Consider the following 55,666-nt stretch of genomic DNA (forward strand, 5'->3'; position numbering starts at 1 on the left):
GCACAATGAGTGTATCGGCCATTCGCATGAGCGAGTCCGGCGAGCTGCGGTTGAGCGGCATGCTGGATTACCGCACCGGCCCGGGTCTGCGCAAGCAGGGCCAGGCGCTGATCAAAGCCAGTACGGCCCCCGCCGTGGTGGTCGATTGTTCGGCGGTGTTGAAATCCAGCAGTGTCGGCTTGTCGCTGCTGCTGTGTTTCATGCGTGATGCAGAGGCGGCCGGCAAGGCCGTCAGCATCCGCGCAATGCCCGAAGACATGCGCGAAATCGCTCAGGTCAGCGAATTGACCGAGCTGTTGGCGCACCCCTAACCGGCATCTATAAAGAAGCCCCCCGTCAGAGTCCTGTGAATGCGGGGTTCGCAGGCGCGGGGCTTTTTTGTATGATGTCCGACCCGCGCGCGCAGAGCGCCGATTGAGGTTGAGCATGCAGGCCACCGAAGTGAAGAGCTTTCTCGAAGGAAAGCTGTCCGAGACTTTTTTATCTGTGCAGGTTGAAGTTGAGGGCGAAGGCTGCAACTTTCAACTGAACGTGATTAGCGATGAACTGGCGGCGTTGAGCCCGGTGAAGCGTCAGCAGCAGATCTATGCCCATTTGAACCCATGGATCACCGATGGCAGCATCCATGCGGTCACTATGAAATTTTTCAGCAGCGCGGCCTGGGCCGAGCGCACCTGAGCCCAAGGGCGTCGAGATTCTTATGGATAAATTGATTATTACTGGTGGCGTTCGTCTTGATGGCGAAATCCGCATCTCCGGGGCAAAGAACTCTGCCCTGCCGATCCTTGCGGCCACTCTGTTGTGTGATGGCCCGGTCACCGTGGCCAACCTGCCGCACCTGCACGACATCACCACCATGATCGAGCTGTTCGGTCGCATGGGCATCGAGCCGGTGATCGACGAGAAGCTGAGCGTCGAAATCGACCCACGCACCATCAAGACCCTGATCGCGCCGTACGAACTGGTGAAAACCATGCGTGCCTCGATCCTGGTATTGGGGCCGATGGTTGCCCGTTTCGGTGAAGCCGAAGTCGCGCTGCCTGGCGGTTGCGCCATTGGTTCGCGTCCGGTCGACCTGCACATCCGTGGCCTCGAAGCCATGGGCGCAGTCATCGATGTCGAGGGCGGCTACATCAAGGCCAAGGCGCCTGAAGGCGGCTTGCGCGGTGCGCACTTCTTCTTCGACACCGTCAGCGTGACCGGTACCGAAAACATCATGATGGCCGCCGCTCTGGCCAAGGGCCGCAGCGTTCTGGCTAACGCCGCTCGCGAGCCTGAAGTCATCGACCTGGCGAACTTCCTGATCGCCATGGGTGCCAAGATCACTGGCGCCGGCACCGACACCATCACCATCGATGGCGTTGAGCGTCTGCACCCGGCCACCTATAAAGTGATGCCGGACCGTATCGAAACCGGCACCTACCTGGTGGCAGCTGCCGTGACCGGCGGCCGTGTGAAGGTCAAGGACACTGATCCGACCATCCTCGAAGCCGTTCTGGAAAAACTCCGTGAGTCGGGTGCCGAAATCACCTGCGGCGATGACTGGATCGAGCTGAACATGCACGGCAAGCGGCCAAAAGCCGTCAATGTGCGTACCGCTCCGTACCCGGCGTTCCCGACCGATATGCAGGCGCAGTTCATCTCCCTCAACGCCATTGCCGAAGGCACCGGTGCGGTGATCGAGACGATCTTCGAAAATCGTTTCATGCACGTGTATGAGTTGCACCGCATGGGCGCCAAGATCCAGGTCGAGGGCAACACCGCCATCGTTACCGGCACCGAGAAGCTGAAAGGCGCGCCAGTCATGGCCACCGACCTGCGTGCTTCGGCCAGCCTGGTAATCTCGGCACTGATCGCCGAAGGCGACACCCTGATCGATCGCATCTACCACATCGACCGTGGTTACGAGTGCATCGAAGAGAAACTGCAGATGCTCGGCGCCAAGATCCGCCGCGTACCGGGCTAGTTTCTGCTGCATGGGCGCAGGGACGCGCCCGTTGAATTGTTCAGTCGAGCCGGTTACCGGCTCGATGTGTGTCCGGCGCCGTTTGCGACCGGACATGAGTACCTTGATAAGGACTGACGTTTCCCATGTTGACCATCGCACTGTCCAAGGGCCGCATCCTTGACGACACCCTGCCGCTTCTGGCTGAAGCAGGCATCGTGCCGACCGAGAATCCGGACAAGAGCCGCAAGCTGATCATCCCCACGACCCAGCCCGACGTACGTCTGCTGATCGTGCGCGCCACCGATGTGCCGACTTACGTCGAACATGGTGCCGCGGACCTGGGCGTCGCCGGTAAAGATGTGCTGATGGAATACGGCGGCCAGGGCCTCTACGAGCCGCTGGACCTACGAATTGCCCTGTGCAAGCTGATGACCGCCGGCAAAATTGGCGCAGTCGAGCCCAAGGGCCGACTGCGCGTTGCCACCAAGTTCGTCAACGTTGCCAAGCGTTACTACGCCGAGCAGGGTCGTCAGGTTGACATCATCAAGCTCTACGGCTCGATGGAGCTGGCACCGCTGATCGGTCTGGCCGACAAGATCATCGACGTGGTCGACACCGGTAACACGCTGCGGGCCAATGGCCTGGAACCACAGGATTTCATCGCTGACATCAGCTCCCGTCTGATCGTCAACAAAGCTTCGATGAAAATGCAGCACGCCCGTATCCAGGCGTTGATCGACACCCTGCGCAAGGCAGTGGAGTCTCGACACCGCGGCTGATTCACCTGCGCGACGTTAAGTCGCGCCCGTCTATCCGCCTCATAGCCAGAATTCTCAGGTGCCCAAGCGGAAACGACTGCTAAGTTAGGGCGCCTGAGTTTTTGCCATTCCTATGAGGCTCTCGCTATGACCGCACCGACTGCAATTCGCCGACTCAACGCTGCTGACCCGGATTTCGCACATCATCTGGATCATCTGCTGAGCTGGGAAAGTGTGTCTGACGACTCGGTCAATCAGCGGGTGCTGGACATCATCAAAGCCGTGCGCGAGCGTGGCGATGCGGCGCTGGTGGAATTCACCCAGAAGTTCGACGGCCTGCAAGTCGCCTCGATGGCAGACTTGATCCTGCCGCGTGAACGTCTGGAGCTGGCCCTGACCCGCATCACCGCGCCCCAGCGCGAAGCATTGGAAAAAGCCGCGGCTCGAGTGCGCAGCTACCACGAAAAACAGAAACAGGACTCCTGGAGCTACACCGAAGCCGACGGAACGGTGCTGGGCCAGAAGGTCACGCCGCTGGATCGCGCCGGTCTGTACGTGCCGGGCGGCAAGGCCGTCGTACCCGTCGTGCGGTACGTGATGAACGTCGATTCCGGCCAAGGTCGCTGGCGTGACCGAAGTGGTCATGGTCGTGCCGACCCCGCGCGGTGAAATCAATGAACTGGTATTGGCCGCGGCCTGCATTGCCGGCGTGGATCGTGTGTTTACCATCGGTGGCGCCCAAGCGGTTGCCGCGCTGGCTTACGGCACCGAAAGCGTGCCGAAGGTCGACAAAGTGGTTGGCCCGGGCAATATTTATGTCGCCACCGCCAAGCGCCACGTGTTTGGCCAGGTCGGCATCGACATGATCGCCGGTCCGTCCGAGATCCTTGTGGTCTGCGACGGCCAGACCGATCCGGACTGGATCGCCATGGACCTGTTCTCCCAGGCCGAGCATGACGAAGACGCCCAGGCGATTCTGGTCAGCCCGGACGCCGAGTTCCTCGACAAAGTCGCCGCCAGCATCAGCAAATTGCTGCCGACCATGGAACGTGCCGAGATCATCGAGACGTCGATCAATGGCCGCGGCGCGCTGATCCTGGTCCGCGACATGCAACAAGCCATCGAAGTGGCCAACCGCATCGCGCCGGAGCACCTGGAGTTGTCGGTCGCCGATCCACAAGCCTGGCTGCCGCAGATCCGCCACGCTGGTGCAATCTTCATGGGCCGTCACACCTCCGAAGCGTTGGGCGATTACTGCGCCGGGCCGAACCACGTCTTGCCGACCTCCGGCACCGCGCGATTCTCTTCGCCGCTGGGTGTGTACGACTTCCAGAAACGCTCGTCGATCATCTTCTGCTCCGAGCAGGGTGCTTCCGAATTGGGCAAAACCGCTTCCGTGCTGGCCCGTGGCGAGTCGCTGACCGCTCACGCCCGTAGCGCTGAATACCGCATCGTTGATGATCAAGAAGGGAAATAAAGATGAGTAAATTCTGGAGTCCCTTCGTCAAGAGTCTGGTGCCTTACGTACCGGGCGAGCAGCCGAAGCTGGCGAAACTGGTGAAGCTCAACACCAACGAAAACCCGTACGGCCCATCGCCTAAAGCCTTGGCCGCGATGCAGACCGAACTGAACGACAACCTGCGCCTGTACCCGGACCCGAACAGCGATCTGCTGAAGAATGCGGTCGCCACTTATTACGGCGTGCAGGCGAACCAAGTGTTCCTCGGCAATGGCTCCGATGAAGTCCTGGCGCACATCTTCCACGGCTTGTTGCAACACGACAATCCGGTGCTGTTCCCGGACATCAGCTACAGCTTCTATCCGGTCTACTGCGGGTTGTACGGCATTGCCTTCGATGCGGTGCCGCTGGACGCGCAATTCCAGATCAACCCGGCAGACTACGCCAAGCCGAACGGCGGGATCATTTTTCCGAACCCGAACGCACCGACCGGTTGTCTGTTGGCGCTGGATGCCGTGGAGCAAATCCTCAAGGCCAGCCCGGATTCCGTGGTGGTGGTCGATGAAGCCTATATCGACTTCGGCGGCGAAACCGCGATCAGCCTGGTGGACCGTTACCCGAACCTGCTCGTGACCCAGACCCTGTCCAAGTCCCGTTCTTTGGCGGGCCTGCGGGTCGGTCTGGCGGTTGGGCATCCAGACCTGATCGAGGCGCTGGAGCGGATCAAGAACAGCTTCAACTCTTATCCGCTGGATCGCCTGGCGAATGTCGGGGCAGCGGCGGCGTTCGAGGATCGCGAGTACTTCGACAAGACTTGCCGGTTGGTCATCGACAATCGCGAGAAGGTTGTCGCGCAGTTGGAGGCCAAGGGCTTTGAAGTACTGCCGTCGGCGGCCAACTTCATCTTCGCCCGGCACCCGCAGCACGATGCGGCGGCTCTGGCAGCGAAGTTGCGTGAGCAGGGCGTGATCGTTCGGCACTTCAAGCAGGAACGGATTGCCCAGTTCCTGCGGATCTCCATCGGCACGCCGGAGCAGAATCAGGCGTTGATCGACGGCCTCGGCGATCTGTAATCACCGCTGACCCTTGTAGGAGCGAGCGGTGCGGCGATCCGACTTGCCCGCGAAGGCGGTCGGTCAGTCGACATCATCGCTGACTGACCTGACGCCTTCGCGGGCAAGCCTCGCTCCCACAGTAGTTTTGTGGTGTCTGTTTACTCTTCTTCTTTGACCGGTGCCGGCGGCGGACGCAAACCAATCTCCGCGCTCAGCTTCAATTCCTTGCCGTTACGCATCACCTGAATCGAGACCTTGTCGGTCGGTTTGATCCGCGCCACCTGGTTCATCGAGCGGCGACCATCGCCGGCCGGTTCGCCGTCGATGCTGAGGATCACGTCACCCAGTTGCAGGCCGGCCTTCTGCGCCGGGCCGTCACGGAAAATCCCCGCCACCACAATCCCCGGACGCCCGGACAGGCCGAACGACTCCGCCAGTTCCTGAGTCAACGGCTGCACTTCAATCCCCAGCCAGCCACGAATTACCTGGCCGTGTTCGATGATCGACTTCATCACTTCCATCGCCAGTTTCACCGGAATCGCAAAACCGATGCCTTGCGAGCCGCCGGACTTGGAGAAAATAGCCGTGTTGATGCCGGTCAGGTTGCCGTTGGCATCCACCAGCGCACCTCCAGAGTTGCCGGGGTTGATCGCGGCATCCGTCTGGATGAAGTCTTCGTAGTTGTTCAGGCCCAGTTGATTGCGGCCAGTGGCGCTGATGATGCCCATGGTCACGGTCTGGCCGACACCGAACGGGTTGCCGATGGCCAGCGCGACGTCACCGATGCGGATGTTGTCGGAACGCCCGATCGTGATCGACGGCAGGGTTTTCAGGTCGATCTTCAATACCGCGAGATCGGTTTCCGGGTCGCTGCCGATGACCCGGGCCAGGGTCTCACGGCCATCCTTGAGCGCCACGACAATCTGGTCGGCGCCGGTGGTCACGTGGTTATTGGTCAGGATGTAGCCTTCCGGGCTCATGATCACGCCGGAACCCAGGCTTGACTCCATGCGCTTCTGCTTGGGCGAGTTGTCGCCGAAGAAGCGGCGGAACTGCGGATCTTCGAACAGCGGGTGATTGGGTTTGTTGATGACTTTGGTGGTGTACAGGTTGACCACCGCCGGCGCGGCAATGACCACGGCATCGGCATAGGACACGGGCCCCTGTTGCACGCTGGTGGTTTGCGGAGCTTGCTGCAGGTTGACGTCGAGGCTCGGAAGCCCGACCCATTGCGGGTAACGCTGAATGATCAACAGAGCGATAAGCACGCCGGCCAACAACGGCCAGCCGGAAAAACGCAGCGCCTTAAGCATTAAACAAGTCCTACAGAGGTTGCAGGTGGTATGAGACCGCCCATAATGTCGCGCATTATAGAGGTCGCGCGTGCCTCTGAACGGGATATTTAGGAGTCTTTTATGGCCGTCGCCCTGAGCACCCTGGTCGAAGAAGCCGACCGTTACCTGAACAGTTCAAAGATTGCCGACTACTGCCCCAACGGGTTGCAGGTCGAAGGCCGCCCGCAAGTGATGCGCATCGTCAGCGGCGTCACCGCCAGCCAGGCGCTGCTGGACGCTGCGGTGGAAGCCAAGGCCGATCTGGTGTTGGTGCATCACGGCTATTTCTGGAAGGGCGAGAACCCGTGCATCACCGGCATGAAGCAACGCCGGTTGAAAACCCTGCTCAAGCACGACATCAGTTTGCTGTCGTATCACTTGCCTCTGGACCTGCACCCGGACGTCGGCAACAACGTGCAGCTTGCGCGTCAGTTGGACATCACCGTCGAGGGCCCGCTGGACCCCGATAACCTGAAAGTCGTCGGTCTGGTCGGCTCGCTGAGCGAACCGATGAGCCCGCGTGACTTCGCCCGTCGTGTGCAGGAAGTCATGGGTCGTGAGCCGTTGCTGATTGAAGGCAGCGAGATGATCCGTCGGGTCGGCTGGTGCACCGGTGGCGGTCAGGGTTACATTGATCAGGCGGTTCTGGCGGGTGTCGATCTGTACCTCAGCGGCGAAGCGTCCGAACAGACCTTCCACAGTGCCCGGGAAAACGACATCAGTTTCATCGCCGCGGGCCACCACGCCACTGAGCGCTATGGCGTTCAGGCGCTGGGGGATTACCTGGCACGCCGGTTTGCCCTGGAACACATCTTCATCGATTGCCCGAACCCGATCTGAGATCGACCACTGATCAAAATGTGGGAGCGGGCTTGCTCGCGAAGGCGGCGTATCAGTCGACATCAATGTTGAATGTGAGTCAGCATTCGCGAGCAAGCCCGCTCCCACATGAGATCTGTGGTGGCCAAACGAGGGGGTATATTCATATACCCTTTCGATCTAGTTGGCGTCCTGATTAGAAGGGGGCCGCTGTGCTAGGATTCCCCGCTCGAACACGGCCCGCTGGCCGTCCATAAGATCGTTTTCGTGAGTAGCCATGGTCGACAAACTGACGCATCTGAAACAGCTGGAGGCCGAAAGCATCCACATCATCCGCGAGGTCGCCGCCGAGTTCGATAACCCGGTGATGCTGTACTCCGTCGGTAAAGACTCCGCCGTGATGCTGCACCTTGCGCGCAAGGCATTCTTCCCGGGCAAGCTGCCGTTCCCGGTAATGCACGTCGACACCCAGTGGAAGTTCAAGGAGATGTACACGTTCCGCGACCGCATGGTCGAAGAACTGGGCCTGGACCTGCTGGTGCACGTCAACCCCGATGGCGTTGCGCAGGGTATCAACCCGCTGACCCACGGCAGTGCCAAACACACTGACATCATGAAAACCGAAGGCCTCAAGCAGGCCCTCGACAAGTACGGCTTCGACGCCGCATTTGGTGGTGCCCGCCGTGACGAAGAGAAATCCCGTGCCAAAGAGCGCGTGTATTCCTTCCGCGATACCAAGCACCGCTGGGACCCGAAGAACCAGCGCCCGGAGCTGTGGAACGTCTACAACGGTAACGTCAACAAGGGCGAATCCATTCGTGTGTTCCCATTGTCGAACTGGACCGAACTGGACATCTGGCAGTACATCTACCTCGAAGGCATCCCGATTGTGCCGCTGTATTTCGCCGCCGAGCGCGACGTTATCGAGATGAACGGCACCTGGATCATGATCGACGACGAACGCCTGCTCAATCACCTGAGCGACGAAGACAAGGCGCGCATCGTCAAGAAAAAGGTCCGTTTCCGTACGCTGGGCGACTACCCGTTGACCGGTGCGGTCGAGTCCGAGGCCACCAGCCTGACCGACATCATTCAGGAAATGCTCCTGACGCGAACTTCCGAACGCCAGGGCCGGGTCATCGATCACGATGGCGCAGGCTCGATGGAAGAAAAGAAACGTCAGGGTTATTTCTAAGGGGTTGTCATGTCGCACGTATCTGATTTGATCAGCGAGGACATCCTCGCCTACCTGGGCCAGCACGAACGCAAGGAAATGCTGCGCTTTCTGACCTGTGGCAACGTCGACGACGGCAAGAGCACCCTGATCGGGCGCCTGCTGCACGACTCCAAAATGATCTACGAAGATCACCTGGAAGCCATCACCCGCGACTCGAAAAAGTCGGCACCACCGGCGAAGACATCGACCTGGCATTGCTGGTCGACGGCTTGCAGGCTGAGCGTGAGCAGGGAATCACCATCGATGTCGCGTACCGCTACTTCGCGACAGCGCGCCAAGCGCAACTTCATCCTCGCCGACTACCCCGGGCCACGTGCAGTACACCCGCAACATGGTCACCGGTGCGTCCACCTGTGACCTGGCGATCATCCTGGTCGATGCCCGTTACGGCGTGCAGACCCAGACCCGTCGCCACAGCTTCATTGCCTCGTTGCTCGGCATCAAGCACATCGTGGTCGCCATCAACAAGATGGACCTCAATGGCTTCGACGAAAGCGTGTTCGAGTCGATCAAGGCCGATTACCTGAAGTTCGCCGAAGGCATCGCGTTCAAGCCGACCACCATGGCCTTCGTGCCGATGTCCGCTCTGAAGGGCGACAACGTGGTGAACAAGTCCGAGCGCTCGCCGTGGTACACCGGCCAGTCGCTGATGGAAATCCTTGAAACCGTCGAAATCGCCAACGACCGCAACTACACCGACCTGCGTTTCCCGGTGCAGTACGTCAACCGTCCGAACCTGAACTTCCGTGGTTTCGCCGGCACCCTGGCCAGCGGCATCGTGCACAAGGGCGACGAAGTCGTGGTGCTGCCGTCGGGCAAGAGTAGCCGCGTGAAATCCATCGTCACCTTCGAAGGTGAACTGGAGCACGCAGGTCCAGGTCAAGCGGTCACGCTGACCATGGAAGACGAGATCGACATCTCTCGCGGTGACTTGCTGGTGCACGCCGACAACCAGCCGCAAGTGACTGACGCCTTCGACGCCATGCTGGTGTGGATGGCTGAAGAACCGATGCTGCCGGGCAAGAAATACGACATCAAACGCGCCACGTCCTACGTGCCGGGTTCGATCACCAGCATCGTCAACCGCGTTGACGTGAACACCCTGGAAGAAGGTCCGGCCAGTTCGTTGAACCTGAACGAGATCGGTCGGGTCAAGGTCAGCCTCGACGCCGCCATCGCGCTGGACGGTTACTCGAGCAACCGCACCACCGGTTCGTTCATCGTCATCGATCGCTTGACCAACGGCACCGTCGCCGCTGGCATGATCATCGCCCAGCCGTTGAGCCATGAAAGCGGCACTCATCATGGCAAATCGGCCCATGTAGCCACCGAGGAGCGTGCCCAACGCTTCGGCCAGCAACCGACCACCGTGTTGTTCAGCGGCTTGTCGGGCGCAGGCAAAAGCACGCTGGCCTATGCGGTTGAACGCAAGTTGTTCGACTTGGGCCGTGCGGTGTTCGTGCTCGACGGTCAGAACCTGCGTCATGACCTGAACAAAGGTCTGCCACTGGATCGCGCCGGCCGTACCGAGAACTGGCGTCGTGCGGCGCACGTAGCGCGTCAGTTCAACGAAGCCGGTTTGCTGACCCTGGCGGCATTTGTTGCTCCAAGCGCCGAAGGTCGTGAGCAGGCCAAGGACCTGATCGGTAAGGAGCGTTTGCTGACGGTTTACGTCCAGGCCTCGCCGACAGTTTGCGCCGAGCGTGATCCGCAAGGGCTGTATACCGCCGCTGGCGATAACATCCCGGGCGACTCCTTCCCGTACGACGTGCCACTGGACGCTGACCTTGTAGTCGACACCCAGTCGCTGTCGCTGGAAGAAAGCGTCAAGCAAGTGCTGGATCTGCTGCGTAGCCGCGGCGCGATCTAAGCGTTAGCCGCTCATAAAAAACCCGCCGATGAGTGATCATCGGCGGGTTTTTTTGTGTCTTGCGATATCCAAATAATGAAATGGCTCCCCCCGCCGCCCCCTGTGATCGCCCACTAAGCTTTCACAGGGGGCTCATCGGAGACCGTTGCCATGAACAAAGTAGCTATTGTCGCCATCGATCTGGGAAAACACAGCTTTCATCTGCATGCACAAGATGATCGTGGTCATGAGCTTTACCGCAAAAAGTTTAATCGGGCGGCGCTCATCCAGCATCTGGCCAATCTCGAACCCTGCACCGTTGCGATGGAAGCTTGCGGCGGAGCCCACTTCATGGCGCAGGAAGTCTCAAGACTGGGGCATATACCCAAACTCATTGCTCCGCATCTCGTGCGTCCGTATGTGAAAAGCAACAAGAACGACTTCGCTGATGCCGAAGCGATCTGCGAGGCTGCAACTCGTCCAACAATGCGCTTTGTGCCGCCCAAGAATCAGGCTCAGCAGGCGCTGGCCATGCTCAACTCGACACGTGATTCGTTCATCAAAGAACGTACTGCTACCGTCAATCGGATTCACGCAGCCCTCCTGGAAGTCGGAATCAGCTTGGCCCCAGGCTTCAAGTCCATCAAAGATCTTCCAGCGCTGCTTGAAGCGCATCCACTTCCCGATTCCATCAAAAAACTACTGACCAGGCTGCGTGAGCACTTCAATTACTTGCACGAGCAGGTCAAGGCTTTGGATAAGGAAGTGGAGTGCCAAGCCGCTGAAGATGATCTGGCTGTTCGCTTGATGACGATGCCGTGTGTCGGCCCGATCACCTCCAGCGTCCTGGCTGCCGAGTTGGGCGATGGCAAACAGTTCAAGTGCGGCCGAGGCTATTCGGCCTCGATCGGGCTAGTGCCCAAACAACACTCCACGGGCGGAAAAACCGTACTTTTAGGCATCAGCAAGCGGGGTGACCGAAACCAGAGACGTCTGCTGATCCAGTGTGCCCGCGTCTATCTGATGCAGTTGGATCGACAGAAAGGAGCGCTGGCGGACTGGGTCCGACGGCTATGGGACAACCATCACTCCAATCATGTGGTCTGCGCACTGGCCAACAAACTGGCGAGAATCGCCTGGGCGATTGCAGCACACCACACCGAATTCGATGCGGGGCCAGGCGCGATGAACGCCTGACCCCGCTGTCACCCGAGCACCACCCACCTGGTTTGCGATGCTGGATAACAGATGACGTGAACGGCCAACCGGCCTGACGAAAACCCTGAGCTCCCACACGGCTGAAAGGCCGTCCAAGTAATTAGGATCGCCGGGCATCGATTCTCATCAAGGCGCGAATGGACCAACCTCCACTCAGACGCCGGATAGATGAAAGCAAGCCAAACACATCATCAAAAACAGTATTGCAGAAAAGGGGGAACCATAGATGTGGGAGCGGGCTTGCTCGCGAAGAGGCCATGTCAGTCGATAGAAATGTCGAATGACAGACCGCTTTCGCGAGCAAGCCCGCTCCCACAGGGGATCAGTGTTTGGTTGGATACTCGCGATGCATCTGCGCCAGCTTCGCATCCTTGTCTTCCCACAACTTATTGATCCAACCCTGAAACTCCAGTCGGTATTCCCCATCCTGGTCGTAATTCTTGCCAATGAACTGCGGCGGAATCTTCAACTCTTCAAAATTCACCACTACATCTTTCACGTTCCCGCAGAGCAAATCCCAATAACCCGGACGCCCGCCCGGATAGTGAATGGTCACATTGACGATGGATTCCAGCTGCTCACCCATCGCATCCAGCACAAACGCAATGCCGCCAGCCTTGGGTTTCAGCAGATAGCGAAACGGTGATTTTTGCTGGGCATGCTTGTCCTCGGTGAAGCGTGTGCCTTCGACGAAATTGAAAATCCCCACCGGGCTATTGCGGAACTTGTCGCAGGTCTTGCGGGTGGTTTCCAGGTCTTTGCCTTTCTTCTCCGGGTGTTTTTCCAGGTAGGCCTTGGAGTAGCGCTTCATGAACGGAAAGCCCAGGGTCCACCAGGCCAGACCAATCACTGGCACCCAGATCAGTTCTTGTTTGAGAAAGAACTTCAGCGGCTGGATACGGCGGTTGAGTACGTATTGCAGCACCATGATGTCGACCCAGCTCTGGTGGTTACTGGTGATCAGGTACGAGTGTTCGTAGTCCAGCCCTTCAAGGCCCGTGAGGTGCCAGCGGGTACGGCAGACCAGGTTCATCCAGGCCTTGTTGTTGCTGATCCAGGCTTCATGGGTGTGGCCCATCAACCAACGCGTGAAGCGCTGGGTGAGGGCGAACGGCAACACCTTGAAAATCGCTACGCAGAACAGAAACGAGCACAGCAAAATGGTATTCAGTGCCAACAGCAGCGAGGCGATCACGCCGCGCACGGGTGCAGGTAGGAATTGCAGCATTTAAAGATCCAAAGGTCGGTTGGCAGCTTGAATCGCGGTCAACGCGATGGTGTAGACGATGTCGTCGACTTGCGCGCCGCGCGGCAGGTCGTTCACCGGTTTGCGCAGGCCTTGCAGCATCGGCCCGAGGCTGACGCAGTCGGCGCTGCGTTGCACGGCTTTGTGGGTGGTGTTGCCGGTGTTCAGGTCGGGGAACACGAAGACCGTGGCGCGACCGGCCACCTGACTGTTCGGCGCCAGTTGCCGGGCCACGGTTTCGTTGGCGGCGGCGTCGTACTGCAACGGGCCGTCGATCAGCAACGAGTTTTGTTGTTCGTGGGCGAGCAACGTTGCTTCGCGGACCTTCTCGACTTCTTCACCGCTGGCTGACTCACCGCTGGAATAGCTGATCATCGCCACCCGTGGGGTGATGCCAAACGCGGCGGCCGAGTCGGCGCTTTGCAACGCGATCTCGGCCAATTCGCTGGCGCTCGGGTGTGGGTTCATCACGCAGTCACCGTAAACCAGCACTTCCTCGGGAAACAGCATAAAGAACACCGATGACACCAGCGTGCAGCCCGGCGCGGTCTTGATCAGTTGCAGGGCCGGGCGGATGGTGTTGGCGGTGGAGTGGATGACCCCGGAGACGAGGCCGTCGACTTCATCCAGCGCGAGCATCATGGTGCCGATCACCACGGTGTCTTCCAGTTGCTGCTCGGCCATCGGTGCGTTGAGGCTTTTGGTCTTGCGCAGGGCAACCATCGGTTCGATGTAGTTACCGCGAATCAGGTCCGGATCAAGAATCTCCAGGCCGGGCGGCAACTCGATACCTTGGGCGCGGGCCACGGCTTCGACGTCCGCCGGTTTGGCCAGCAACACGCAACGGGCGATCCCGCGCGCCTGGCAGATCGCGGCGGCTTGCACGGTCAGCGGCTCGCTGCCTTCAGGCAACACAATGCGCTTGTTGGCAGCCTGGGCACGCTGGATCAGTTGATAGCGGAACACTGCGGGCGACAAGCGCATTTCCCGTGGCGTACCGCAACGCTGGTGCAGCCATTTGGCGTCGAGGTGGCTGGCGACGAAATCGGTGATGATCTCCGCGCGCTCGCGGTCGTCGATCGGGATTTCCTTGTTCAGGCCGTTTAACAGGTTGGCGGTTTCGTAGGACCCGGTGCTCACCGACAACACCGGCAGGCCAGCCTGCAAGGCACCACGGCACAGGTCCATGATTCGCGGGTCGGGCAGGGTGTCGCTGGTCAGCAACAGGCCGGCCAGCGGCACGCCGTTCATGGCGGCGAGGCTGACGGCGAGAATGATGTCGTCACGATCGCCGGGGGTCACCACCAGCACGCCGGGCTTGAGTAGCTCCACGGTATTGCGCATGGTGCGGGCGCAGATGATGATTTTGGTCATGCGCCGGGTTTCGTAGTCACCGGCATTGAGAATTTGCGCGCCCATCAGGTCGGCGACGTCACGGGTGCGCGGGGCGTTCAGTTCCGGCTGGAACGGAATGCAGCCGAGCAGCCGGAAGTCGCCGCTGCGCAGCAAAGGCGAGTGCTCTTTCAGGCGCGAGGCGAAGGCCTCCATGCTTTCGTCGGTCTTTACCTTGTTCAGGATCACGCCGAGGACCTTCGGGTCTTTCGGGCCGCCGAACAACTGCGCCTGCAATTCCACCCGGCCGGAGAGTTCGGTCAGCACTTCGTTTTCCGGTGCCGAGACCAGAATCACTTCGGCATCGAGGCTCTTGGCCAAGTGCAGATTGACCCGTGCGGCGTAGCTGGCGCTGCGGGTCGGAACCATGCCTTCGACGATCAGCACGTCTTTGCCGATGGCCGCCTGCTGATACAGGGTGATGATTTCTTCGAGCAGTTCGTCCAGCTGACCGTCGCCGAGCATGCGCTCGACATGGGCCAGGCCCAGTGGTTGCGGCGGCTTGAGGCCGTGGGTGCGCGCCACCAGTTCAGTGGAGCGCTCAGGGCCGGTGTCACCCGGATGCGGCTGGGCAATCGGTTTGAAAAAGCCGACTTTCAGCCCGGCTCGCTCAAGGGTACGCACCAGCCCGAGGCTGATGGAGGTCAGACCCACACCAAAATCGGTGGGCGCGATAAAAAAGTTTGCATGCGGATTCCCTGGAGGTGCATGGCAATGGTGAACGCCTATGACTGGCCTTCTACCGAAATTCAGTCGCCAAGGTTATCGCTAACCGAGCCTTGTGCGCACCAACCGCAGTCAAAGGGTTGGCCTATTTTTTCAATACGTTGCGCCGGGTCCAGGACCCAGGCCCGGGATTGCCAGGGCGGCTGGTGGCGCAGGTGCTGGGTATGACCGCAGGAAAGCTCGGCCACCCAGTGCCCGTCCTCGTCCTGATGAAAGCCTGTGACCGTCGAGAACTGCGCCGCAATCCGTCTGTCCGGGTTGTGTTCGCTTTCGGGCGATTGCTTCGCTAAACTTGGTCTTTCTATATTCTTCTGCAAAAGGTCTCGCCCCATGCTGATCGCCGCCAATAAGGCTGTCTCCATCGACTATACCCTGACCAACGACGTTGGTGAGGTCATCGACAGCTCCGCCGGCGGCGCGCCGCTGGTCTACCTGCAAGGCGCAGGTAACATCATTCCGGGCCTGGAAAAGGCGCTGGAAGGCAAGAAAGTCGGTGACGAACTGACTGTCGCCGTAGAACCTGAAGATGCTTACGGCGAATACGCTGCCGAACTGGTCAGCACCCTGAGCCGCAGCATGTTCGAAGGCGTCGACGAACTGGAAGTGGGCATGCAGTTCCACGCTTCCGCGCCGGACGGCCAGATGCAAATCGTCACTATCCGTGACCTGGACGGCGACGATGTCACCGTCGACGGCAACCACCCGTTGGCCGGTCAGCGCCTGAATTTCCAGGTCAAGATCATCGACATCCGTGACGCCAGCCAGGAAGAAATCGCTCATGGTCACGTCCATGGCGAAGGTGGCCATCACCACTGATTTCTGCGCTAAGCTCAGAGAACTGGAGAGGCGCCCGAGGGGCGCCTTTTTTAGTCCGCGGCTGTCCCAGGCGGCGCCGCCAAGTGGCTGTTTCGAGAAGAATATGGGAATTTGGAGTTCGTCATGAGTGCTTTCCACGACCTTAAATTGACAGCCCTGGATGGTCAGGAGCTACCTCTGGCGCCCTTCAAAGGGCACGTCGTGCTGGTGGTCAACGTTGCCTCCAAATGTGGTTTGACCCCACAGTACGCGGCGCTGGAAAACCTCTATCAGCAATTCAAGGGCCAAGGCTTCAGCGTGCTGGGTTTGCCGTGCAACCAGTTTGCGGGACAAGAGCCAGGCACCGAGAAAGAGATCCAGGAATTCTGCAGCCTCAACTATGGCGTGACCTTTCCGTTGTCCAGCAAGCTGGAAGTCAACGGTCACGAACGTCATCAGTTGTACCGTTTGCTGGCGGGCGAGGGCGCGGAGTTTCCGGGCGATATCACCTGGAACTTCGAAAAATTCCTGCTGGGTAAAGACGGGCGGGTGCTGGCGCGTTTCTCGCCGCGGACGGCGCCGGATGATCCGACGATTGTTCATGCAATCGAAAAAGCACTGAGCTGATTCCGCAAGATCAAAAGATCGCAGCCTTCGGCAGCTCCTACGGGTGTTCACATTCCCGCGTAGGAGCTGCCGAACGCTGCGATCTTTTCGTTTCTAATCCTTAATCACTTAAATCAATAGTGCTGTTCAAGGCTTACGACTCTCCATATTATCGCCGTCATAAAGTCTATATTCCCGTGGAGCGTCCCATGCCTGTCAAAGCCCTGTTCAAACCGTTCCACCTCGGCACCCTCGAACTGCCGTCCCGCGTCGTCATGGCGCCGATGACCCGCTCCTTTTCCCCAGGCGGCGTGCCTAATTCCAAGGTGATCGAATACTACCGTCGCCGCGCCGCCGCCGGTGTTGGCCTGATCATCACCGAAGGCACCACCGTCGGCCACAAGGCCTCCAACGGCTACCCGAATGTGCCGCATTTCTACGGCGAAGCAGCGCTGGCGGGCTGGAAAAAAGTCGTCGATGCAGTGCACGCCGAGGGCGGCAAGATCGTTCCGCAGCTGTGGCACGTGGGCAGTGTGCGTCGCATTGGCACCGAGCCGGATGCCAGCGTTCCGGGCTATGGCCCGTCTGAAAAATTGAAGGACGGTCAGGTCGTGGTTCACGGCATGACCAAGCAGGATATCCAGGACGTGATTGCTGCGTTTGCCCAGTCTGCCAAGGACGCGCAAAGCATCGGTATGGACGGCGTGGAAATCCACGGTGCTCACGGCTATCTGGTCGACCAGTTCTTCTGGGAAGGCACTAACCAGCGCACCGATGAATACGGCGGCAGCCTGGCCAATCGTTCGCGGTTCGCCATCGAGTTGATTCAGGCGGTACGCGCTGCGGTAGGCGAAGGTTTCCCGATCATCTTCCGTTTCTCCCAGTGGAAGCAGCAGGACTACACCGCGCGCCTGGTGCAAACCCCGGAAGCCTTGGGCGAATTCCTCAAGCCGTTATCCGACGCTGGCGTGGATATTTTCCACTGCTCGACGCGGCGTTTCTGGGAACCAGAGTTCGACGGTTCCGACCTGAACCTGGCCGGCTGGACTCGCAAGCTCACCGGCAAACCGACTATCACCGTGGGCAGCGTCGGCCTGGATGGCGAGTTCCTGCAGTTCATGGTCAACACTGACAAAATCGCCCAACCGGCCAGCCTGGAAAATCTGCTGGAGCGTTTGAATAACGAAGAGTTCGATTTGGTAGCGGTTGGCCGTGCGCTGCTGGTGGACCCGGACTGGGCGCAGAAAGTGCGCGATGGCCGTGAAGAAGACATCCTGCCGTTCAGCCGTGAGGCGTTGATGACGCTGGTTTAAGCGGCGATTGGTAGGGCCTATTCGCGGGCAAGCCTCGCTCCTACAGGTCAGTGGCGATCAAACTGACGCATACCCTGTAGGAGCGAGGCTTGCCCGCGAAGCTTTTAAGGCAACAACGCCGCATCAGGCAGGGCCTGTCCCAGTACGCACGCCCCCCGCAACTGCCCCTCGAACTGTTCGATAATAGCGCCCCAGCCCTGACGACTCGCATGCTGGCGCGCATTGAGCCGCACGCAACGCAAGGTCTCGTCTTCCTCCAGCAACCAGCGCGCCGCCTCGCAGAACGCCGCTTCATCCCCCGGCATTGCCAGTACGCCGTTGTAGCCGTGGCGAATGTGCTGACCGGCAGCCGCCAGATCGTAGGCCACCACGCCCAGCCCCGAGGCCAGCGCTTCAAGCACCACATTGCCGAAGGTCTCGGTCATGCTCGGAAACAGAAACACATCCCCCGACGCATAGTGACTGGCCAGAGCTTCGCCGCGCTGCGAACCGCAGAAAATGGCCTCGGGTAATTCCTTCTCCAAAGCCATGCGCAACGGACCATCGCCAACCACGATCAACTTCAGGTTTCTCTGTGGGAAAGAGCTCTTCAGCGCGTCGAAACTGCGCTTGAGCAACCCCAGGTTTTTCTCGTGAGCCAGGCGTCCTACATGGATAACGGCAATGTCATCTTCGCTCAATCCCCATTGCTCACGCAGCGCGTTCAGACGCTTGCTGGGGTGAAACAACTGGCTGTCGACGCCGCGGGAGAGCAGCGCCAAGCGCTCGAAATGCCGACGCTCCAGTTCCAGCCGCTGACTGACGCTGGGCACCAGGGTCAAGGTCGAGCGGTTGTGAAACCAGCGCAGATAGTGGGTCAGCATTCGCGTCAGCAGACCGAGCCCATACTGGCTCGAGTACTGCTGGAAGTTGGTGTGAAAGCCGCTGACCACCGAAATCCCCAGCCGCCGCGCGGCGCGCAACGCCGACAAACCCAGCGGGCCTTCAGTGGCGATGTACAGCACGTCGGGGCGATGGCGTTTCCAGCGCCGCAGCAGTTTGTGCATCGACGACTGACCCCACTGCAATCCGGGATAGCCGGGCAACGGCCAGCCGCGACAGAGCAACAACTCATCGTCGCTGCCCAGTTGCCGATCACAACCCTGGCGCGGTCGCACCAGTTCCACTTGATGCCCGCGCGCGCGCAAACCGTCGCACAAGCGGCCAAGGGTATTGGCCACGCCGTTGATTTCCGGGGGAAGGTTTCGGTGATCAGAGTGATATGCAGAGCTGTCGTCATGACCTCAGTGTCGGCTGAGGCCATGTCGCCATTGTGGCGTTTCGATGATGGATTTGTGACCGACTCAGCGTTGGGGCACCAGGTTCTCTGCGCCTCGTTCGCGCACCCAGAACAAGGTCGCCCCGGCCACGGCCGCCGGCATCATCAAAATGTTGACCACCGGAATCAGCAGTACGAGGTAAACAATCCCGCCAAAACTCATGCTCTGCCAGCGTTTCTGGCGCAGCCAGGCGAGCATCTCGTTCCAGCCGAGTTTGTGGTTGTCGGCCGGGTAGTCGATGTACTGGATTGCCATCATCCACACCCCGAACAGCAGCCACAGCGGCGCGGCGATGATGTTCACCACCGGGATGAACGACAGGATGAACAGGCCAATGGCCCGCGGCAGGAAGTAGCCGAGTTTGCGCATTTCCCGGGCCAGGGTGCGGGGGATCATTTCGATTAGTTCGCCCCAGCTGAAGGACGGGAAGTCGTCGGTGCCACGCACCACCACTTCGACTTTCTCCGCCAGGAAGCCGTTGAACGGCGCGGCGATGACGTTGGCCAGCATGGTGAAGGTGAAAAACACCATCAGCGCCACCAGCACCACAAAAATCGGCCAAAGGATGTAACTGAGGAAACTCAGCCAGTCGGGCAGGGACGGCATCAACGTGTCGACCCACATACTGAATTGATGGCCAGCGAGGTAAATCAATCCGACGAACAGCACGAGGTTGATCGCCAGCGGCAACAACACGAACAAACGCAGGCCCGGGCTCAGGACCAGCTTGAGGCCTTCGCGCAGGTATTGCGGGCCGGACAGAACAGGGGCGGGCATAACGTGCTCCGAGCAGAAGGGAAACGCGCCGACCTTACCGACTTTGCCTCAAGGGTGAAAGCGCGGTCGCAGCATCGACATTCACTGTAACAAAGGCGTCTATAAAATCGCTGCCATGGGATAGAGACCGCCTATGAGCTGGATTGTTAAACCGTATTTCCTTAATCTTCGCCCCCTCGATACGCTGCACCCATTCTTTTACAGGACTGTCGAGCTCAAGCCTTCCCCAAGTGCTTTCAACAGTCCTTTTTATTCCCGCCGGCAAACCGGCGTTCCGCGCCAGGTGTTTCGGGCCGGTTAACAGGAGCAGGTCATGTCTGAAGTCCGTCATTCGCGAGTGATTATTCTCGGTTCCGGCCCTGCCGGTTACAGCGCCGCGGTCTATGCCGCCCGTGCCAACCTCAAGCCGCTGCTGATCACCGGCATGCAGGCCGGCGGTCAACTGACCACCACTACTGAAGTCGACAACTGGCCGGGCGACGTCCATGGCCTGACCGGCCCGGCGCTGATGGAACGGATGAAAGAGCACGCCGAACGCTTTGAAACCGAGATCGTGTTCGATCACATCAATGCCGTGGACTTCGCTGCCAAGCCGTACACCCTGACTGGCGACAGCGCGACTTACACCTGTGATGCACTGATCATCGCCACCGGCGCTAGCGCTCGCTACCTGGGCCTGCCGTCGGAAGAAGCGTTCATGGGCAAAGGCGTTTCGGCCTGCGCAACCTGCGACGGTTTCTTCTATCGCAACAAGCCAGTGGCTGTGGTCGGTGGCGGTAACACCGCTGTCGAAGAAGCGCTGTACCTGGCCAACATCGCCAGCACGGTGACCCTGATCCACCGTCGCGAAACCTTCCGCGCCGAGAAGATCCTGATCGACAAGCTCAATGCCCGGGTTGCCGAAGGCAAGATCATCCTCAAGCTCAACTCGAACCTGGACGAAGTCCTGGGCGACAAGATGGGCGTGACCGGTGCTCGCCTGAAGAACAACGACGGCAGCTTCGACGAGCTGACAGTCGACGGCGTGTTCATAGCCATCGGCCACACACCGAACACCTCGTTGTTCGAAGATCAGCTAACGTTGAAGGACGGCTACCTGGTCGTGCACGGCGGCCGTGAAGGCAACGCTACTGCGACCAACCTCGAAGGCATCTTCGCCGCCGGTGACGTCGCTGACCACGTTTACCGCCAAGCCATCACCTCGGCTGGCGCTGGCTGCATGGCGGCACTGGACGCTGAGCGTTACCTCGATGATCTGCAGAACGCCAAGTTCTGAGAACGTTGAAATAAAAAAACCGGCCTCGGCCGGTTTTTTTGTGCCCACGATTTCACCGGCGATAAAGCTCAAATGCGGGAGCGGGCTTGCTCGCGAAAGCGGTGTATCAGTGGATAACAATGTTGACTGTTACACCGCTTTCGCGAGCAAGCCCGCTCCCACAGGTTGAATGGTGTTCTGGATTCAGGTTGTTTTTCAGGTCAGCTTTGCAAGGCACGCCTCAAGAATATCCAGCCCTTCCTCCAACACCCCTGATTCAGTGGTCAGCGGCGCCAGCAGGCGAATGATGTGTCGCGACTTGCCGCTGGGCATCAGCAGCAAACCCGCGTCGCGGGCCAGGGCCAGCAACTGCGTCAACTGCGCCGCTGCCGGTGTGCCGTCGGGATTGCTCAGTTCGATGCCGCGCATGGCGCCGACGCCGGTCAAGCGCCCCAGATACGGTGAAAGCTTGCGAGTACGCCAGGCTTCGTAACGGCTGACAATCGCCTCTTCCTGTTGCGAGCCCCAGGCGTGAAGATTCGCGTCGGTTATCTCATCCAGCGTCGCCAGTGCCGCAGCGCAGGCGATCGGGTTGCCCGAATAGGTGCCGCCCAGTCCGCCCTTGGGCAACGTGTCTAGCAACGCTTTGCGCCCGACGACTGCCCCTAGCGGTACGCCGCCGGCGATGCTTTTACCGAGCAGGATCAGGTCCGGCTCGATGCCCAGTCGCGAGAACGCAAAACGCTGGCCGGTACGACCGAAACCCGACTGGATTTCATCGGCAATCAGCAGGATTTTTTCTCATCACAGAAGCGCCGCAGTGCTTGGGCGAACTCCACGTCCATTGCGAGGAAACCGGCTTCGCCTTGCACCGGTTCGACGATAAAGCAGGCCACGTCATCGACGTCGATCTCGACGCTGAACAACCGATCCATCGCCTTCAGCGCCTCGGCACAGGTCACGCCGTTGTCCTTGCTCGGGAAGGGCAAGTGAAACACCGGGCCCGGTAGCACGCCGACTTTCTGCTTGTACGGGGCGACTTTGCCGTTGAGGTTGAGGGTGGCGAGCGTGCGACCGTGAAAGGCGCCGTCAAACGCGATGACGGCCGTACGCCCGGTAGCGCCACGGACGATCTTCAAGGCGTTTTCCGCGGCTTCCGCGCCGCTGTTGGTGAGCATGCCGCTGACCGGGTAGTCCACCGGAATAAACGCTGTCAGGCGATCCATCAGTTCGATGTAGGGCGCGTGCGGGGCGGCGTTGAACGCGTAGTGGGTCAGCCGGGTGGCTTGTTCTCGAATGGCGTCGACGATGTGCGGATGGCAATGGCCGAGGTTCAGCACGCCGATGCCACCGACAAAGTCGATGTAGCGTTTGCCATCGGTATCCCAGACCTCGGCATTTTTGCCGTGGCTGAGCGTGACGGGATGAACGATGTTGATCGACCGACTGATGTTTTCGCTGCTCATGGATGCCTGACTCAGAAGAAGGGTTGCTTCTTTTTATCTAAGCCGCGAGCAGCGGTGCCCGGCAAACGAAATAAAGTCGCCGGGTCAATCTTAAAAGTCGGGATGTGCCGTAGAAGCGAAAAGATCGCAGCCTTCGGCAGCTCCTACATGGGAATGGGGACGCCCTGTAGGAGCTGCCGAAGGCTGCGATCTTTTGATTTTGATCTTTCGTGAATCAGCGGCGATTCAGCGGTTGCTGCGAGAACTTCACGCCGGCCAGACCATGGGCAATCAACGCGCGGATATTGCCGTGATCGCTGCCTTCAGGTGTCGCCACTACCGAACGGTAATGTTCGCCAAACGCCAACAGCGCTTCTTCATCGCTCAAGCCTTCCAGCAGCGCCAGGCCCAGGGTCTTGCACGAACCTTCGTTTTGCCCGGCGGCGTTTTCCACGCCACCGTTGTTGAAGGCCTGTGGTTGATAGTCGTAACCGGCGGCAATGAATGCCAGGGTGTCGGCGAAAACGTGTTCGCCGCTGTTGAGGCTGGCGCGCAGGGTGTTCAAATCACTCATTGGGTTTTCCTTTGGCGAACGCCGCTTGTTGTTCGGCGCTGGCTTCTTGCTGGTATTGGGCTTTCCATTCAGCGTACGGCATGCCGTAGACCACTTCGCGGGCGTCGTCGAGGCTGACCTCGATCTGGCGTTCGTCGGCAGCGGCCTTGTACCACTTGGACAGGCAGTTGCGGCAGAAACCCGAGAGGTTCATCAGGTCGATGTTCTGCACGTCCTTGCGGCTGTCCAGGTGGGCGACCAGTCGGCGGAAGGCGGCGGCTTCAAGTTCCAGGCGTTGTTGATCGTTCATGGCGGGCTCTGTGCAATCAAATCGTGGCGCGGATGATAAAAGCCTGACGAACAATGCGCCAGACGCGCTTAGCGGCTCGCCGCGAGGGTGATCGACACCGACTCGGCAAAACGCAGGGCGTGGGGTTTGTCGACTTCGACTTCGGCGTATAGCACTGATTCGTTGGCCATGACCAGGTCCAGCAATTCCTGGGTCAGGCGTTCGAGCAGGGCAAAGCGATTGCCCTCCACATGGGCGATGATCGCCTTGGTGATGGTGCGGTAGTTCAGCGCGTGATCGATGTCGTTGTCGCGCACCGCTTCTTGCGCCGCGTACAGGATGGTCAGGTTGATCAGCACATCCTGCTTGTTGAGGATTTCGTCCTCGTTGATCCCGATAAAGGTGCGCAGGCACAGGTCCTTGACCCGGATGCGCGCCATTCCTGGTTGAAGTTGTGGCATTGCTACTTGCTCCGTCCAATCAATTGCAGGAACTCCTGGCGGGTGTTGCTCGACTCGCGGAAGGCGCCGAGCATCACCGAGGTGTTCATGGTCGAATTCTGTTTCTCGACACCGCGCATCATCATGCACATGTGCTTGGCCTCGATCACCACGGCGACACCAGCGGCGTCGGTGACTTGCTGTACCGCGTCGGCGATCTGCCGGGTGAGGTTTTCCTGAATTTGCAGGCGCCGGGCGAACATGTCCACCAGGCGTGCAATCTTCGACAGGCCCAACACCTTGCCGGTCGGAATATAAGCTACATGCGCCTTGCCGATGAAGGGCAGCATGTGGTGCTCGCACAGTGAATAGAGCTCGATGTCGGCAACGATGATCATCTCGTCGGTGTCCGACGAAAACAGCGCACCGTTGACGATCTCTTCGACACTTTGCTCGTAGCCGTGACACAGGTACTGCATGGCCTTGGCCGCACGCACCGGGGTGTCTAGCAGTCCTTCGCGGTCAGGGTTTTCACCGAGACCGATGAGAACCTCGCGATAGCTCTCGGACAGGGCGTTTTGGGGCAGGGATAACGTCATGAAATATCCTCGCGGGGCGGCTTACTTGACGTGCCGTCCGCCGTTGACGGTCAGGGTCGTGCCGGTGACATAAGGGTTGTCGAGCAGATAGCGCAGGCTCTGGTAAATCACTTCGCTGCCGGGTTCGATGCCCAGCGCGGACTTGGCCAGGGCCTTTGCGCGGTACGCCGCGTCGTCGTCGGGATTGAACAATAGCAGGGCTGGCGCGATGCCGTTGACCTTGATCGTTGGCGCATATTTCGCGGCGAACGACAGGGTCAGGCTGTCGAGCCCGGCTTTGCTGGCGCAGTAGCCGATGTGCTGGCTGCTGCCCTTGCGGGTCACGTCGTCGCTGATGTGCACGATGTCGGCGGGGCTCGAGCGTTCGAGCAAGTCGACGCAGTGCAGGTTGATCAGGTAGGGCGCGAGCATGTGCACAGTGAACATTTGGGTAAATGCCTGTGCGTCGGTGTCCGGTGTTTCGGCCAGCCATTCGGAGGCGTTATGGACTATCGCCCGCAGGCTGTCGGTGTGGGTTTTGAGTTCGGTGATGAACGCCAGGATGCCGGCTTCGCTGGAGAAATCCGCGAACACCGCCGTCGCCCCCAGATCGCGCAATGTTTGTACGCCGGGGCGTTCGCTGCGGTAGCTGAAGATCACTCGCTGGCCGTCTTCGAGCAAACGCTGCGCACAGTGCAGGCCGACACGCTGGCCGGCACCGGTGATGAGGATAGGGGCTGCGGAAGAGGTCATGAATGGCTCGCGTCGCGGTTAGAGCAAAACTATACCAGCGACGAAGCGTGAGGTGGTTTTTGTAGGAGCGAGGCTTGCCCGCGAAGGCGGTGTGTCAGGCAACATTGATGTCGACTGTTTCACCGCCTTCGCGGGCAAGCCTCGCTCCTACAGAGATCAGCGGTTTTGGGTGGTGGGGGCGGCGGGCAACGGCCGCGTCGGTGTGGTGTGCAGCCAGTTCGCCAACAGATGGGTCGACAACGGAATAAAGAAATAAACCATCAAGGGCGTCAGGCACAGGGTGCTGATGAACACCCGAGGCAACAGGCTCATTTCGCCGAGCAACGGCCCCAGCACAAAATTGAACAACAGCGAGACCGGGAAGAATGCCAGCCAGATCGCCACAGCCTGTTTCCAGCGTGGCGGGCGTTGGCCAACCGCGCCGAACCAGCCTTCGATGCCACTGACCCGATGTTCTGTCGGGTGGGCGAACAAGTCGCTGCCGCGTCCCAGCCAGGCGGTACGCGAAGCGGAGTGCTCCCAGGCGTGCAGGGTCTGCTCGTCGGCGAAGCGGAAGATAATCTGGAATTCGTTATCATCGGGCGGCGGAGCGAGCACGCCAGACCCGAGATAGCCGGGGAAGTCGGTGGCCAGCTGTTCGCCTTCACGCAACCAGGCGATCAGGTCCTGATAACGTCCATCGGCAACGCGGCGCGCCACCATCAGCGTGACGGGTGAGGTAGACATTGTGTATCTCCGTAAGGCAATCGCGTCGCTCCGGGTAGGAGTTTCGCCAGACGCAACGCCGGGGTGGTGGGCTGCGTCTTTGAACAAGCAAGGATTATTCCCGAATATGAAAATTACGCCAGTGGCATTCGTCGTCCATCAATATCTTGTGTGTTATCCATCAATGTCTTGAATGATTGCGGGAGATAGGCGCTAGAATGGGATCCAACTTGCCCGTGGACGATCACCCCCCAAATGCCTGTCCTGACTGACGTTGTCCACGGCTTGTTGCCAGCTGCCTCCCTCGAGCGGGAAGAACTTTTTCCGATTCGAGAAGTGTCACGCCTGACCGGTATCAACCCAGTCACTTTGCGGGCATGGGAACGTCGTTACGGTCTGATTCAACCCACGCGCACCGAAAGTGGGCATCGACTGTATTCAATGGTCGATATCGAGACGGTTCGCAGCATTCTCGGCTGGATCGAGCGCGGTGTGGCGGTGAGCAAGGTCGGCAAGATCCTGGCAAAGACCGAACCGTTCAAAGCGCTCTCGCACATCATTCCCAATGAACTGGTGCTGGCGGATTATGCTCAATGGCAGCAGCAGGTTCAGACCGCTGTCAGTGCCTTTGACGATCTCCAGCTGGAACGGGTCTATGGGCAGATTTTTTCCAGCTACTCACTGCCTGTGGTGTTCCAGGACATTCTGATGCCGCTCTGGAAGCTGCTGTTGCAGCGACAGGATATGTTCGGCCAGACCAGCGAGTGGTTATTCTTCGATGCATTCTTGCGATCACGGGTGTCGCAGCGCTTGTTGCTGATACGTGATACATCGCCGCGCCGGGTCGTTATCAGCGCCCTGCCCGGTCAGTGCCGTGAATTTGAACTGCTGGTGGCAGCGCTGTTTCTGAGTGGGGCCGATTCAGGCGTGCGTGTGCTCACGATCGGCCAGCCATTCGATGAACTGACGCTGGTCTGCGAAAGAATCAAACCCGAGGCGCTTGTGCTGTTTTCCAATCACGCGCCTTCACCGGAGCTGCCGAGGCGCCTGAACCGCTTGGCCATGAGCCTGGATTGTCAGCTGATGCTTGCCGGTGATGCGTCTGACCTGGCGCAGGAAAGCCTGGCCGGATCATCGATTGGTTGTCTGGGTAACGAGGGTTTGTTGATGCGTCAGCGCCTGAAGCAGTTCCTGGCGGGCAACCTGGATACTTGAAATTCAGACGTGCAGGGCAGGATGGGTCAGACGATGTTGCTGAAGAATGAACTGACGCAGACGTTCGGTTTCGTCCTTGTCGCTCTGGCTGAGCTGATAAGCGAAGAAGCCTTGCTCGGTTTCCCGTTCGAATGTGCCGCGCAACGCGATTCGCTCATAGCCTGACGGGCTGAACCACAACGCGAAATGCTTCGGTGGCTTGGTTTTGTTGCGAACTTCCAGCAAAACCCCTTTGAACGACACTTCGTGGACCCACATCGTGCCGGGCTGCCCCTTGGCATTCTCCAGCGCAACCGGTTCCTCAAGTGTCAGGCGCCACGGTCGCACCATTGGCCCATCTTCAAAAATGCTCGGCACGCCCAGGCGCAAATGCAACGCGTGAAACTCGTCCTCGACCAGGTGCAGCGGGAAGGTCATTTGCTGATTTTCAAAGTTGGCCTGGATGGTGACTTGCTCATGGGCTGCCAGGCGAGTGAGCAGGTCACGGATCTGCGATCCACCGTTGACGAGCAGGCTCGACGTTGCATCCCGCACATTGAGTTGCGGGTTGTGCTGCATGGTCTGGATAAAATCCAGCTCATCCTGGGTCAGGAGTGCGTCGCGTTGCATGGCTTGCTCGAAAGAAATAGTTACAAAGTCATTGGTGATTGTAGTTAATGACACTTAGTTCGCTGGTTTGTTTGCGCCGTTCGTCGCTTTGAGTGCAGCCAGTTCAGTCTGCAATTCAGCCACTTGCGCCTCTAGTTGCGTAACCCGCTGCTGTGCCTTGACCTGAGCGGTCACGTCTTTTTGTACACCGACAAAATACGTTTGTCCGTCGCTTTCGTTTCTAACCGTCGAAAGGGACAGTTCGTTCCAGAACGGCTTGCCGTCCTTGCGGTAGTTACGCAGCACCTCCCGACACGAGCCGCCGCTGTCCAGGGCCTTACGAATCAACCCCAGCGCTTCTTGATCCCGATCCCCGGCTTGCAGGAAGCGGCAGTCCTGATAGAGGATTTCTTCGCTGGTGTAACCGGTCAGGCGTTCGAACGCCGGGTTGACGTAAATCAGGATGTTATCCAGCTCGCCTTCCTTTTCGGCAATCACGATGCCGTCATTGGAAGCATTGATCACCATTTGCAGCAGTTGAGCGTTGATCATCAGAGAATCCTTTCTGAGTTGATTAAGCGCTGCATTCTAGAAGAACAATAAGGGCTGTCTACTGGCCATCAGCACTTATTGAGAGGCAATCGCAGGTTTTTTGCCGGTGCTGTTAATATCGCCAGTCTTTTTCCCGCTTCAGGATCAGATTGATGAAAGTCGCCATCCTTTCCGGCTCGGTGTACGGCACGGCTGAAGAAGTCGCCCGGCACGCTGCGAATATTTTGAAAGCCGCCGGTTTCGAGACCTGGCACAACCCGCGCGCCAGCCTTGCCGATGTTCAGGCGTTCGGCCCTGAAGCCTTTCTGGCCGTGACCTCGACCACGGGCATGGGCGAATTGCCGGACAACCTGCAACCGTTGTACTCGATGATTCGCGACCAGTTGCCTGCCGCCTGGCGTGGTTTGCCGGGGGCCGTGATTGGCCTGGGCGATGCGAGCTATGGCGACACCTTCTGCGGTGGTGGTGAGCAGATGCGCGAATTGTTCGGCGAACTGGGTCTGCGCGAGGTCCTGCCGATGTTGCGCCTGGATGCCAGCGAAAGTGTTACCCCGGAAAGCGACGCCGAGCCTTGGCTGGCCGAGCTGGTCAGTGCTCTGCGGGGCTGACCGGATGCTCGCGCAATAGTGCGAGCCAGGCTTGGGCGGCTTTTGACAGGTACGCGCCCTGGCGCCAGATAAAGGCAATGTCCCAACGCAGATACGCCGGCGCGTTCAAGGTCAGGCGCACCACGCCTGGCCGCACCAGCCCGCGCGCCACCACGCGGGGCAACAGCACTACGCCTTGCCCGGCGGCCACCAGCGCCGCGAGAAAATCCGCCTGACCGCTGCGTCCACCTTCCTTGGGCGTAAATCCCAGCTGTTGGCAGGCCTGAAGCAATCGGTCGTTGAGCACAAAACTGCGCTGGTACAGCAGGAACGGCGTGTCGGCCAATTCCTCCAGACCAATCACTGTCTTCGTCGCCAATGGATGATCGGCCGGCAACAGGGCGTCCAGCGGTTCGTCGCAGAACGGTTGAAAAGCGAATTGAGGATCCTTCGTCAGCAGGCTGCCACCCAGTTCCAGTTCTCCACTTAATACGGCTTGCTCTATGTTCAGGCTGCCGCCTTCGAGCAATTGAATGCTGATGTTCGGGTAGCGCCGCCGGTACTCGGCGAACAGTCCTGCGAACAACGCGTCACTGCCCAGCAGTGGCAAACCCAGACGCAACTCCCCACGGGCCAGTTGGCTCAAATCGTCCAGCTCGCTGAGCAATTCATTGCGCAACCGCAGCATGCCTTCGGCCCGTTGTAACACCACGCTGCCGGCGGCGGTCAGTCGCAACTGCGAGCCCAGGCGTTCGAGCAGCGGGGTACCCAGGCTTTGCTCAAGTTGTGCGACCTGCTTGCTCACCGCCGATTGACTGATGTGCAAGGTCTTGGCGGCTTGGGTGAATCCGCCTTGATGCATCACTTCGATGAAGCTGCGTAGCTGTTTGAATTCCATGGGCCTGATTCCATATTGGAATGGCTTTGAGTCTAACAATTCGCTTCGGGGATAGCAGCCCGCTCCGTAAAATGAGCGCCTGTGAGGACCGAAACCATGAACGCATCAATCCTGAACTCTCCAACGCTGAGAAAGCTTTCCCGACTGGTCGCTGAATTAGCCGTGCTGCTGGCGATCTACCTGCTCGGCTGCCAGTTGGCCGCGTGGTTTGCCTGGCCGATTCCGGGCGGGGTGATCGGCATGGCGTTGTTGTTGCTGGCGTTCGCGTTCGGTTGGGTGAAACCTGCCGCGTTGCAGATGGGGGCCGGGTTGTTGATGGCCGAGATGCTGCTGTTCTTTATTCCTGCGCTGATGAGTCTGCTCGATTACGGCGGCCTGCTGCGCGACGACGGCTGGCGGATTCTGTTGGTGATCGGCGTCAGCACGTTGATGGTGATGCTGGTGACGGCGTTTACCGTGGAATTGGTCGTGCGGTTGAGGAGGTCCCATGAAGCTTGAACTGATGCCGATGTTCTGGCTGGCGTTCACCTTGCTGGCCTATTTGTTCAGTCGCTGGATCTATCGGCGCACCGGTCGATACTTGCTGTCGCCGCTGATTCTGGTCCCGGCCTTGCTGCTGGCGCTCGCCGTGCCGCTGCATACGGCCTACGCTGAATATTCAAGTAACACCCATTGGCTGATGGCGGTGCTGGGGCCGGTCACCGTGGCCTTCGCGGTGCCGATCTGGCAGCAGCGGCAGATGCTGGCGCGGCATTGGTCGGCGTTGCTGCTGGGGATGCTGGCGGGCAGCGCGGCGTCCATCGGCAGTTCATTCGGTCTGGCCAAGGCGTTGGCGCTGGACAGCTCAGTGACGATGTCGCTGGTGCCCCGTTCGATTACCACCCCCTTTGCCATGCCGTTGGCCCACGACCTCGGGGGCGTACCGGAATTGACGGCGGTGTTTGTGATGTTCACCGGGGTGTTCGGGGCGATGCTCGGCGGCATCCTGCTCAAGTGGTTACCGTTGCGCAGTGCCTTGGCGCGAGGCGCATTGTTTGGTGTCGGTGCTCACGGTGCCGGGGTCAGCCGGGCCCATGAAGTGGGCGGTGAAGAAGGCTCGGTGGCGGGTCTGGTCATGGTTCTGACTGGATTGCTGAATCTGTTCGCAGCACCCTTGTTGGCGTCGGTGCTTTGACATGGATCCAAGCCCGGTGCCGCACTGACTCGCTAGGCCATCAAGCTGGCTGCTAATGCAACTACACGAAGTCCGGGGGCTGACTAGACTGCTGACACGTCAGTAAAACAATAAAAAAAGAGAGGTCCTTGCCGTGAGTGTGACCCACGTTCAATCGCCCCACAGTGTCAAAGACCAGGTCAGTGCCGCCGAGTGGCAGACCCGCGTCGATCTGGCCGCCTGTTATCGCCTGGTAGCCCTGCATGGCTGGGATGATCTGATCTTTACGCACATCTCGGCGAAGGTGCCGGGTACCGAAAACTTCCTGATCAACCCGTTCGGTTTGATGTTTCACGAAATCACCGCGTCAAGCCTGGTCAAGGTCGATCAGGCCGGCAACAAGCTGATGGACAGCCCTTACGAGATCAACCCGGCGGGCTACACCATCCACAGCGCCGTGCATGAAGTGCGTCACGACGTCGTCTGCGTGCTGCATACCCACACCGCTGCGGGTGTTGCGGTATCGGCGCAGAAACAAGGCGTCCTGCCGATCAGCCAGCAATCGTTGTTCGTCCTGTCCAGCCTGGCTTATCACGCCTACGAAGGTGTTGCGCTGAACCACGAAGAGAAGGCGCGGCTGCAAGCCGACCTGGGCGAAAACAATTTCCTGATGCTGCACAACCACGGTCTGCTGACCTGTGGCGGCACCATCGCTGACACCTTCTTGATGATGTTCACCTTCCAGCGTGCCTGCGATATCCAGGTGCTGGCGCAAAACGGTGGCGCCGAGTTGATCGCCATCGAACCGCAGATTCTGGCAGGCGCCAAGGCGATGATCGCTGGCGTCACCAAAAGTGCTCAAGGGATGGGCGGCGCACTGGCCTGGCCAGCGCTGCTGCGCAAACTCGATCAACAAGCCCCGGGTTATAAACTCTAATGCCACTCGCCGAGATTCCCCTGTGTGTCTGGCGCAAACGCGGCCAGACGTTTGTCTTCCGTGGCCAGGCCATCCGCTACTGGACGGCCGGGCAGGGTGAGCCGCTGTTGCTGATCCATGGCTTCCCGACCGCCAGTTGGGACTGGCATTACCTGTGGCAGCCGCTTGCACAGCGCTATCGGGTGATTGCCTGCGACATGCTCGGCTTCGGCGATTCGGCCAAACCGGTGAATCACGACTACAGCCTGCTGGAGCAAGCCGATTTGCAACAGGCCTTGCTGACGCATCTGAACATCGAGCAGCCGGTGCACCTATTGGCCCACGATTACGGCGACAGCGTGGCCCAGGAACTGCTGGCCCGGCATCACGAGGCCCGGGTGAACATCGCCAGTTGCGTGTTCCTCAATGGCGGCCTGTTCCCCGAAACCCATCGCCCGGTACTGATGCAAAAGCTCTTGCTCAGCCCGTTGGGCTGGATGATCGGCCGCGCCTTTACCCGCGATGGCCTGGTGAAAAGTTTCCGGCAGATTTTCGGTCCCCAGACCCGGCCCACTGAAAGCGAAATGGATGATTTCTGGAGCCTGATCGACAGCAATCACGGGCCGCGGGTCATGCATAAACTCATTGGTTACATTCCGCAGCGACGGGTTCAACGGGAACGCTGGGTGAGCGCCATGCAGCGCGGCGACGTGCCGTTGCGGGTGATCGATGGCGAGGTCGATCCGATTTCCGGAGCACACATGGTCGCGCGCTATCGCGAGCTGATCCCCGACCCCGACACGGTGCTGCTCAACGGTATCGGCCACTACCCCCAGACCGAGGCACCGGTGCAGGTGCTCAAGCACTATCTGGCGTTCCGCGACCGGCTGGTTTCAGCGCCGCTGAAGCGGGCGTGTTCCTGAAAAGATCGCAGCCTTCGGCGGCGCCCACAGGCGCGTAGGAGCTGCCGAAGGCTGCGATCTTTTCAACATTCACCTCATCATCCCCCTGCCTTATCGCACACCATTCAGCCCCCTCGTCTTGATTGTGACCCGCCGCCCGGTGCCTGACACTCGAGGTTATCGTCCCCTGGCCTGCTGGAGTTCCCCATGAATGAGTCTGTGCGCTTCGAAGATAAAGTCGTGATCATCACCGGCGCCGGTGGCGGCCTCGGTCGGGCGCATGCGCTGCTGTTCGCCAAACAGGGCGCCAAAGTGCTGGTCAACGACCTCGGCGGCTCGACTCAGGGTGAAGGTGCCAACGCATCGGCAGCGGACCGTGTGGTCGCTGAAATTCGCGAGGCGGGCGGCACGGCCGAGGCCAACCACGACTCCGTCACCGACGGCGACAAACTGGTGCAAAACGCCCTCGACGTGTTTGGCCGCGTCGACGTGGTGGTCAACAACGCTGGCATCCTGCGGGACAAGACCTTCCACAAAATGGACGACGCCGACTGGGACCTGGTTTACCGCGTCCACGTCGAAGGCGCCTACAAAGTCACCCGCGCTGCCTGGCCGCATATGCGTGAGCAGAATTACGGTCGAGTGATTTTCACGGCTTCGACGTCAGGCATCTACGGCAACTTCGGCCAGTCCAACTACGGCATGGCCAAACTCGGCCTCTACGGCCTGACCCGCACCCTGGCCATCGAAGGCCGCAAGAACAACATCCTGGTCAACGCCATCGCGCCAACCGGCGGCACCCGCATGACCGAAGGCCTGATCCCGCCACAAGTGTTCGAACAACTGAAGCCGGAACTGGTCAGCCCGTTGGTGGTGTACCTGGCCAGCGAGAATTGTCAGGAAACATCGGGACTGTTTGAAGTGGGTGGCGGCTGGATGGGCAAGGTGCGTTGGGAGCGCAGCCTCGGTGCCGGGTTTGATCCGCGGGTGGGGTTCTCGCCGGAAGATGTGGCGGCGCATTGGCAGCAGATTTGCGATTTCGAAGGGGCGGCGCATCCGAAGGATAATATTGAGGCGTTGAAGGAAATGATGGGGAATTTGCAAAAATATGCCCTCTGACAATGCTCTTTCGCGGGGCTTGCCTGAGTCCTGCGATCCCCTCCGGGACACCCTCGCTCAAAACCATCGCCCATAAAAAAGGCCGCTGCAAACGCAGCGGCCAAAGTAAGACGTTTGATCAAGGAGCAATAAATCAACGTCAGTGAACACGGGGTGATGAGTCGAAGAACGCTTCAATCCATCTGAAATCTTCGCGAATGACGTGGGCTGATCACAGGCCTTCGCTTCGTGCTTTGCGCCGGTTTCCCGTGAAAGCCCGGCAAGAATAAGGCCTTGAGCCCAAAGGAAAAATAGCGAATCCGGACATGCACTGTTACGGGGCATGTAACAGTCAATATTTGTGGGGTGCTCCTTCTCCCTGTAGCAGCTGCCTTCGCCAGCTGCTACAGATCGCGTGACGGTTTAACTGACGTCGGCTGCCGGGTGATAACCCATCCGCCAGCTCACGGCCCGGGTCGCCGCCAGCAACCGCTGCGCCGCCGGGCCATCTTCATCTGCGTGGAACAGCGAAGTCGGACCAACGATGGTCAATACCGCTGCCACGTTGCCGACTGCATTAAAGACCGGGGCGGACAACGCGTCCACGCCGGGCATCAGCAAGCCATGAACATGGTGCAAGCCGCGTTCGCGGATCTGCTCGCACAAGGTCGCATAGACCTGATCGTCAGCCAAAGCATGCGCCGCGCTGGCCTGGATTTCCCGCTCGCGCAATTCCACGGTTTCCCGATTCGGCAAAAAGGCACTGAACACCAGCCCTGTCGAAGAACTCAGCAGTGGTAGCACCGACCCCAGTTGCGTCACCACCGTCACTGCGCGCACCGCCGGTTCGATGTGCACCACGGTCGCGCCCTGATTGCCCCACACCGCCAGAAAGCAGGTTTCGTTCAAGTCATCGCGCAACTCGGCCAGGGGCAGGGCGGCGACTTTCAGCACGTCCATGCTGTTGAGTGCAGCGAGGCCCACGCGCAGGGCTTCACGGCCGAGGCCGTAGTGGTTGGTGGTGGTGTTCTGTTCGGCAAAGCCGCTGGCGATCAGCGCCTGCAAATAGCGGTGAACCTTGCTCGCCGGCATCTGCACGTGTTCGGCCAGGCGCGACAACGAGGTCGAGGGTGACAGTTCGGCCAAGGCCTTGAGGATGTCGGTGCCGACCTCGGCCGAGCGGACTTTTTGTTTATCGTTGTTGCGCGGCTTTTCCATGGAGGCGGTGTGATCCCGGGACGAATGGGCGTCTTTATAGCTTGACGGTCAATACCAATCAAATTACGTTAAGCGTAATTGGATTACGATAAAAATAACCCGGGCGTGCCAAGACCTCTGCAACAGAGCGACAGGCCATTGCCTACTCCCTGTTCAGGAGGCTCCATGAACCTCGATTCAACGGCGCCGGCGCTGGCTTACCAGTCAGGCTTCGGCAACGAATTCAGCAGCGAAGCGTTGCCCGGCGCACTGCCCGTCGGCCAGAACTCCCCGCAAAAAGTCCCGTACGGCCTCTACACCGAGCTGTTCTCCGGCACCGCGTTCACCATGGTCCGCAGCGAATCACGGCGTACCTGGATGTACCGCATCACGCCGTCGGCCAACCACCCGGCATTCGTCAAACTGGAGCGGCAACTGGCCGGCGGCCCCTTGGGTGACGTGACCCCTAACCGCCTGCGCTGGAACCCGCTGGACATTCCGAGCGAACCGACCGACTTCATCGACGGGCTGGTGAGCATGGCCGCCAACTCCGGCGCGGAAAAACCGTCCGGGATCAGCATCTACAGCTACCGCGCCAACCGCTCCATGGAGCGTGTGTTCTTCAACGCTGACGGCGAACTGCTGTTGGTGCCGGAGTTGGGCCGTCTGCGCATCGCCACAGAGCTCGGTGTGCTGGACCTGGAACCACTGGAAATTGCCGTACTGCCGCGCGGACTGAAATTTCGCGTCGAATTGCTCGACCCGCAAGCCCGCGGCTACATCGCCGAAAACCACGGTGCGCCGCTACGCCTGCCGGACCTCGGGCCGATTGGCAGCAACGGCTTGGCCAACCCACGGGACTTCCTGACCCCGGTGGCGCATTACGAAGACCTCAAGCAACCGACCACCCTGGTGCAGAAATTCCTTGGTCAGTTGTGGGGCTGCGGACTCGATCATTCGCCGTTGAACGTGGTGGCCTGGCACGGCAACAACGTGCCGTACAAATATGACCTGCGCCGTTTCAATACCATAGGCACCGTGAGTTTTGATCACCCGGATCCGTCGATTTTCACCGTCCTGACCTCGCCAACCAGCGTGCACGGTTTGGCGAATCTGGACTTCGTGATCTTCCCGCCGCGATGGATGGTGGCCGAGAACACCTTCCGTCCGCCGTGGTTCCACCGCAACCTGATGAACGAATTCATGGGCCTGATCAAGGGCGAATACGACGCCAAGGCCGAGGGTTTCGTGCCCGGCGGCGCGTCCTTGCACAGCTGCATGAGCGCTCACGGCCCGGATGGCGAGAGCTGCACCAAGGCGATCAATGCCGAACTGGCCCCGGCGAAAATCGACAACACCATGGCCTTCATGTTCGAGACCAGCCAAGTGTTGCGCCCGAGTCAGTTCGCCCTCGATTGTCCGCAACTGCAAACCAACTACGATGCTTGCTGGGCCACGCTGCCCGTCACTTTCGACCCGACCCGGAGATAACCCATGACTCAGACTTCCATCACTCGTAGCTGGGTTGTCTCCGCCAACGGCCACACGGATTTCCCGTTGCAAAACCTGCCTCTGGGTGTGTTCAGCGTGAATGGCTCTGCACCCCGCAGCGGCGTGGCCATCGGCGAACATATTTTTGATCTGGAAGCGGCCCTCGACGCCGGCCTGTTTGACGGCGTGGCGCGCACGGCGGTTGAAGCGACCCGTGGCGGTCAGCTCAATGCCTTCTTCGAACTGGGCCGCGAAGCCCGCGTTGCCCTGCGCGAACGCCTGTTGGAGCTGTTCGCCGAAGGCAGCACTCTGCATGGCAAGATCGAAGCCCAAGGCGCCAAACTGCTGCCACTGGCGGTGAATTGCGTGATGCACCTGCCGGCGAAAATCAACGACTACACCGACTTCTACGTCGGCATCGAGCATGCGCAAAACGTCGGCAAACTGTTCCGTCCCGACAACCCGCTGTTGCCGAACTACAAGTACGTGCCCATCGGTTATCACGGTCGCGCCTCGACTATCCGTCCGTCCGGCACTGACGTGCGCCGTCCGAAGGGCCAGACCTTGCCGCCCGGTCAGACCGAACCGACGTTTGGTCCGTGTGCACGCCTGGACTACGAACTGGAACTGGGTATCTGGATCGGCCAGGGCAACGACATGGGCGAGTCCATCGCCATTGGCGACGCCGCCGATCACATCGCCGGTTTCTGCCTGCTCAACGACTGGTCCGCGCGGGACATCCAGGCCTGGGAATACCAGCCACTGGGGCCGTTCCTGTCGAAGAGTTTTATCACCAGCATCTCCCCTTGGGTTGTCACCGCCGAAGCGCTGCAGCCATTCTGTCGCGCGCAACCTGCGCGTCCTGAAGGTGATCCGCAACCGCTGCCATACCTGTTCGACAAGCGCGATCAGGCGGGCGGTGCTTTCGACATCGAGTTGGAAGTACTGCTGCTCACTGAAACCATGCGCGAGCAAAACCTGCCGGCCCATCGCTTGACCCTGAGCAACACAAAACACATGTACTGGACCGTGGCGCAAATGGTCGCGCACCACAGCGTCAACGGCTGCCAATTGCAGGCGGGTGATCTGTTCGGTTCTGGCACGTTGTCGGGCCCGGAAAACGGTCAGTTCGGCAGCCTGTTGGAAATCACTGAGGGCGGTAAAAAGCCGATCGAACTGGCGTCGGGCGAGGTGCGAAAATTCCTTGAAGATGGCGACGAAATCGTCCTGCGCGCCCGTTGCAGCCGTGACGGGTTTGCCTCCATTGGTTTCGGCGAATGCCGTGGCAAAGTTGTGTCAGCACGTTAAGAGGATTGGGTCATGGAACTCTTTACCTACTACCGTTCGACCTCGTCTTACCGGGTGCGCATCGCGTTGGCGCTGAAGGGGCTGGATTACCAGGCGCTGCCGGTCAACCTGATCGCACCTTCCGGTGGCGAGCACCGACAGCCGGCGTATCTGGCGGTCAACCCGCAAGGTCGGGTGCCGGCCTTGCGTACCGATGAAGGTGAACTGTTGATCCAGTCACCGGCAATCATCGAGTACCTGGAGGAACGTTATCCACAGGTGCCTCTGCTGTCCAAAGACCTCGCTGCCCGCGCTCACGAGCGCGGCGTGGCGGCGGTGATTGGTTGCGATGTGCATCCGCTGCACAACGTCAGCGTGCTCAATAAACTGCGCCAGTTGGGGCACGATGAACCGCAAGTGGTGGAGTGGATCGGTCACTGGATCAGCCAAGGCCTGGCGACGGTGGAGCAGTTGATTGGAGATGCCGGTTACTGCTTCGGCGATCAACCGGGGCTGGCGGATGTTTACCTGATCCCGCAGCTGTACGCGGCTGAGCGTTTCAACATTTCACTTGAGGCCTATCCGCGGATTCGCCGGGTTGCGGCGCTGGCCGCGACACACCCGGCCTTCATCAAGGCCCATCCGGCGAATCAGCCGGACACCCCGTAAATCAGGTACGGACGCAGGCTGCTTTTGTGGCGAGGGGCTTGCCCCGTTGGGCTGCGAAGCGGCTCTAATCCCGGCAACCGTATTCGTTCAGGCTCTCCGCGTCAGCCAGTTTTGCGACTGCTGCGCAGCCGAACGGGGCAAGCCCCTCGCCACAAGTGATCATTTGAGACACGGGCGCCACGAATTCACAAAACCATAAAAACAAAACAGGTACCTTGCGATGCACAACCAGATTGCCAGCTTCCGGGCGGCACTCGACGCCCGTCCTGTGTCCCGTTATCAATGGTTGCTCCTTTTGCTGTTGGCATTGCTGCTGGTGACCGACGGTTACGACGCGCAAGTCCTCGGTTACGTAGTCCCGGCCCTGGCCCAGGATTGGGGCCTGGAAAAAGCCGCGTTCGGCCCCGTGTTCAGCGCCAACCTGTTGGGCCTGACCCTGGGTTCACTGGCTGTCACTCCGCTGGCGGATCGCTTTGGCGTGCGTCGTATTCTGCTGTGTTGCGTGCTGATCTACGCCACGCTCACGGTGTTGATGGTGTTCGCCAATTCCCTGAATACCCTGATGGCCGCGCGGTTCATTTGCGGGATCGGCATGGGCGGGGCGATGCCGAGCGCGATGGCGCTGATGTCGGAGTATTCGCCACCGCGACTGCGCACCTTGATGGTGACGTTGGCCGCTTGCGGGTTTTCATTCGGCGGTGCGGCGGGTGGGTTTGTCGCGGCGGGTTTCATCGACAGTTTCGGCTGGCAAGCGGTGTTCCTCGCCGGCGGCGTCACGCCCTTGCTGCTGTTTCCGTTCCTGGCCTGGTTCCTTCCTGAATCCCTGCCGCGTTTACTTCGCGATGCACCGCCCTACGCACGCTTGCGCAAAGTCACCGCGCGGATGCTGCCGGACTGGCAACCGCCCGCCGCCTCGGTTGAACAAAACGAGCAAGAGCAGGGCAGCAAACTCACGGTGCTGGAGTTGTTCCGCAACGGTTATGCGCGCCCGACGTTGCTGATCTGGGCAACCTTTTTCGTCAGCCTGATCCTGCTGTACTTCATGATCAGTTGGCTGCCGACGCTGTTGCTGGAAAGTGGCTTGAAACTTAATGAAGCCAACCTGGTGACGTCGATGTTCCTGTTCGCCGGCACCATCGGTGCGATCTGCATGGCCTGGTTTGCCGACCGTCTCAAAAGCAAAGTACGTCTGCTGTCCTGCGTGCTGGCTGCGGCGGCGCTGTGCACGATTTTGCTGGGCCTCAATCACGACAATCCGCGTTATCTGGTGGCCAGCGTATTTGCCGCCGGGTTCTGCATCATCGGCGGGCAACTGACCCTCAACGCCTTCGCGAGTAACTTCTACCCGGCGCAGGTGCGCGCCACCGGCACCGGTTGGGCGCTGGGCGTGGGACGTTTCGGTTCGATCCTCGGGCCGCTGTTTGGCAGCATGCTGCTGGCGATGCACGTTCCGGTGCAGCAGATTTTCTTCTTCTGTGCGATACCGGCGGTGATTGCGGCGTTGTTCATCATCCAGGTGCGCTCACCGGTTGATGCAACATCGGGTGATCCGTCGGGGGTGGTGGTTAAACCTTGAAGATCAAAAGATCGCAGCCTTCGGCAGCACCTACATTGGGACGGCGTACACCCTGTAGGAGCTGCCGAAGGCTGCGATCTTTTGCGTTTAATGAACCACAGAATTTGGTGGCAGGTGGCCCAAACGTTCGGTCAGGCGAATCCGCTGGATCGGGTCATCGCTGAGCAGCAGCGCGTGCTCCAGGTCGAAACGCTCGGCGTTCGGGCAGTCGAGGCGTTGATAGAGGCTGGCCCGGGCCAGGTAGTCGGCGGCGTTGCCATTGCCCAGTTCCAGCACTCGCTCAGCGTCAATCAACGCGCCGATGTAGTCATCGTTGGAAAGGTGCAACTGGCGCAGGTTGCGTGACAGGCGCTGGAGCATGTGCGCCGGCTCCGCCGTCAGTAAATGCTCGGCGCTGAGTTTGATGTTCGGGCCGTACTGACGTTGCAGCAAGTCGCGGCAGTCGTTGGGGTACAACCGGCGCCCACCGCAGGGATCCAGCAGGTGATCGACGCCTTGCACCCGCAGCAGGAAATGCCCGGGAAAGTTGACCCCGACCAGAGGGATCTCCAGTCTTCTGGCCAGCTCCAGTGCAATCAGCCCCAACGCCAGCGGTTGGCCTCGACGACGTTCCAGCACCTTGTGAATCAACGCCACTTGCGGGCGCAATGGAGTGAAGTCGTCCTGGGCGAACCCCAGGTCATTCATGCGGCGCAACAACGGCTGGGCCAGTTCGCTCACCGGTAGCATCGGCAGGCCTGAGCTGACCCGTTGTTGCAGGTCCTTGAAGTCCGCCAGAACGTCCTCGGGGTTCATCTCGGCATCATGTTCGGCCGCAATCCACAGCGCCGCATCGAACAGGGCGGGCGGTGAGCGTTGCAGGCAGGCGAAAAAACGTTGGCGCGGGGTCATCAAAATCTCCGGGGCATGCCTCGTTTTAGCCCCGCCACAGGTTTTCGTCCAGTGTCGTAAACAGGCGGTTACAGGTTATGTCCTAAAGCCCTGAAAGGCTCGTTGCTTATTCCGGTGCGCTTCAGCAATTTTCAGGCGCAAGCCTATACTGGCGACTACAAGAAGTGATTCGGGAGCCCGACGATGTTCGCTCTCATGCAAAGCACTCGCCTTGAATCGCTGCACCTTAGCGTAGACCCGGTCACCGGGTTGAAGGCGGTGATTGCCATTCATAACAGCCGCCTGGGGCCTGCCCTGGGCGGATGTCGTTACCTTGCCTATCCCAGCGACGAATCCGCAGTCGAGGACGCCATGCGCCTCGCCCAAGGCATGAGCTACAAGGCGGCCTTGGCCGGTCTTGCCCAGGGCGGCGGCGTGGCGGTGATTGTTCGCCCGGTCCATGTCGAAAACCGCGCGGCGTTGTTTGAAGCCTTCGGGCGTTGCATCAATCAGCTCGACGGTCGCTACATCACCGCCATCGACAGCGGCACCTCGGTGGCGGACATGGATTGCATCGCCCAACAGACCCAGCACGTCACCAGCACCACTTCGGCGGGAGACCCGGCACCACACGCCGCAATGGGCGTGTTCACCGGCATTCGCGCCACCGCCATGGCCCGGCTCGGCAGCGATAACCTCGAAGGTTTGCGCGTTGCCATCCAGGGCCTGGGCAACGTCGGTTATGCGCTGGCTGAACAACTGCACGCCGCCGGCGCCGAACTGTTGGTCAGCGACATCGATCACGGCAAAGTGCAACTGGCGATGGAGCAGCTCGGCGCGCATCCGATCGCCAACGAAGCATTGCTCAGTACCCCGTGCGACATCCTTGCGCCTTGTGGCCTGGGCGGTGTACTCAACAGTCATAGCGTGACGCAACTGCGCTGCTCGGCGGTGGCCGGGTCGGCGAATAATCAACTGACGCATCTGGATGTCGCCGATCAGCTTGAACGGCGCGGGATTCTGTATGCGCCGGATTACGTGATCAATTCCGGCGGGCTGATCTACGTTTCGCTCAAACACCGCGGCGAAGAGCTGTCGACGATCACCGCCCACCTGTCGAAAATCGCTTCGCGGCTGACTGAAGTGTTTGCACATGCGCAGGCGGAAAAGCGCTCGCCGGCGCGGGTGGCGGATGAGTTGGCGGAGAAGGTTTTGTATCGGTGATTTGCAGAGCAAGATCAAGATCAAAAGGTCGCAGCCTTCGGCAGCTCCTACGGTGTTTTGTGTACACCTGTAGGAGCTGCCGAAGGCTGCGATCTTTTGATCTTCAGCCATTAAAAAGGCCCGGAGTCCAATGACTCAGAGCCTATTCAATTCGGGCGTTGCTTATTTTGCAGGCTTGGCTGCTTTCGCTGGCTTGACTGGCTCGGCGGCTTCAGCCACCTCGACAGGTTTAGCAACTTCAATGACTTCAGCCGGCGCGCTCAGCAACTCGGACAGTGCGTCCGGCTGGCTCTTGAACGCCTTGGCGAACACATCGCGGTTCTTCGCCATGTAAATCCCGGCTTCTTCGACTTGCTGCTCGCTCAGGGACGGAACGGCTTTTTGCAACACTTCAGCCAGCAATTCGGCCAGTTCGAGCATTTTGTCATGACGGTCAGCTTCGGCTTTATCCATGAACAAGCGCTCCAGATCTCGGCTGCTGCGGTATACCACTTCGACGGCCATTCACCACCTCACATGCCTTCACATTAAGTTGTCTTTGCGACTACTGTATCTATATACAGCGAAAAGGATAAGCGAATCCCTGCGCTTTGGGTAGTGGCTTTTTAATGTAGACCGAATTTGGCGTTTGTCAGGTGGACCGTGTTGTTCCATTCGCGGGTAAGCCTCGCTCCTACAGGTCGGTGTGATCCGTAGGAGCGAGGCTTGCCCGCGAAGGCGTCCGTCCCGACAGCACAAAAGTGTCCAGTGGCAGCCTATCGCCATCTCACTCAACAGCCTCTGGCCTTTTTTCTGCATGCAGAACAACCGTCACGTCCAACCCGCATCATCCGCTCGAACCGAGCTAAGGAAGAACCATCGTGAAAATCAATTGGGCCGAGAACCTGCGGCAGAACGTGCATCAACTCGCCGAGTCCCTGGGCAACCTGTTCGTCGAGACCTTCCATTACGCGGCGTTGTTCGCCATCGGTGCGGTGACCGCGTGGGCGGCGGTGATGGAGTTTTTGCAGATGATCGAGGCGGGGCACATCAAGATCGATGACATCTTGCTGCTGTTCATCTACCTCGAACTGGGGGCGATGGTCGGGATTTACTTCAAGACCAACCACATGCCGGTGCGCTTCCTGATCTACGTGGCGATCACTGCGCTGACGCGCCTGCTGATCTCCAACGTCTCGCACCACAACCCACCAGACATCGGCATCATCTACCTGTGCGGCGGGATTCTGCTGTTGGCGTTTTCGATTCTGGTGGTGCGATACGCCTCGTCGCAATTCCCCTCGGTGAAGATCGAACACCCGCAGCGCAAGATTGGCGCAGGTTCCGGTGAGCATCCCGAAGTGGAGAAGGGCGAGCTTTAAAGCCCGAACGCGACGCGAGGCTGGCCTTTGATTTGTGGCGGCGGCAGGTTGCGATTGTCGCCGTCGGTCATCGCTTCGAGGATCGCCACGGCGCTGTGGCCCTGTTCGATGGCGATGCCGAACTGAATGCTTTGCACCAAGCGCTTCAGGCGCTTGGGATCATTGCGCTGCTCGGCGCTGATCATCCGTTTAGCGACCACGCGGCCGCTGTTGGACAGGGTCAGCATGATGCTGCCGTCCAGACCCTGAATGCTCAGGTTGATCTGATAATCCGGTGCAAAGGCATCGGTAATGAGCTGAAAAGGGTTGTCCATGATGCGTCACCGCCTGATTGAACGTGCAGTTGTTGACCGGCCATGATCGGGTTGGTTCGCAATACCGGACCATCGGCATTCCATGTTCATGTACTTTCATCCGTGTCGTGTAGGAGGGCATAGCAAGGGCCATGCCGGGAAAACTGTCGAACAATGATCACGGCAAAAAGCAGGCGGGCACCATGGCCCGCCTTCTTTTTGCCTGCCCGATTCAGGGCAGGAATGAATAGATGATCGCTGACAGTGCAATCAAACCGATCAACACCACGAACACGTTCGAGGCCTGGCCGCAGTACTGGCGCAAAGCCGGCACGCGGCGGATGGCGTACATCGGCATCAGGAACAACAGGCACGCGATGATCGGCCCACCGAGGGTTTCGATCATGCCGAGGATGCTTGGGTTAAAGGTCGCCACGGCCCAGCAGCAGAGAATCATGAACAGTGCGGTCGCGCGGTTCAGCCAGCTCGATGACATCACTCGGCCACGGCCGCGCAAACTCTTCACGATCAGGCCCTGAAAGCCTTCGCTGGCGCCGATGTAATGGCCGAGGAAGGATTTGGTGATCGCCACCAGCGCGATCAACGGCGCGGCGTAAGCGATGACCGGGGTCTGGAAGTGGTTGGCCAGGTACGACAGGATCGAGATGTTCTGCGCCTTGGCAGCCGCCAAATCCGCTGGGGACAGCGCGAGCACACAGCTGAAGCAGAAGAACATCACCGTCACCACCATCATCCCGTGGGCGATAGCGAGGATGCCGCTGCTTTTGCGCTCGGCCTGCTCGCCGTAACGCTGCTTCTGATCGACGGCGAACGCAGAAATGATCGGCGAATGGTTGAACGAGAACACCATCACCGGGATCGCCAGCCACAGCGTCTTGAAGAACAGCGGCAGCGGCATGCCTTCGCTGGCGCTGGCGAAGAACGCGCCGTTCCAGTTCGGGATCAGGCTGAGACCGAGCAGCAGCAATGCCGCGACGAACGGGTAAACCAGCACGCTCATGCATTTGACGATCACGCCTTGACCGCAACGCACGATGGCCATCAAACCGAGGATCAGCACCAGCGACAGAATCGCCCGGGGCGGCGGCGCGACTGTGCAACTGGTGCTCCATGAAGCTGCTCAAGGTGTTGGTCAACGCGACGCTGTACACCAGCAGAATCGGGAAGATCGCGAAGAAATACAGCAGCGTGATCAGTTTGCCGGCACCGATGCCGAAGTGTTCTTCCACCACTTCCGTGATGTCCCCCGAACGGCCGGACAGCACGAAGCGCGTCAGGCCGCGGTGGGCGAAGAAGGTCATCGGGAACGCCAGAACCGCCAACACCAACAGCGGCCAAAAACCACCGACGCCGGCGTTGATCGGCAGGAACAACGTGCCGGCACCAATTGCCGTGCCGTAGAGGCCGAGCATCCAGGTGGTGTCTTGTTTGCTCCAGCCCTTGGTGACTGTAGCGGTGCCGCGTTGCAGGTCTACAGCAGGATTATCGGCAGCAGGTGTACGTACATCGGTCATCGTTTTGGCCTCGTTATTATTGTTGCTCGGGCTCACGTGTTACGGACGGTCGGGAATGCTCCTCAGCACTCCACCCAGCTCACCGCCAGGCCGCCCCGTGAAGTCTCTTTGTATTTGTCATGCATGTCGGCGCCGGTATCGCGCATGGTGCGGATCACCCGGTCCAGGGAAATGAAGTGTTTGCCGTCGCCGCGCAGGGCCATTTGCGTGGCGTTGATCGCCTTCACCGCGGCGATCGCGTTGCGCTCGATGCACGGCACCTGCACGAGGCCTCCGACGGGGTCGCAGGTGAGACCGAGGTTGTGTTCCAGGCCGATTTCTGCGGCGTTTTCCAGTTGCTCCGGGGTGGCGCCGAGCACATCGGCCAAACCGGCAGCGGCCATCGCGCAAGCCGATCCAACTTCACCCTGACAGCCGACTTCGGCACCGGAGATCGACGCGTTTTTCTTGCAGAGAATGCCGACCGCCGCCGCGCCCAAAAAGAACGCGACCACGTCATCGTCCGACGCGTCCGGGTTGAATTTCATGTAGTAGCTCAGCACTGCGGGAATGATCCCGGCCGCACCGTTTGTAGGTGCGGTGACCATACGTCCGCCGGCGGCGTTTTCTTCGTTCACGGCGAGGGCGAACAGGTTGACCCACTCCATCGCCGACAGCGTCGAGGTGATGACATTCGGTTTGCCGATTTCCAACAGGCTGCGGTGCAATTTCGCCGCGCGACGCGGAACATTCAGACCGCCAGGCAGGATGCCTTCGTGACGCAGGCCTTGCTCGACGCATTCGCGCATCACCGACCAGATGTGCAGCAGGCCCTGACGAATCTCGGCGTCGCTGCGCCAGGCCCGTTCGTTGGCCATCATCAGTTCGGAAACCCGCAACCCGTGCTGGTTGCAGAGCTTGAGCAATTCGGCGGCGCTGGAGAAATCGTATGGCAGTACCACGTCGCTGCTCGGCGCAATGCCGGACTCGGCTTCGGCCGCTTCGATGATGAAACCGCCGCCCACCGAGTAGTACGTTTGCTCATACAGTTCGCCGGTTTCGCCGAAGGCTGTCAGAGACATCGCATTGGGGTGGTAGGGCAAGCTCTCGTCGAGCAGCAGGAGATCGCGTTGCCAGTTGAAGGCGATGGTCGATTTGCCTGCCAGCGACAATTCGCCGGTCTCGCGCAGCGTGTGGATTCTGCTTTCGATGGTGGTCGGATCAATGCTGTCCGGCCATTCGCCCATCAGGCCCATGACGCAGGCGCGGTCAGTCGCGTGACCGACGCCGGTCGCCGACAGGGAGCCGTAAAGTCGGATTTCTACTCGCCGTACGTCAGCCAGTAAATGTTGGTCAATCAGGGTTTGGGCGAAGGTCGCGGCGGCGCGCATCGGGCCGACGGTGTGGGAACTGGACGGACCGATGCCGACTTTGAAGAGATCGAAAACACTGATAGCCATGCTAAAGCCTATACAAGCAATGGAAGAGAAATCGCTGCCATTTTTGTAGGACAAGCGCAATGTCGGCGATACTGCCCACCTCGGTCCACCATGACCAACGAAACTTCCTAAGACAGCCTTTAGCAGGACTAAACGATGAGTCGTCAATTGCACGCCCAGACCTACGTCTGGCTGCACGTGTTTTCCTGTGCCGCGCGGCACTTGTCGTTCACCCGTTGTGCCGAAGAACTGCACATCACGCCGGGTGCGGTGAGCCAGCAAATCCGACAGCTGGAAGAGCGCCTCGGCTTTCGTCTGTTTCACCGGCGTGCGCGGGGTGTGGAATTGAGTGCCGAAGGCCAGCGACTGGCCATCACCGTCAACGAGGCGTACGGCAGCATCGATGCCGAATTGCGACGACTGGACGCCGGAATGATCAGTGGGATTCTACGGTTGCGCTCGATTCCGTCGTTCCTGAGCAAGTGGCTGACCCCGCGCCTGCCGCGTTTGCAGCAGCGCTTTCCGGATATTCAGTTGCGGCTGGTGGCTGAGGACAGCAGCGTCCCGCTGCACGAGGGCGACTTCGACCTGGCCATCGACCTGAACGACGGCAGTTACCCCGGATTGTTATCCACAGCCTTGCTCGACGAGCAGATTTTCCCGGTGTGCGCCCCGAGCCTGTTGCGCGGCCGCCCACCGCTGCACGGCCCGGCCGACCTGGTGCATTTTCCGTTGCTGCACGACATCACTGCCTGGCGTGGCAGTTACGAGTACGCGGAGTGGGAGTTCTACCTCAATGCCATCGGCTTCGAAGGCGCCGACGTACGGCGCGGGCACACCTTCAATCGCAATCACCTGACCATTGAGGCGGCGATTGCCGGGATGGGCGTGGCGATTGCGCGGCGAACATTGCTGAACGATGAACTGGAGCGGGGCACGCTGATTGTGCCGTTCGGGTTGGCGGTGCCGAATCACAAACGCTACGTGCTGCTCTATGCGCCGGGGGCGTTGAGCCATCCGGGCGTGCGTGCGGTGCATGATTGGCTGGTAGAAGAGGCGGGGATTTTTCGCAGTCTGCACCCGTTGGCGGAGCAGCAGATGTGAGCAATTGTGACAAAGAAGTGAAGCGACCGAACTCCCGACCTTAACAGCGCTTTTGCTCCTTGTCCGGCTTTTTTTGCGTCTGAAAAATTATCTTTTTTAGGGGTTGAAATGTTCTGCGCACAGACCGATTGTGTAAGTAAGAGGTCACGGTGATGACGCCCAAGGGCTAGCCGACCGGCCTCTCGCGAGCTAGCTGAAATAAGGGATGAACTATGCAAATCCAAGTCAACAGCGATAACCATATTCAAAGCAGCATCCGACTGGAGGAGTGGGTACGTACTACCATTGAGAGCACGCTCGAACGTTATGAAGAGGACCTGACCCGCGTCGAGGTTCACCTGCGGGACGAAAACGGCGACAAGCCCGGACCGCATGACATGCGCTGCCAGCTGGAAGCGCGGCCTAAAGGCCATCAACCAATTTCTGTGACCCATAAAGCCGATACCCTTGAACAAGCGATCGACGGGGCGGCCACCAAACTGGAACATGCGCTGGATCACCTGTTCGGCAAACTGCGGGGCAAACCACGTGCCGCTGTAGTCCCATTTGAAAGGGGTGCACATGCTGACGTGCTGCTGGAAGAAGAGTTTCTCGAGAACGAACAGGCTGCTCAAAACGGCTGAGGCCTGATTCACTTTTTACCTTTCCACTGACAAACGGGTCTGCTTATGCAGGCCCGTTTTTGTTTCCGGTGTTCGCCGGTCGCTACGGCGAAGGCGATCTCACCGGGCACCTTTGCGTATGAGAATTTTTATCATTAGTATTGCGACCTTGTCGGTTCCGTGACGTTCACTGGACCTCACCCGGTTTCAAGGTCGAAACATGAAAGGCAAAATCAGCACGCTCCCCGTTTCCTGCAGGCTGGCGGTCACTTCGTGGGTGCTGGCTGCCGTGCCGGGCGGTTACGTTGCCGCTGCTGTTGCGCAGGGCTGAGCGGATGATCGCCCATCCTCCGGAATCCCATGACGATGAACACCGTGGTGCCCGCGCACATTTTCTTCAGGTATTCCTGTCCCAGCGTTCGCAGATGGAAGCGTTGGTGAATCGTCGTGTCGGCTGCCGGGCGACGGCGGCGGACCTGGTGCAGGATTTGTTCCTGCGGTTCTGGCGGCGGCCACTGGTGCAGGTCGAAGAACTCAGCACCTATCTGCTGCGTTGCGCCGGCAACATCGCCATCGACCACTTGCGCAGCGAAGGCGCGCGGGTTCGGGTCAACGAAGGCTGGATGCCGGACGAACCGGACAGCCAGGGCAGTGAACCGCAAGCTGCGCTGGAGGCGGGCAACGATTTGCGCCACGTCGAAGCGGCCCTGCGAGCATTGCCCGAGCGTACGCGGCAGATTTTCCTGCTCAACCGCATTCACGGTCGCAAGTACGCCGAAATCGCCAGGGCCATGGGCTTGTCCCAAAGCGCCGTGGAAAAACATATGATGCGCGCCCTCGACGCCTGCAAGGCCAGCCTGCGAGAGCCCGAACCGCGCACGCCAAGGAAAGCACCGTGAACTACGCCGAACGCGTCATCCCGACGCCCGCCCAGGAACAGGCCGCTTTCGCCTGGCTGAGTTTGCTGCACGATCAGCCCAGCAGTGGCGATCAGCTCACCTTCAGTCATTGGCTACAGGCCGATCCCGCCCACGCCGAGGCGTATGCCCAGGCGCAAGTGGTGTGGGAATTGAGTGAAGTGCCGGCGCGGACCTTGGCCGACGAACAGGCGTTTGCCCTACAGGGTTACCTCAATGCGATGAACCGTTCGCGGCGCACCAGCGTGCGACGTTGGTCCGGTGCGTTGGTGATGGCTGCGTGCCTGTTGCTGATGGTTGGCCTCGGTGCGGGTTGGCAGCCGTTGCGTTGGGCTGATGATCTGGGCGCGGATTATGTTTCGGCACCGGGGCAAATTCGCACCGTCACCCTGGCCGATCAATCCCAAGTCACCCTCGATGCCGACAGCGCGATTGCCGTGGATTTCAGCCGTGGCGAGCGGCACGTGCAGTTGCGTCGAGGCGCCGGTTTTTTCAGCGTGACCCATACCGGCGAGCCGTTTGTGGTCGAGGCCGAAAAAGGTCAGGCGCGGGTGCTGGGCACGCAGTTTGAAGTACGCCTGCAACCCCGTGGCGCGCAGGTGACGGTGTTGTCCGGGCGGGTTGGCGTGATGGCGGACCGCAATGCCGAGCAGCAAATTCTCACCGCCGGCCAGCAAGTGGCATATGGCGAGGGCTCGGCGGAAAAACTGCATGCCGTGGACAGCGAGGCGCAACTGGCTTGGCGCCAGGGCTGGCTCAATTACTACAAGGCGAGCCTGGCGGATGTGGTGCAAGACCTGCGGCGCTACTACCCGGGGCGGATTCTGCTGCTCAACGATGAACTGGCGGCGCGGCGGGTCAGCGGGAGTTTTCCGAGCAAGGACCCACAAGCGGTGTTGAATTCGTTGCAAGGGGTGTTGGGGTTTGAGCAGCACAGCGTGATGGGGCATTTGATTATTTTGCGGTGAAGCAAAGTCAAAAGATCGCAGCCTTCGGCAGCTCCTACATGAGTACGCATTCCCCTGTAGGAGCTGCCGAAGGCTGCGATTTTTTGATTTTCTAAAAATATTTTCAAAATATTAGTGAGGTAAACCCAACCCAGATCCGTGTAGTGACTGAAACTGCGAGTCATTCGCATTCCGTAGCGGTTCTACACAGGTCACTAGCAATGAAGTCCAGGGCAAAATCGGGTTCGGTCAAACAGTGGTTCGGCGCATCTGCACTGAGTTTTTCGGCATTGGCGCTGCTGCCGCTCAGCGTGGCATTGGCCGCTGAAGCCAGCAGCACGCAACAGCAAACGCCGTTCAACTTTGCCATGGCCGCCAAACCGCTGCCCCAGGCCCTGAGCGACTTCAGCCGCATCACCGGCACCAGCGTGGTCTATACCGACGAAGCGCCCTACGGCCTCAATGCCCCGGCAATCAGCGGGCAGATGAGCGCCGAACAGGCGATGCAGCGTTTGCTCAGTGGCTCGGGCTTCACCTTCCGTCGCACCGACGCGCACACCCTGGCGCTGGAGCCCATCCCCACTGCCGGCACCCTGAACCTCGGCGCGACCACCATCACCTCGGCGATGGACGAAACCCAGAGCTACCAGCCACCGCCGACCAGCAACGTGATGCGCAGCTCGGCATTGATTCAAGAAATCCCGCAGACCATCAACGTGATCCCGGCCCAGGTCATTCGCGACCAGGCCCCGCGCAATCTCGATGACGCCTTGGCCAACGTCAGCGGCATCACCCAGGGCAACACCCTGGCCAGCACTCAGGATTCGGTGATGACCCGCGGCTTCGGCGATAACCGCAACGGCTCGATCATGCGCGACAGCATGCCGATCGTGCAGGGTCGCGGCATGAACGCCACTGTCGACCGGGTCGAAGTGCTCAAGGGCCCGGCGTCCTTGCTCTACGGCATCCAGGACCCGGGCGGCGTGGTCAATATGGTCAGCAAAAAACCGGAACTGACCCCATACAACGCGCTGACCCTGCGCGGTTCGAGCTACGGCGACGGCAAGAACGGCAGTGGCGGAGGCCTCGACAGTACCGGCGCACTCGGTGATTCCGGGTTGGCCTACCGCATGGTTCTGGACCACGAGGACGAAGACTACTGGCGCAACTTCGGCACCCGCCGCGAAACCCTGGTGGCGCCGTCCCTGGCCTGGTTCGGCGAAAGCACCAAGCTGTTGTTCTCCTACGAACACCGTGAGTTTTTGACCCCGTTCGACCGTGGCACCGTGATCGATCCACGCACCAACCACCCGTTGGACATCTCGCGCAATGAGCGTCTCGACGAGCCGTTCAACAACATGGAAGGACGTTCGGACCTTTACCACTTCGAGGCCGATCACGAGCTCAACGACAACTGGAAGGCCCACTTTGGCTACAGCTGGAACCGCGAAACCTACGACGCCAGCCAGGTGCGCATCACCGCCATCGACACCAAGAATGGCACGCTGACCCGCAGCATGGACGGCACGCAGAACGCCATTAGCACCGACCGTTTCACCACCGCCAGCCTCGAAGGCAAAGTGAACGTGCTGGGCATGCAGCACGACCTGGTGTTCGGCGTCGACGACGAGTACCGCAAGATCTACCGCGAAGACCTGATCCGCCAGAAAAGCCTGAGCACCTTCAGCTACGTCAACCCGGTCTACGGCCGCGAAGTCGCCGGCACCACCGTCAGCCCGGCCGACAGCGCCCAGACCGATTTGCTGCGCAGCGATTCGATCTTCATGCAGGACTCGATTCACCTCACCGACCAGTGGATCCTGGTGGCCGGCGGGCGCTTCCAGGAATACGACCAGTACGCCGGCAAAGGCGTGCCGTTCCACGCCAACACCGACAGCAACGGCCAGAAATTTGTGCCGCGCGCCGGTCTGGTCTATCGCTACACCGATGAACTGTCGTTCTACGGCAGCTACACCGAATCGTTCAAGCCCAACTCGACCATCGCACCGTTGAGCGGCAGCAGCGTCGTGCTCGACGGCAGCGTTGCGCCGGAAGAAGCCAAGTCCTGGGAAATCGGCGCCAAGCTCGACATGCCGGGGCGCATCACCGGTAACGTCGCGCTGTTCGACATCAAGAAACGCAACGTACTGATCGCCAACTCCGAAGGCCCGACGACCATTTACAGCGCCGCCGGCGAAGTACGTTCCCGGGGGCTGGAAGTGGACCTGACCGGTCAGCTCAGCGACCGCTGGAGCATGATCGGCAGCTACGCCTACACCGATGCCGAAGTCACCGAAGACCCGGACTACAAGGGCAAGAGACTGCAAAACGTCGCCAAGAACACCGGCTCGCTGTCGGCGGTCTACGACTTCGGCACCATCGTTGGCGGCGATCAACTGCGGGTCGGCGCCGGAGCGCGTTATGTCGGTGAGCGGGCGGGTAACGCGGTCAACGATTTCGACCTGCCGGGCTACACCGTGGCCGATGCCTTCGCTACCTACGACACCAAAGTCGAAGGGCAGAAGGTCAAGTTTCAACTCAACGTGAAGAACCTGTTTGACCGCACCTACTACACCTCGGCGGCGAGCCGGTTCTTTGTGTCCATGGGCGATTCGCGGCAGGTGTCGCTCTCCAGCACTCTGGAGTTCTGACAGTAGACCGCGTCATCGTTCTTCGCGAGCAAGCCCGCTCCCACATTTGATCGCATTCGCGTGGACGAACGCGGTCACCTGTGGGAGCGAGCCTGCTCGCGAAGACGGCCTCAAAGCCACCAGCAATCTTCGGGATTACCGCAAAAACGCCTGGCGATATTCGCCAGGCGTTCCACCCAACACCTGCCGAAACCGATTGGTGAAATGACTCGCACTGGCAAACCCACAGGCCAATGCAATTTCCCCCAACGGCTGCGATGTTGAACGCAATAATTCCCGCGCCCGGCTCATGCGTCGTGCCAACACATACTGATGGGGCGGTAAGCCAAAGCTCTCCCGGAACATCCGCGCAAAGTGATATTCCGACAGCGCACACAACCCCGCCAACTGCCCCAGGCTGATCGCTTCGGCCAACTGACTGTCGATGAACTCCACCAACTGCCGCCGCTGATGCGCGGCCAGTCCGCCCTTCAATCGCAAACCCTGTCGCATGCCGACCTGATTGAGCAGCGCATGGCTGAGCATTTCGTGGGCCAGACTGCTGGTGAGCACGCGCTCGCCGGGTTCATCCCAATTGAGCGTGAGCATCTGCCGAAAGCGCCGGGCTTGTTGTGGGTCGTCGAGAAAGGTCGCTTCGCGCAATTGCAGCTCACGCGGTTCGCGGTCCAGCAGCGTGACGCAGCCGAGGGCGAATTGTTCGGGGCTGAAATACAGGTGGGCCAGGCGAATGTCGCCGTTGATCACCCAGCCGGACTGGTGCTCGGCCGGCAGGATGCACAGTTTGTCCGGGCCACCCTTGTTGCCGGGCTGGTCACGGCGAAAGGTCCCGGTGCCGCCGGCGATGTAGCAAGAGAGGGTGTGGTGAGTCGGCGCTTCGTAGTCCTGGGCGTCGTGATGGTTGCTCCACAAGGCTGCAGCCATGCCGTCACCGAGCTCGGCACTGTGCTCGAGGCGAGCATTGGGCGAGCGGTTGAGGGCTTGAAAGACTTGCAGCGTTTCCAGTGCGGGCATGATCGTTTTCTCTCCAACGCCTTGCATCCTACTCCGTAGACCTTGGCCTGCCAGCCTGTCGGCCGACAAAAGCGCAAGTTTATGCAAGTGCGTTCACCCAGGGCGCAGCACACTGGATCCCTAATCAGGCAGTGCTGGCGAGCACAGTATTTGTGACAAGTGAGCTTTTGTGGCGAGGGAGCTTGCTCCCGCTTGAGTGCGCAGCGCTCACAAGATTGGCGATAGTTATCGAGATTTTGGGGCCGCTTCGCTGCCCAGCGCGAGCAAGCTCGCTCGCCACAAGAGCCCTTCTTGCCACAAACGTGCCTTTGCCACAAAAGATTGCTCGCCACAAAAGCGCGCCGCGTTGCCCCATCCAGGAGTTTTACCATGAACCTGTCGTTGTATTTGTTGACCGTGCTGATCTGGGGCACCACCTGGATTGCCTTGAAATGGCAACTGGGGGTGGTGGCGATTCCGGTGTCGATTGTCTATCGCTTCGGCCTCGCCGCGCTGGTGTTGTTCGTGATGTTGCTGCTCAGCCGGCGCCTGCAAGTGATGAACCGCCGCGGGCATTTGATCTGCCTGGCGCAAGGGTTGTGCCTGTTCTGCGTCAACTTCATGTGTTTCCTGACGGCCAGCCAATGGATCCCCAGCGGTCTGGTGGCCGTGGTGTTTTCCACGGCTACGTTGTGGAACGCCCTGAATGCGCGGGTGTTCTTCGGCCAGAAAATCGCTCGTAATGTTTTGATGGGCGGCGCACTGGGTTTGTTCGGACTGGGGTTGCTGTTCTGGCCAGAGCTGGCCGGCCACACCGCCAGCCCGCAAACCCTGCTCGGCCTGGGCCTGGCCCTGTGCGGCACGTTGTGTTTCTCGGCCGGCAACATGCTGTCGAGCCTGCAACAGAAGGCCGGGCTCAAACCCCTGACCACCAACGCCTGGGGCATGGCTTACGGTGCGGCGATGCTGTCGGTGTGGTGCCTGGTCAAAGGTATTCCGTTCGACATTGAATGGAATGCGCGCTACATCGGCTCGCTGATGTACCTGGTGATCCCCGGTTCGGTGATCGGCTTCACCGCTTACCTGACACTGGTCGGGCGCATGGGCCCGGAGCGCGCGGCGTATTGCACGGTGTTGTTTCCGGTGGTGGCGCTGAACGTCTCGGCGTATGCCGAAGGCTATCAATGGACCGCGCCGGCGCTGATGGGGTTGGTGCTGGTGATGCTGGGTAACGTGCTGGTGTTTCGCAAGCCCAAGGCGCCGGTGGTGCAGGGCAACGGCAAACTGGCCTGAAGCGATAGAAAGATCGAGCGCCGAGGTTCTTAGCGCTCGATCTTCAGTGTCAGGTAAATCAATAAAGGAAGAATAAAGTCGACAACATGCCGGGCCCAGTCCTTGGCATTCCAGACTTGTGATTCGTCCATGTTGAACCATTCAACGCCGATAACTTGCAGGCACACGTAGTAGACGAAGATGGCAATCAATAAACCGACAATCGATAACTTCTTGGATTCGTGAAAAACGTCAGCGGTTGCATGTCTGTTTTTAAACAGTTGGTAGGTGCCCATCAAGCAGTAGGTGGTGTACATGACTTCCAATGTAATGATGATCCAGTAAATACGGTGATGGAGCATCGGCGAAGTAATCGCCCGGTAGCTGATGTTGGTGTTTTCCCGGGTGGTGTCCATGCTCAGGATATGGCCGACGTACTCATAGTTGGTGCTGTAGTCGATGAAGTTGCTATACATCACCAACA

54 protein-coding genes and 6 pseudogenes (2 of these 60 running past the window's edge) are annotated in these 55,666 nt (G+C 59.8%); 36 read left to right on the top strand and 24 right to left on the bottom strand.

What is annotated here, in order from left to right; translation table 11 throughout:
- The 7 genes and pseudogenes from RHM58_RS13450 to hisC all read left to right on the top strand — a co-directional run.
- Window positions 1-9 carry the 3' portion of an MlaC/ttg2D family ABC transporter substrate-binding protein gene (locus tag RHM58_RS13450; protein ID WP_201200595.1) on the top strand. It extends 633 nt beyond the left edge of the window, so the window shows 9 of its 642 coding nt (coding positions 634-642); the start codon falls outside the window, past its left edge; the stop codon is at window positions 7-9.
- On the top strand, window positions 6-311 hold the full coding sequence (locus RHM58_RS13455; RefSeq protein ID WP_322270557.1) for an STAS domain-containing protein: 306 nt from the start codon (window positions 6-8) through the stop codon (window positions 309-311). Before RHM58_RS13450 ends, RHM58_RS13455 begins: the two co-directional genes overlap by 4 nt.
- Window positions 312-426: 115 nt before the next feature.
- The gene (locus tag RHM58_RS13460; protein WP_201195781.1) at window positions 427-678 is read left to right on the top strand and encodes a BolA family protein; all 252 of its coding nucleotides are present in this window, start codon (window positions 427-429) and stop codon (window positions 676-678) included.
- Window positions 679-700: 22 nt separating this feature from the next.
- The gene (gene murA / locus RHM58_RS13465) at window positions 701-1,966 is read left to right on the top strand and encodes a UDP-N-acetylglucosamine 1-carboxyvinyltransferase (protein ID WP_054049887.1); all 1,266 of its coding nucleotides are present in this window, start codon (window positions 701-703) and stop codon (window positions 1,964-1,966) included.
- Between the two features lie 125 nt (window positions 1,967-2,091).
- Window positions 2,092-2,727: an ATP phosphoribosyltransferase gene (hisG, locus tag RHM58_RS13470; RefSeq protein WP_201200599.1), complete on the top strand. Its 636-nt coding sequence runs from the start codon at window positions 2,092-2,094 to the stop codon at window positions 2,725-2,727.
- Between the two features lie 126 nt (window positions 2,728-2,853).
- Window positions 2,854-4,183 (top strand): annotated as a pseudogene (gene hisD / locus RHM58_RS13475) (histidinol dehydrogenase).
- Window positions 4,184-4,185: 2 nt separating this feature from the next.
- Window positions 4,186-5,238, top strand: coding sequence for a histidinol-phosphate transaminase (hisC, locus tag RHM58_RS13480; protein WP_201256724.1), 1,053 nt, complete (start codon window positions 4,186-4,188; stop codon window positions 5,236-5,238).
- A gap of 140 nt (window positions 5,239-5,378) precedes the next feature.
- Here the strand turns inward: hisC and algW are convergent, their stop codons facing one another.
- A complete protein-coding gene (gene algW / locus RHM58_RS13485) occupies window positions 5,379-6,533 on the bottom strand; it encodes a Do family serine endopeptidase AlgW (protein WP_201200607.1) in 1,155 nt (384 codons plus the stop codon).
- 102 nt (window positions 6,534-6,635) lie between these two features.
- Here algW and RHM58_RS13490 point away from each other — a divergent pair, with 102 nt between their 5' ends.
- From RHM58_RS13490 to RHM58_RS13510, 5 genes are all read left to right on the top strand, one after another.
- The gene (locus RHM58_RS13490) at window positions 6,636-7,394 is read left to right on the top strand and encodes a Nif3-like dinuclear metal center hexameric protein (protein ID WP_054616127.1); all 759 of its coding nucleotides are present in this window, start codon (window positions 6,636-6,638) and stop codon (window positions 7,392-7,394) included.
- A gap of 256 nt (window positions 7,395-7,650) precedes the next feature.
- Window positions 7,651-8,568 (top strand): sulfate adenylyltransferase subunit CysD, encoded by a 918-nt coding sequence (gene cysD / locus RHM58_RS13495; protein WP_201114859.1) that lies wholly within the window; start codon window positions 7,651-7,653, stop codon window positions 8,566-8,568.
- A 9-nt stretch (window positions 8,569-8,577) separates the two neighbouring features.
- Window positions 8,578-8,967, top strand: a complete 390-nt coding sequence (locus tag RHM58_RS13500) for a GTP-binding protein (protein WP_322270558.1) — start codon at window positions 8,578-8,580, stop codon at window positions 8,965-8,967.
- The gene (gene cysC / locus RHM58_RS13505) at window positions 8,924-10,480 is read left to right on the top strand and encodes an adenylyl-sulfate kinase (RefSeq protein ID WP_322270559.1); all 1,557 of its coding nucleotides are present in this window, start codon (window positions 8,924-8,926) and stop codon (window positions 10,478-10,480) included. Before RHM58_RS13500 ends, cysC begins: the two co-directional genes overlap by 44 nt.
- 150 nt (window positions 10,481-10,630) lie before the next feature.
- A complete protein-coding gene (locus tag RHM58_RS13510) occupies window positions 10,631-11,656 on the top strand; it encodes an IS110 family transposase (protein ID WP_322269892.1) in 1,026 nt (341 codons plus the stop codon).
- Window positions 11,657-11,999: 343 nt separating this feature from the next.
- On the opposite strand, the gene RHM58_RS13515 is transcribed toward RHM58_RS13510, so the two are convergent.
- Genes RHM58_RS13515 through RHM58_RS13525 form a run of 3 tightly spaced genes read right to left on the bottom strand, consistent with a single transcriptional unit; the run spans window position 12,000 to window position 15,403 of the window.
- Complete coding sequence (locus RHM58_RS13515; RefSeq protein WP_322270560.1) at window positions 12,000-12,905, bottom strand: acyltransferase; 906 nt, start codon at window positions 12,903-12,905, stop codon at window positions 12,000-12,002.
- On the bottom strand, window positions 12,906-15,044 hold the full coding sequence (gene pta, locus RHM58_RS13520) for a phosphate acetyltransferase (protein WP_322270844.1): 2,139 nt from the start codon (window positions 15,042-15,044) through the stop codon (window positions 12,906-12,908).
- Between the two features lie 20 nt (window positions 15,045-15,064).
- On the bottom strand, window positions 15,065-15,403 hold the full coding sequence (locus RHM58_RS13525; protein ID WP_201200614.1) for a DUF3565 domain-containing protein: 339 nt from the start codon (window positions 15,401-15,403) through the stop codon (window positions 15,065-15,067).
- Between RHM58_RS13525 and RHM58_RS13530 the strand changes: the two genes are divergently transcribed.
- The 3 genes from RHM58_RS13530 to RHM58_RS13540 all read left to right on the top strand — a co-directional run bounded on the left by RHM58_RS13530 (window position 15,372) and on the right by RHM58_RS13540 (window position 17,755).
- Entirely contained in the window at window positions 15,372-15,857 is a 486-nt protein-coding gene (locus RHM58_RS13530; RefSeq protein WP_322270561.1) for an FKBP-type peptidyl-prolyl cis-trans isomerase, read from the top strand. The two genes, RHM58_RS13525 and RHM58_RS13530, sit on opposite strands and share 32 nt — an antisense overlap.
- A gap of 123 nt (window positions 15,858-15,980) precedes the next feature.
- Window positions 15,981-16,463 carry a glutathione peroxidase gene (locus RHM58_RS13535; RefSeq protein ID WP_201200615.1) on the top strand — a complete coding sequence of 161 codons (483 nt, stop codon included), beginning with the start codon at window positions 15,981-15,983 and terminating at the stop codon, window positions 16,461-16,463.
- A 188-nt stretch (window positions 16,464-16,651) separates the two neighbouring features.
- A complete protein-coding gene (locus RHM58_RS13540) occupies window positions 16,652-17,755 on the top strand; it encodes an NADH:flavin oxidoreductase (protein WP_201200616.1) in 1,104 nt (367 codons plus the stop codon).
- Between the two features lie 104 nt (window positions 17,756-17,859).
- On the opposite strand, the pseudogene RHM58_RS13545 reads toward RHM58_RS13540, so the two are convergent.
- A pseudogene (locus RHM58_RS13545) lies at window positions 17,860-19,058 on the bottom strand (glycosyltransferase family 4 protein).
- Window positions 19,059-19,098: 40 nt separating this feature from the next.
- Window positions 19,099-19,851: a sulfate transporter CysZ gene (gene cysZ / locus RHM58_RS13550; protein ID WP_201200618.1), complete on the bottom strand. Its 753-nt coding sequence runs from the start codon at window positions 19,849-19,851 to the stop codon at window positions 19,099-19,101.
- A gap of 313 nt (window positions 19,852-20,164) precedes the next feature.
- Between cysZ and trxB the strand changes: the two genes are divergently transcribed.
- The gene (gene trxB, locus RHM58_RS13555; RefSeq protein ID WP_322270562.1) at window positions 20,165-21,127 is read left to right on the top strand and encodes a thioredoxin-disulfide reductase; all 963 of its coding nucleotides are present in this window, start codon (window positions 20,165-20,167) and stop codon (window positions 21,125-21,127) included.
- Between the two features lie 195 nt (window positions 21,128-21,322).
- On the opposite strand, the pseudogene RHM58_RS13560 reads toward trxB, so the two are convergent.
- The 7 genes and pseudogenes from RHM58_RS13560 to RHM58_RS13590 all read right to left on the bottom strand — a co-directional run bounded on the left by RHM58_RS13560 (window position 21,323) and on the right by RHM58_RS13590 (window position 25,890).
- Window positions 21,323-22,572: pseudogene (locus RHM58_RS13560) on the bottom strand (aspartate aminotransferase family protein).
- 214 nt (window positions 22,573-22,786) lie between these two features.
- On the bottom strand, window positions 22,787-23,125 hold the full coding sequence (locus RHM58_RS13565; RefSeq protein ID WP_201195763.1) for a HopJ type III effector protein: 339 nt from the start codon (window positions 23,123-23,125) through the stop codon (window positions 22,787-22,789).
- The gene (locus RHM58_RS13570) at window positions 23,118-23,414 is read right to left on the bottom strand and encodes a DUF1244 domain-containing protein (protein WP_017336573.1); all 297 of its coding nucleotides are present in this window, start codon (window positions 23,412-23,414) and stop codon (window positions 23,118-23,120) included. The genes RHM58_RS13565 and RHM58_RS13570 overlap by 8 nt, the downstream gene beginning before the upstream one ends.
- A 68-nt stretch (window positions 23,415-23,482) precedes the next feature.
- Window positions 23,483-23,854: a dihydroneopterin triphosphate 2'-epimerase gene (gene folX / locus RHM58_RS13575; protein WP_201195761.1), complete on the bottom strand. Its 372-nt coding sequence runs from the start codon at window positions 23,852-23,854 to the stop codon at window positions 23,483-23,485.
- Window positions 23,855-23,856: 2 nt separating this feature from the next.
- The gene (gene folE, locus RHM58_RS13580; RefSeq protein WP_201200651.1) at window positions 23,857-24,432 is read right to left on the bottom strand and encodes a GTP cyclohydrolase I FolE; all 576 of its coding nucleotides are present in this window, start codon (window positions 24,430-24,432) and stop codon (window positions 23,857-23,859) included.
- 21 nt (window positions 24,433-24,453) lie between these two features.
- Window positions 24,454-25,164, bottom strand: a complete 711-nt coding sequence (folM, locus tag RHM58_RS13585) for a dihydromonapterin reductase (RefSeq protein ID WP_201200653.1) — start codon at window positions 25,162-25,164, stop codon at window positions 24,454-24,456.
- A 156-nt stretch (window positions 25,165-25,320) separates the two neighbouring features.
- Window positions 25,321-25,890, bottom strand: coding sequence for an antibiotic biosynthesis monooxygenase (locus RHM58_RS13590; protein ID WP_201200655.1), 570 nt, complete (start codon window positions 25,888-25,890; stop codon window positions 25,321-25,323).
- 234 nt (window positions 25,891-26,124) lie between these two features.
- On the opposite strand from RHM58_RS13590, the gene RHM58_RS13595 reads away from it, so the two are divergent.
- Entirely contained in the window at window positions 26,125-27,084 is a 960-nt protein-coding gene (locus RHM58_RS13595; RefSeq protein WP_322270563.1) for a MerR family transcriptional regulator, read from the top strand.
- Window positions 27,085-27,087: 3 nt separating this feature from the next.
- On the opposite strand, the gene RHM58_RS13600 is transcribed toward RHM58_RS13595, so the two are convergent.
- Together RHM58_RS13600 and RHM58_RS13605 are read right to left on the bottom strand one after the other, a co-directional pair.
- Window positions 27,088-27,693: a hypothetical protein gene (locus RHM58_RS13600; RefSeq protein ID WP_054616118.1), complete on the bottom strand. Its 606-nt coding sequence runs from the start codon at window positions 27,691-27,693 to the stop codon at window positions 27,088-27,090.
- A 54-nt stretch (window positions 27,694-27,747) separates the two neighbouring features.
- Window positions 27,748-28,224 (bottom strand): PAS domain-containing protein, encoded by a 477-nt coding sequence (locus RHM58_RS13605; protein ID WP_201200659.1) that lies wholly within the window; start codon window positions 28,222-28,224, stop codon window positions 27,748-27,750.
- 152 nt (window positions 28,225-28,376) lie between these two features.
- On the opposite strand from RHM58_RS13605, the gene RHM58_RS13610 reads away from it, so the two are divergent.
- The gene (locus tag RHM58_RS13610; protein WP_201200661.1) at window positions 28,377-28,832 is read left to right on the top strand and encodes a flavodoxin; all 456 of its coding nucleotides are present in this window, start codon (window positions 28,377-28,379) and stop codon (window positions 28,830-28,832) included.
- Here RHM58_RS13610 and RHM58_RS13615 read toward each other — a convergent pair.
- A complete protein-coding gene (locus RHM58_RS13615) occupies window positions 28,813-29,709 on the bottom strand; it encodes a LysR family transcriptional regulator (RefSeq protein WP_201200662.1) in 897 nt (298 codons plus the stop codon). The two genes, RHM58_RS13610 and RHM58_RS13615, sit on opposite strands and share 20 nt — an antisense overlap.
- Window positions 29,710-29,805: 96 nt before the next feature.
- Between RHM58_RS13615 and RHM58_RS13620 the strand changes: the two genes are divergently transcribed.
- From RHM58_RS13620 to RHM58_RS13640, 5 genes are all read left to right on the top strand, one after another.
- The gene (locus RHM58_RS13620; protein WP_416195308.1) at window positions 29,806-30,207 is read left to right on the top strand and encodes a CidA/LrgA family protein; all 402 of its coding nucleotides are present in this window, start codon (window positions 29,806-29,808) and stop codon (window positions 30,205-30,207) included.
- Window positions 30,197-30,883, top strand: a complete 687-nt coding sequence (locus RHM58_RS13625; protein ID WP_201200663.1) for an LrgB family protein — start codon at window positions 30,197-30,199, stop codon at window positions 30,881-30,883. Before RHM58_RS13620 ends, RHM58_RS13625 begins: the two co-directional genes overlap by 11 nt.
- A 139-nt stretch (window positions 30,884-31,022) precedes the next feature.
- Entirely contained in the window at window positions 31,023-31,799 is a 777-nt protein-coding gene (locus RHM58_RS13630; RefSeq protein ID WP_322270845.1) for a class II aldolase/adducin family protein, read from the top strand.
- On the top strand, window positions 31,799-32,701 hold the full coding sequence (locus RHM58_RS13635; RefSeq protein ID WP_201200666.1) for an alpha/beta fold hydrolase: 903 nt from the start codon (window positions 31,799-31,801) through the stop codon (window positions 32,699-32,701). The genes RHM58_RS13630 and RHM58_RS13635 overlap by 1 nt, the downstream gene beginning before the upstream one ends.
- A 186-nt stretch (window positions 32,702-32,887) precedes the next feature.
- The gene (locus RHM58_RS13640) at window positions 32,888-33,799 is read left to right on the top strand and encodes an SDR family oxidoreductase (RefSeq protein WP_201200667.1); all 912 of its coding nucleotides are present in this window, start codon (window positions 32,888-32,890) and stop codon (window positions 33,797-33,799) included.
- Window positions 33,800-34,201: 402 nt separating this feature from the next.
- Here RHM58_RS13640 and RHM58_RS13645 read toward each other — a convergent pair whose 3' ends face one another.
- Complete coding sequence (locus RHM58_RS13645) at window positions 34,202-34,996, bottom strand: IclR family transcriptional regulator (RefSeq protein WP_201255357.1); 795 nt, start codon at window positions 34,994-34,996, stop codon at window positions 34,202-34,204.
- Window positions 34,997-35,161: 165 nt separating this feature from the next.
- Between RHM58_RS13645 and hmgA the strand changes: the two genes are divergently transcribed.
- The 4 genes from hmgA to RHM58_RS13665 all read left to right on the top strand — a co-directional run bounded on the left by hmgA (window position 35,162) and on the right by RHM58_RS13665 (window position 39,998).
- Window positions 35,162-36,466, top strand: coding sequence for a homogentisate 1,2-dioxygenase (gene hmgA / locus RHM58_RS13650; protein ID WP_322270564.1), 1,305 nt, complete (start codon window positions 35,162-35,164; stop codon window positions 36,464-36,466).
- Window positions 36,467-36,469: 3 nt separating this feature from the next.
- Window positions 36,470-37,774, top strand: coding sequence for a fumarylacetoacetase (gene fahA, locus RHM58_RS13655; protein WP_322270565.1), 1,305 nt, complete (start codon window positions 36,470-36,472; stop codon window positions 37,772-37,774).
- Between the two features lie 12 nt (window positions 37,775-37,786).
- Window positions 37,787-38,422: a maleylacetoacetate isomerase gene (maiA, locus tag RHM58_RS13660; protein ID WP_322270566.1), complete on the top strand. Its 636-nt coding sequence runs from the start codon at window positions 37,787-37,789 to the stop codon at window positions 38,420-38,422.
- A 220-nt stretch (window positions 38,423-38,642) separates the two neighbouring features.
- Window positions 38,643-39,998: an MFS transporter gene (locus RHM58_RS13665; protein ID WP_201200680.1), complete on the top strand. Its 1,356-nt coding sequence runs from the start codon at window positions 38,643-38,645 to the stop codon at window positions 39,996-39,998.
- Between the two features lie 87 nt (window positions 39,999-40,085).
- On the opposite strand, the gene RHM58_RS13670 is transcribed toward RHM58_RS13665, so the two are convergent.
- Entirely contained in the window at window positions 40,086-40,889 is an 804-nt protein-coding gene (locus RHM58_RS13670; RefSeq protein WP_322270567.1) for a SirB1 family protein, read from the bottom strand.
- Between the two features lie 183 nt (window positions 40,890-41,072).
- Here RHM58_RS13670 and RHM58_RS13675 point away from each other — a divergent pair, with 183 nt between their 5' ends.
- Window positions 41,073-42,092 carry a Glu/Leu/Phe/Val dehydrogenase family protein gene (locus RHM58_RS13675; protein WP_201200684.1) on the top strand — a complete coding sequence of 340 codons (1,020 nt, stop codon included), beginning with the start codon at window positions 41,073-41,075 and terminating at the stop codon, window positions 42,090-42,092.
- 249 nt (window positions 42,093-42,341) lie between these two features.
- Here RHM58_RS13675 and RHM58_RS13680 read toward each other — a convergent pair.
- Window positions 42,342-42,596: pseudogene (locus RHM58_RS13680) on the bottom strand (YebG family protein); the annotation flags it as partial.
- Window positions 42,597-42,952: 356 nt separating this feature from the next.
- Between RHM58_RS13680 and RHM58_RS13685 the strand changes: the two are divergent.
- Entirely contained in the window at window positions 42,953-43,453 is a 501-nt protein-coding gene (locus RHM58_RS13685) for a phosphate-starvation-inducible protein PsiE (protein WP_201195733.1), read from the top strand.
- Here RHM58_RS13685 and RHM58_RS13690 read toward each other — a convergent pair.
- The 3 genes and pseudogenes from RHM58_RS13690 to RHM58_RS13700 form a co-directional block, all read right to left on the bottom strand.
- Complete coding sequence (locus RHM58_RS13690; protein ID WP_201200688.1) at window positions 43,450-43,767, bottom strand: DUF3509 domain-containing protein; 318 nt, start codon at window positions 43,765-43,767, stop codon at window positions 43,450-43,452. The two genes, RHM58_RS13685 and RHM58_RS13690, sit on opposite strands and share 4 nt — an antisense overlap.
- A 211-nt stretch (window positions 43,768-43,978) precedes the next feature.
- Window positions 43,979-45,281 (bottom strand): annotated as a pseudogene (locus RHM58_RS13695) (serine/threonine transporter).
- Between the two features lie 62 nt (window positions 45,282-45,343).
- A complete protein-coding gene (locus RHM58_RS13700; RefSeq protein ID WP_201200693.1) occupies window positions 45,344-46,720 on the bottom strand; it encodes an L-serine ammonia-lyase in 1,377 nt (458 codons plus the stop codon).
- Between the two features lie 135 nt (window positions 46,721-46,855).
- Here RHM58_RS13700 and RHM58_RS13705 point away from each other — a divergent pair, with 135 nt between their 5' ends.
- The 6 genes and pseudogenes from RHM58_RS13705 to RHM58_RS13730 all read left to right on the top strand — a co-directional run bounded on the left by RHM58_RS13705 (window position 46,856) and on the right by RHM58_RS13730 (window position 52,920).
- Window positions 46,856-47,803 carry a LysR substrate-binding domain-containing protein gene (locus tag RHM58_RS13705; protein ID WP_054049783.1) on the top strand — a complete coding sequence of 316 codons (948 nt, stop codon included), beginning with the start codon at window positions 46,856-46,858 and terminating at the stop codon, window positions 47,801-47,803.
- A gap of 212 nt (window positions 47,804-48,015) precedes the next feature.
- A complete protein-coding gene (locus RHM58_RS13710) occupies window positions 48,016-48,426 on the top strand; it encodes an HPF/RaiA family ribosome-associated protein (protein ID WP_149418217.1) in 411 nt (136 codons plus the stop codon).
- A gap of 199 nt (window positions 48,427-48,625) precedes the next feature.
- Window positions 48,626-48,727: pseudogene (locus tag RHM58_RS13715) on the top strand (DUF3649 domain-containing protein); the annotation flags it as partial.
- A gap of 13 nt (window positions 48,728-48,740) precedes the next feature.
- Window positions 48,741-49,304, top strand: coding sequence for an RNA polymerase sigma factor (locus RHM58_RS13720; protein WP_322270568.1), 564 nt, complete (start codon window positions 48,741-48,743; stop codon window positions 49,302-49,304).
- Window positions 49,301-50,290, top strand: a complete 990-nt coding sequence (locus RHM58_RS13725) for a FecR family protein (protein WP_322270569.1) — start codon at window positions 49,301-49,303, stop codon at window positions 50,288-50,290. Before RHM58_RS13720 ends, RHM58_RS13725 begins: the two co-directional genes overlap by 4 nt.
- Window positions 50,291-50,490: 200 nt before the next feature.
- Window positions 50,491-52,920 carry a TonB-dependent siderophore receptor gene (locus tag RHM58_RS13730; RefSeq protein WP_322270570.1) on the top strand — a complete coding sequence of 810 codons (2,430 nt, stop codon included), beginning with the start codon at window positions 50,491-50,493 and terminating at the stop codon, window positions 52,918-52,920.
- A gap of 135 nt (window positions 52,921-53,055) precedes the next feature.
- Here the strand turns inward: RHM58_RS13730 and RHM58_RS13735 are convergent, their stop codons facing one another.
- On the bottom strand, window positions 53,056-53,931 hold the full coding sequence (locus tag RHM58_RS13735; RefSeq protein ID WP_322270571.1) for a helix-turn-helix transcriptional regulator: 876 nt from the start codon (window positions 53,929-53,931) through the stop codon (window positions 53,056-53,058).
- 369 nt (window positions 53,932-54,300) lie between these two features.
- Between RHM58_RS13735 and RHM58_RS13740 the strand changes: the two genes are divergently transcribed.
- Window positions 54,301-55,203: a DMT family transporter gene (locus tag RHM58_RS13740; protein WP_201255861.1), complete on the top strand. Its 903-nt coding sequence runs from the start codon at window positions 54,301-54,303 to the stop codon at window positions 55,201-55,203.
- Between the two features lie 29 nt (window positions 55,204-55,232).
- On the opposite strand, the gene RHM58_RS13745 is transcribed toward RHM58_RS13740, so the two are convergent.
- On the bottom strand, window positions 55,233-55,666 hold the 3' portion of the coding sequence (locus tag RHM58_RS13745; protein ID WP_322270572.1) for a DUF2165 domain-containing protein. The gene runs 76 nt beyond the window's last position; 434 of the gene's 510 nt are visible here — the last part of the coding sequence; the start codon falls outside the window, past its right edge — the gene reads right to left on this strand; its stop codon occupies window positions 55,233-55,235.

Source organism: Pseudomonas sp. 10S4, assembly GCF_034344865.1.
GTDB lineage: Bacteria > Pseudomonadota > Gammaproteobacteria > Pseudomonadales > Pseudomonadaceae > Aquipseudomonas.

Bases quoted from the DNA above. Each gene is read 5' to 3' on its own strand.
- RHM58_RS13535 (WP_201200615.1), top strand. From the start codon at position 15,981: ATGAGTGCTTTCCACGACCTTAAATTGACAGCCCTGGATGGTCAGGAG.
- RHM58_RS13590 (WP_201200655.1), bottom strand. From the start codon at position 25,890: ATGTCTACCTCACCCGTCACGCTGATGGTGGCGCGCCGCGTTGCCGAT.
- RHM58_RS13540 (WP_201200616.1), top strand. From the start codon at position 16,652: ATGCCTGTCAAAGCCCTGTTCAAACCGTTCCACCTCGGCACCCTCGAA.
- RHM58_RS13605 (WP_201200659.1), bottom strand. From the start codon at position 28,224: ATGATCAACGCTCAACTGCTGCAAATGGTGATCAATGCTTCCAATGAC.
- folM (WP_201200653.1), bottom strand. From the start codon at position 25,164: ATGACCTCTTCCGCAGCCCCTATCCTCATCACCGGTGCCGGCCAGCGT.
- hmgA (WP_322270564.1), top strand. From the start codon at position 35,162: ATGAACCTCGATTCAACGGCGCCGGCGCTGGCTTACCAGTCAGGCTTC.
- murA (WP_054049887.1), top strand. From the start codon at position 701: ATGGATAAATTGATTATTACTGGTGGCGTTCGTCTTGATGGCGAAATC.
- RHM58_RS13525 (WP_201200614.1), bottom strand. From the start codon at position 15,403: ATGGAGACAGCCTTATTGGCGGCGATCAGCATGGGGCGAGACCTTTTG.
- RHM58_RS13570 (WP_017336573.1), bottom strand. From the start codon at position 23,414: ATGAACGATCAACAACGCCTGGAACTTGAAGCCGCCGCCTTCCGCCGA.
- fahA (WP_322270565.1), top strand. From the start codon at position 36,470: ATGACTCAGACTTCCATCACTCGTAGCTGGGTTGTCTCCGCCAACGGC.
- cysD (WP_201114859.1), top strand. From the start codon at position 7,651: ATGGTCGACAAACTGACGCATCTGAAACAGCTGGAGGCCGAAAGCATC.
- RHM58_RS13670 (WP_322270567.1), bottom strand. From the start codon at position 40,889: ATGACCCCGCGCCAACGTTTTTTCGCCTGCCTGCAACGCTCACCGCCC.
- folX (WP_201195761.1), bottom strand. From the start codon at position 23,854: ATGCCACAACTTCAACCAGGAATGGCGCGCATCCGGGTCAAGGACCTG.
- RHM58_RS13455 (WP_322270557.1), top strand. From the start codon at position 6: ATGAGTGTATCGGCCATTCGCATGAGCGAGTCCGGCGAGCTGCGGTTG.
- RHM58_RS13635 (WP_201200666.1), top strand. From the start codon at position 31,799: ATGCCACTCGCCGAGATTCCCCTGTGTGTCTGGCGCAAACGCGGCCAG.
- RHM58_RS13700 (WP_201200693.1), bottom strand. From the start codon at position 46,720: ATGGCTATCAGTGTTTTCGATCTCTTCAAAGTCGGCATCGGTCCGTCC.
- RHM58_RS13530 (WP_322270561.1), top strand. From the start codon at position 15,372: ATGCTGATCGCCGCCAATAAGGCTGTCTCCATCGACTATACCCTGACC.
- trxB (WP_322270562.1), top strand. From the start codon at position 20,165: ATGTCTGAAGTCCGTCATTCGCGAGTGATTATTCTCGGTTCCGGCCCT.
- hisG (WP_201200599.1), top strand. From the start codon at position 2,092: ATGTTGACCATCGCACTGTCCAAGGGCCGCATCCTTGACGACACCCTG.
- RHM58_RS13610 (WP_201200661.1), top strand. From the start codon at position 28,377: ATGAAAGTCGCCATCCTTTCCGGCTCGGTGTACGGCACGGCTGAAGAA.
- maiA (WP_322270566.1), top strand. From the start codon at position 37,787: ATGGAACTCTTTACCTACTACCGTTCGACCTCGTCTTACCGGGTGCGC.
- RHM58_RS13735 (WP_322270571.1), bottom strand. From the start codon at position 53,931: ATGCCCGCACTGGAAACGCTGCAAGTCTTTCAAGCCCTCAACCGCTCG.
- RHM58_RS13625 (WP_201200663.1), top strand. From the start codon at position 30,197: ATGAAGCTTGAACTGATGCCGATGTTCTGGCTGGCGTTCACCTTGCTG.
- RHM58_RS13595 (WP_322270563.1), top strand. From the start codon at position 26,125: ATGCCTGTCCTGACTGACGTTGTCCACGGCTTGTTGCCAGCTGCCTCC.
- RHM58_RS13705 (WP_054049783.1), top strand. From the start codon at position 46,856: ATGAGTCGTCAATTGCACGCCCAGACCTACGTCTGGCTGCACGTGTTT.
- RHM58_RS13730 (WP_322270570.1), top strand. From the start codon at position 50,491: ATGAAGTCCAGGGCAAAATCGGGTTCGGTCAAACAGTGGTTCGGCGCA.
- algW (WP_201200607.1), bottom strand. From the start codon at position 6,533: ATGCTTAAGGCGCTGCGTTTTTCCGGCTGGCCGTTGTTGGCCGGCGTG.
- folE (WP_201200651.1), bottom strand. From the start codon at position 24,432: ATGACGTTATCCCTGCCCCAAAACGCCCTGTCCGAGAGCTATCGCGAG.
- RHM58_RS13490 (WP_054616127.1), top strand. From the start codon at position 6,636: ATGGCCGTCGCCCTGAGCACCCTGGTCGAAGAAGCCGACCGTTACCTG.
- RHM58_RS13600 (WP_054616118.1), bottom strand. From the start codon at position 27,693: ATGCAACGCGACGCACTCCTGACCCAGGATGAGCTGGATTTTATCCAG.
- RHM58_RS13500 (WP_322270558.1), top strand. From the start codon at position 8,578: ATGTCGCACGTATCTGATTTGATCAGCGAGGACATCCTCGCCTACCTG.
- RHM58_RS13620 (WP_416195308.1), top strand. From the start codon at position 29,806: ATGAACGCATCAATCCTGAACTCTCCAACGCTGAGAAAGCTTTCCCGA.
- RHM58_RS13565 (WP_201195763.1), bottom strand. From the start codon at position 23,125: ATGAGTGATTTGAACACCCTGCGCGCCAGCCTCAACAGCGGCGAACAC.
- RHM58_RS13690 (WP_201200688.1), bottom strand. From the start codon at position 43,767: ATGGACAACCCTTTTCAGCTCATTACCGATGCCTTTGCACCGGATTAT.
- RHM58_RS13645 (WP_201255357.1), bottom strand. From the start codon at position 34,996: ATGGAAAAGCCGCGCAACAACGATAAACAAAAAGTCCGCTCGGCCGAG.
- RHM58_RS13615 (WP_201200662.1), bottom strand. From the start codon at position 29,709: ATGGAATTCAAACAGCTACGCAGCTTCATCGAAGTGATGCATCAAGGC.
- cysZ (WP_201200618.1), bottom strand. From the start codon at position 19,851: ATGCCCGCCCCTGTTCTGTCCGGCCCGCAATACCTGCGCGAAGGCCTC.
- RHM58_RS13740 (WP_201255861.1), top strand. From the start codon at position 54,301: ATGAACCTGTCGTTGTATTTGTTGACCGTGCTGATCTGGGGCACCACC.
- RHM58_RS13710 (WP_149418217.1), top strand. From the start codon at position 48,016: ATGCAAATCCAAGTCAACAGCGATAACCATATTCAAAGCAGCATCCGA.
- RHM58_RS13460 (WP_201195781.1), top strand. From the start codon at position 427: ATGCAGGCCACCGAAGTGAAGAGCTTTCTCGAAGGAAAGCTGTCCGAG.
- RHM58_RS13665 (WP_201200680.1), top strand. From the start codon at position 38,643: ATGCACAACCAGATTGCCAGCTTCCGGGCGGCACTCGACGCCCGTCCT.
- RHM58_RS13510 (WP_322269892.1), top strand. From the start codon at position 10,631: ATGAACAAAGTAGCTATTGTCGCCATCGATCTGGGAAAACACAGCTTT.
- RHM58_RS13515 (WP_322270560.1), bottom strand. From the start codon at position 12,905: ATGCTGCAATTCCTACCTGCACCCGTGCGCGGCGTGATCGCCTCGCTG.
- RHM58_RS13675 (WP_201200684.1), top strand. From the start codon at position 41,073: ATGTTCGCTCTCATGCAAAGCACTCGCCTTGAATCGCTGCACCTTAGC.
- hisC (WP_201256724.1), top strand. From the start codon at position 4,186: ATGAGTAAATTCTGGAGTCCCTTCGTCAAGAGTCTGGTGCCTTACGTA.
- RHM58_RS13640 (WP_201200667.1), top strand. From the start codon at position 32,888: ATGAATGAGTCTGTGCGCTTCGAAGATAAAGTCGTGATCATCACCGGC.
- RHM58_RS13720 (WP_322270568.1), top strand. From the start codon at position 48,741: ATGATCGCCCATCCTCCGGAATCCCATGACGATGAACACCGTGGTGCC.